Source organism: Staphylococcus roterodami (genome assembly GCA_022493055.1).
GTDB classification, from domain to species: domain Bacteria; phylum Bacillota; class Bacilli; order Staphylococcales; family Staphylococcaceae; genus Staphylococcus; species Staphylococcus singaporensis.
The window spans coordinates 1,094,657-1,152,327 of sequence record CP092781.1 but is presented as its reverse complement, the minus strand read 5'-3'; the positions used below and the strand labels follow the sequence as shown (position 1 = coordinate 1,152,327).

Genomic DNA, 57,671 nt, shown 5'->3' with positions numbered 1-57,671 from the left:
CAACTGTTGTACGTCTAATTTGGAATCCATCTCTTTCAACTTCTTTACCTTTAGTCATTGTGTTTATGACGATTTGAACATCACCATTTTGAATACGTGTTAGCAAATCGTTTTCGCCACCGATTTTACCAACAACTTCAACAGGAATGTCATGTTCTGATAATTTTTTAGCTGTTCCAGATGTTGCTAAAATTTTATAGCCAACTTCATTTAAGCGTTGCGCTAATTTAACAACTTCTTCTTTATCTTTATCACTTACTGTCATTAAGACTGTACCGTGATCTTTCACTTCTACGCCACTACCTGTTAACCCTTTGAATAACGCCTTTTCTAATGTTGTATCTTTACCCATCACTTCACCTGTTGATTTCATTTCAGGCCCTAAGGTAATATCAACATTTTTCAATTTATTAAAACTAAATACCGGAGCTTTAACAAATACACCTTCAGCATAAGGTTGGACCCCTTCTTGATAACCCATTGCTGTAAGCTTTTCTCCCATTATTGCACGCATTGCTAATTGTGCCATTGGAATATCCGTTATTTTACTTAAAAATGGTACAGTTCTACTTGAACGTGGATTCACTTCTAACACATAAACGCCATCATGTGCAATAACGAATTGAATATTAATCAATCCAATTATATCTAATCCTTTTGCTAACTTAATCGTATAATCTTCAAGTGTTGCTAACTCTTCTTCAGTTAATGTTTGTGGTGGATATACAGCAATTGAGTCACCACTATGCACACCTGCACGTTCAATATGTTCCATAATTCCTGGAATAATAACTGTTTCACCATCACAAATTGCATCGACTTCAATTTCTTTACCCGTTAAATATCTATCGACTAATACAGGGTGTTCTGGACTCGCCTTAACAGCTTGTGTCATATAGTTTTCTAACTCAGTGTCATTGTCTACAATTTCCATTGCACGACCACCTAATACATAAGAAGGTCTTACTACAACAGGATAGCCAATTTCTGCAGCGTTAGCTAATGCTTCTTCAGGTGAAGTAGCTGTTTTACCTTGAGGCTGCGGAACATTGATTTGTCTTAACAATGCCTCGAATTCTTTTCTATCTTCAGCACGATTTAAGTTTTCAAGTGACGTACCAAGAATTTTCACACCATGCTTCGCTAATTTATCAGCTAAGTTAATCGCTGTTTGTCCACCAAATTGTACAACAACACCTTTTGGTTGTTCTAAATTAATGATGTTCATAACATCTTCTTCAGTTAATGGTTCGAAGTATAATTTATCAGAAATTGAAAAGTCCGTTGAAACAGTTTCTGGATTGTTATTCACAATAATGGCTTCATAACCAGCTTTTTGAATAGCCCAAACAGCGTGCACTGTCGCATAATCAAATTCTACACCTTGACCGATTCGAATAGGACCAGAACCTAATACTAGAATTTTTTCTTTATCTGTAACAATTGATTCGTTTTCAGTTTCATATGTTCCATAATAATATGGTGTTGAAGATTCAAATTCAGCTGCGCATGTATCAACCATTTTATAAACAGGTTTTATATTATTTTCCATGCGTAATTGATATACATCTTCTTCTGTCATATTGAATCGATGTGCGATAGTTTTATCACTAAATCCGTAATCTTTTGCATATTTAAGATATTCTAAATCCCCTTGATGCTCTTTTAATTGATGTTCAATGTCGATAATATTTTGGAACTTGTGTAAGAAGAAATAATCAATTTGAGTCATATTATGAATTTCTTCTAACGTTGTCCCTCTTCTAATTGCTTCACCAATAAAAAATAGTCGCTCATCATCTTGGTGAGAAATACGTTCTTTTATATAGTCTAAGTCAAAACTTTCACCATTCGGTAATCCTAAATGATGTACACCGTACTCTAGCGAACGAATTGCTTTTAACAATGATTCTTCGTAAGTTCGACCAATTGCCATAACTTCACCAGTTGCTTTCATTTGTGTACCAAGCTCTCGTTCCCCTTTTTCGAATTTATCAAATGGGAACCTTGGAATTTTTGAAATCACATAATCCAAAGTTGGCTCAAATGCCGCATATGATGTACCAGTGATAGGATTTAACATTTCATCTAATGTAAGGCCGACCGCAATTTTAGCAGCTAATTTCGCAATAGGATATCCAGTAGCTTTAGATGCTAAAGCTGACGAACGAGATACACGTGGATTTACTTCAATAATATAATAATCAAATGAATGTGGATCCAATGCCAATTGAACGTTACATCCGCCTTCTATTCCTAATGCTCTAATTACTTTCAATGAAACATCTCGTAACATTTGATATTCCACATCTGAAAGCGTTTGACTAGGTGCTACGACAATTGAATCTCCTGTATGAATACCCACTGGATCAATATTCTCCATGTTACATACCACGATGGCATTGTCATTTTTGTCACGCATTACTTCATATTCGATTTCTTTGAATCCTGCAATTGATTTTTCTAACAAACACTGTGTGGCAGGACTATAATGAAGACCGTTTGATACTATTTCTTGTAGCTCTTCATCATTATGACAAATACCACCACCAGTTCCCCCCATTGTAAACGCTGGTCTAACGATTAATGGATATCCAACTTGTTCTTTAAATTTAAATGCTTGTTCTACTGTATTTACTATGTCACTCTCTGGTACTGGAACATTTAAGTCGTTCATTAATGTTCTAAACATTTCACGATCTTCCGCCTGTTGAATTGATGTTAATTCAGTACCTAATAATTGCACATTATTATCTTGAAGTACGCCACTTTCATGTAATTGAATTGCCATATTCAATCCAGTTTGTCCACCTAATGTCGGTAATAAAGCGTCAGGTTGTTCTTTACGTATTATTCTCGCTATAAAGTCATGTGTTAATGGCTCAATGTATACTTTATCTGCAATTTCTTTGTCAGTCATAATAGTGGCTGGATTTGAGTTCACTAATATGACACGGTATCCTTCTTCTTTTAATGCTAAACAAGCTTGTGTACCAGCATAGTCAAATTCAGCCGCTTGACCTATAATTATTGGTCCAGACCCTATTACTAAAATTGTTTCGATATCGTTACGTTTAGGCATTGATTTGACGCTCCTTTTCCTTAAAATTAGTCATCATTTTAACAAATTCATCAAATAGATAATTTGAATCTGACGGTCCTGGATTTGCTTCAGGATGGTATTGTACTGAAAAAGCAGGCAGTGTTTTATGTTTTAAACCTTCTACAGTACCATCATTTAAAGCAATATGTGTGATTTCTAATTCTGTATTTTTTAATGAATCTTTATCAATTGCATAACCATGGTTTTGACTTGTAATATCTACTTTTCCAGTTTCTAAGTTTTTAACTGGATGGTTCGCACCACGATGACCAAACTTCATTTTAAATGAGCTTGCATCTTGGGATAATGCAAATAGTTGATGTCCAAGGCAGATACCAAAGAATGGAATTTTCCCTAAAATACCTTGAATCATTGGAATTGCGCATTCTACTACTTCTGGGTTACCTGGTCCATTAGATAACATGACACCATCTGGAGCCATTGCTAAAATTTCTTCAGCTGTTGTTGTATAAGGAACAACTGTAACATTGCAACCTCTGACGTTTAGTTCTCTTACGATATTTTGTTTTTTACCAAAGTCTACAAGCACAACGCTTAAATCCTTACCAGTTGAGACATATGGTGTTTTAGTAGATACAATCTCAACTTCATCTTTAGGTAATTCAACTTGTTGTAAGTGTTGAACCAGTTGATCAATATCTTCTTTTCGATCAGTAAAACCGGCTTTTAACACACCATGTTGACGAATCTTACGTGTAATACTTCTTGTGTCTACACCTGCAATACCAGGAATTTCATGCAATTCTAAAACGTCATGAAGTGTCTTTTGTTGTCTAAAATTACTTGGATGTGCACTTGCTTCTTTCACTACTATGCCGTTTAATGTCGGTACTAATGATTCAAAATCATCTCGATTAATTCCATAATTTCCAATTAAAGGATACGTAAATGTAATGATTTGTCCTGTATATGATGGATCTGAAATTGTTTCTTGATAACCTGTCATTGCTGTATTAAATACAATTTCTCCTACAGTTAAGTTATCAGACCCTAAACGGTAGCCCTCATAGTATGAACCGTCTTCTAACACTAGATAACGTTTGCTTTGCATATTATTTATCCCCCTCAAATTTAACTTCACCTTCAACCATTGTTAAAATCGGATTTCCGTATACTTTATATCCGATGAAAGGTGTATTGTCTGCTTTTGATAAGAAGTCCTCACCTTTAATTTCTTGTTCGTTTTCTAAATCAATAATTGTTAAATCAGCATAACCATTTTCTTTTAATGTGCCATAATCTAGATTAAAAGTTTCACATGGCTTAATTGTTAAATAATCAACCAACTGTTGTAGTGTCCAGTTACCATTTTTTACAAAATGCGTATATAACAGTGGGAATGCTGTCTCACTACCAACAATACCGAATGGTGCTTTTTCCATTGGTTGTGCTTTTTCATCTCTTGCATGTGGCGCATGATCAGTTGCAATACAATCGATAGTGCCATCAAGTAAACCTTCCAATAATGCATCTCTATCTTCAGTACTTCTTAATGGTGGATTCATTTTATAAATCGCATTATTTCCAGGTATATCGTCTTCTGTTAATAATAAATGATGCGGTGTTACTTCAGCTGTTACATGAATTCCAGCTCGTTTAGCATCACGAATGACTCTGACACTTTCTTTTGTAGATACATGACATACATGGTAATGACATCCGGCAGCTTCAGCTAATAATACGTCTCTAGCAATTTGTACGGATTCACAAATGTTTGGAATGCCTGGTATACCTAATTCTTTACTGCGTTTTCCTTCATGCATAGCGCCACCATAGATTAATGAATTATCTTCACAGTGTGCTACAATTGCTTTATTTACTTTTGCAGCTTCAATCATACCTTCATACATCATGCTAGCAGTTTGAACACCAATACCGTCATCTGTAAAAGCGAATGCACCTTCTTTTACAAGCGCAGGAAAGTCAACGAGTTCTTTACCTAATTGTCGTGTCGTGATCGATGCATATGGCAATACACGTACTTGGGCATTGTCTTTAATTAGTTTTTGTAATGCTTCAAAATGTTCAACAGAATCTGGAACTGGTCTTGTATTTGGCATTGGACAAACTGTAGTAAATCCACCTCTTGCTGCTGCTTTTGTACCCGTTTCAATTGTTTCTTTATATTCACCACCGGGTTCGCGTAAATGAACATGAACATCAACAAATCCAGGTGATACAAAGTGGCCTTTCGCATCTATAATGTCAACATCATTGCTTACTTCTATCTCAGTTGCAATTTGTTTAACTACTTTACCATCAATTAAAATATCTGCTTTTACTAATTCGCCATTTTGCAATACTTTACCGTTTTTAATTAATTTCATCATTTTCGTCCCCTTACTTATTTAATAATTCATCAATGACTGCCATTCTTAAGTACACGCCATTTTCCATTTGTTTGAAAATTCTTGATTTTGAAGCTTCAACTAAGTCAGTTTGTATTTCTACGCCTCTATTAACTGGAGCTGGATGCATCACAATTGCATGCGATTGTAATTTGTTATATCTTGTTTCTTTTAAACCATGCTTTTGATGATAATCGTCTGCTGCGAATCTCGCTTCTTCAGCAAGTCCATGTCTTTCATGTTGAATTCTTAGTAACATTACGATGTCTACATTTTCAATTACATCGTCAATATTGACATAAGGTGCTTCTAATGAATCATCAATCCACGCATCAGGACTATTAAACATAACGTTTGCTCCTAATGCCTTTAAACTGTAATAGTTGCTGCGTGCGACGCGTGAATTTTTTATATCTCCACATATCAATACATTTAATCCTTCGAAATAACCGTACTCTTCATAAATCGTCATTAAGTCAAGTAAACTTTGAGTTGGATGTTGTCCACTTCCATCACCAGCATTTGCAATAGGAATATTAATATTTGCTAATTTGTCATAGTAATTATTAAATGGATGTCTTATGACTAGTAAATCACAGCCAATACTTTCCAACGTTTTACATGTATCATATAAGGATTCTCCCTTAGAAACTGACGATGTAGAAGTTTCAAAACTAATAGTTTTCAATCCTAATTTAAGTTCGGCCATTTCAAAACTACACTTTGTTCGAGTAGAATTTTCAAAGAATAAATTTGCAACATATTTCCCTTCAAAGTTTGGTAGTTGACGTTCACCAGATTTAAATTGACTAGCCTTTTGGATAAGTGAATAGATTTGATCTGTTGATAAATGTTCCATTGATAATAAATGATTCATAAAGCGCCCTCCTTAGTTTGTAAACCTTAATTGTTTTGCTTTTTCTCTTTAGGTAAGATTAAGTTCAAAATAATTCCTGAAAGTGCTGCTAATGCCATTCCTTCGATTTGAAGATTGATACCAATTTCTTTCAAGTTGAATACTAAGTTACCAATGCCTACGACTAAGACTACAGAAGCTATTACTAAGTTACGGTTATTAGCGAAGTCTACTTTACTTTCAACTAGCATTCTTAATCCACTAGCTGCAATAATTCCGAAAAGTAAAATCGACACACCACCCATGACTGGCGTTGGTATTGAAGATATTAGTGCTGTAAATTTACCAATGAATGCCAATATAATCGCTATTACTGCAGCGCCACCGATAACATAAATGCTGTAAATTCTTGTAATTGCTAAGACACCAATGTTTTCACCGTATGTTGTACTTGGTGGTCCACCAATGATACTTGCGAACATAGTAGATACACCGTCACCAATAATTGATTTATCAAGCCCTGGCTTTTCAAAAAAGTTTCTACCTACTATTTTATTTAGTACCATCTGATGACCGATATGTTCACTTACCGTTACAAATACGATTGGAATCATAACTAGCACAAGACCTAAATGGAATGATGGTACATAGTCTTTAAATGGCAGATAAATATGAGGGAAATCTAGCCATTTTGCTGACATAACAGCATCAAATTTAACTATCCCCATAAAAATCGCTACCACATATCCGACGATGATACCTACAAGTACTGGTATTAATGATAAGAATCCTTTGAAAAATCCTTGTACTACTATCGTTACTAGTAATGTAACCATTGCTACAACTAAGAAGCTTATATTGTAACCTTTCATATCACCTGGATTTTCATACATTGCCATATTTACAGCAGTTGGCGCTAAACTTAAACCAATAACCATAATGACTGGACCAACTACAACTGGTGGTAATAGTTTCATTAACCAAGCTGTTCCACTTAACTTGATTAAAACGCCGATAATTACGTACATAACACCACTCATAAATAATGCCACTAGCATATCACCTAAGCTATGAGTACTTAAACCTGTGATAATTGGTGTAATAAATGCAAAGCTCGATCCAAGATATGCCGGGATTTGCGCTTTTGTTATTAATATATAAAGTAGAGTACCGATTCCCGAAGCAAGTAACGCTGCTGATATTGGTAGTCCTGTTAAGAATGGTACAAGTACCGTTGCACCAAACATCGCAAACAAATGTTGTAAGCTTAAAAATGCCCATTGTGCCGGTTGTGGTTTTTCATTTACATCAAGTACAGGCTTTACTGTTCGTTCAAACATTTCTTCATTTTGCATGATATTCATTTCCTCCGATAATAAAAAAATCTCTTTACATCAGTATTATGTAAAGAGACGAAAAGTGTGACAATATTCTACAAGTCATACATTCATATGAAAATAGTCTTGTAGTTGTCATATATGAGGGCATACTCGATAAATAAGCATAACAAAGCTTACTTTCTATTTAATCCCTCACCTTTCTCAGTCTCTCGTACTGAATTAAAAGGGGTTATTATTTAATTATAACTGCATTTCTTTGATCCATCTCTTCTAAATAAACACTAACTGTTTCGTCTTTAGAAGTTGGAATGTTTTTACCAACAAAATCAGCTCGTATTGGTAGTTCTCGATGCCCTCGATCAACCAATGCGGCTAATCCAATTTTAATTGGTCTAGCGTTTAATAAAATAGCGTCTAGTGAAGCTCGAACCGTACGGCCAGTATAAAGTACGTCATCAATAATTATGACAACTTTATTTGTAATGTCAGTATCGATTTCAATCGCATCTTTTGACGTTTGTGATGACATATGCTCAATATCATCTCTAAAATAAGTTATATCAATTGTTCCAGTAGGTATTTGTTGTTGCTCTATTTGGTGAATTTTATTTTGTATACGATTAGCTAAATATTCACCTCTTGTTTTAATACCTAATAGAATTAGATTATCAGTACCTTTGTTATACTCCAAAATTTCATGAGCGATTCTCGTTACTGTACGTTGTATTGCTGCATCATCCATAATGATACGCTCAGACATATTCTCACCCTTTCAAAATTTAGAAACAAAAAACCTCACGTCTTTAATATCGACATGAGGTTTAGTATATACAATCACCTGACTTTAATAATGCGCACAAATTGCATTAAATACGCTTATTGATTTAAAGGTGGTAAAGTTCATTTTAGTATATATCTATTTATATCATGTCTTTGACGACTCTCTGGACGCTCATTTAAAGACTCATTTATGCTGTACTTAAACTGTTATAAGGATAATACTAATTAGCTACTTTGTCAATCTATATTAAAAAATCAACCTGGAATACGTAAATTGTTAATCGTAATAAAATTTTCAAATGAAAAACACAAGTTTCATTTTGAACGATGAAAAAATAGCTAACGTTTAAGGTTTACATAATATAGTTATTGTTATTATTAAAACCGATAATTATGCATCTCTTTTTCGTATTGTCTCTAACAAATCTTCAAAATCTTGAGGTAATTCAGCTTGTTTTTCAATATATTCCCCTGTAACAGGATGTGTAAATCCAATCAGTCCAGCATGTAATGCTTGTCCACCTATATCCAAAGTCTTCTTCGGACCGTACTTAGGATCACCAACTAAAGGGAATCCAATATATTTCATATGAACACGGATTTGATGTGTACGTCCGGTTTCAAGTTGACATTCAACTAAAGTATAGTCTTTAAAGTGCTCTAGTACGTTAAAATGTGTTACTGCTTCCTTGCCATCATCAACAACTGCCATTGATTGACGGTCATTTTTATTTCTACCGATTGGTGCATCGATAGTTCCATAATCATGCGGAATATTACCATGAACTAAAGCAATATATTTTCTTTTAACCGATTTATCCATTAATTGTTCCACTAAACCACGATGTGCGATGTCATTTTTAGCAACCATCAATAAGCCTGAAGTATCCATATCAATACGGTGTACAATACCTGGACGTATCTCGCCATTGATGCCAGATAAGTTTTTAATTTGATACATTAAACCATTAACTAAAGTATTGGTATAATGACCTGGTGATGGATGTACAACCATACCTTTTGGTTTATATACTACTGCAACATCATCATCTTCATAATAAATGTCTAAATTTAAATTTTCAGGCTGGATGTCAGCTTCTACAATTTCTTTTTCAGTGACAACAATACGATCATTTAGCTTTACTTTATAATTTGATTTTACAACTTTATCATTAGCTACCACTAATCCTGCTTTAATCCAGTCTTGTATTTGATTACGCGACCAATCACTATTTAATTCAGGTAAGAGTTTATCAATACGCATACCAGTCTGTTCTTTTTCTGTAATGTTAAATTCAAATGTCTCCATTATTTAACCTCCTTCTCCTTTTTATTGGAAGTATCTTTTAGTAGTGCAATAATTATTAAAATAACACCTATCGTCAAACTAGAATCAGCGATATTAAAAATTGGAAAATCATAACCAAAAATATTTGTATCTATAAAGTCTACAACTTCACCTGTTAATACTCTATCGATAAAATTACCTAAAGCACCAGCAAAAAGTAAACTAATTGCAATTTGCATAAACAAATGATATTGAGCATCTTTGATATAAAAATATACTAGTGCGATTAATATAATAATAGTAATGATGTAGAAAAACATCATTTTACCACTCAATATTCCCCACGCTGCACCATTGTTTCGATGTGATGTAATATTTAAAAAATTCGGTATAACTTCAAATGAATCTCCTATTTTCATACTTGTAGCAACAATATACTTTGTAACTTGGTCAAATATTATGACAAATAATGCTATTAAAATGGAAGTGCCAATAAAATATTTTTTGTTCATTCTCGTTCCTCCAATCAATCGTCCATAAGACAACTCTTTATATTATAGCTTACACATGCTAATAAAAAAAGTAAGCATATTACAATTAAAAAATGATATCGATTCAATTCTCACAAATCTATAAATTTATAATAGTTGAATTTCAGTTGATGTGTGTCTTAATTTGATAAATATGTTTAAATTGCTTTTTAAAAATTCATTTAAAAACAGTGAATTCTATCTCAATTAAATAAAATTCACTGTAACTCCTTCATTACTATGATACATCTCATTTTTAACTTTAATAAACAGTTAGTCTCTATAAAACAGCATTCACTAATCAATGACTTCTATTTGATTAAAACGATAATAAATGCCATCTGGACCTTGCAAATTTAAATGGGTTGTTTCTGGATAATGAAAATCTACGATTGCTAAACCGTATGTTTCAAAATTTTCAATACGTTTAGTTGCAGAGACCCAATCGTTCATAGCTAAATGTTGATAATATCCATTAGACGCTAGAAACAACGAATAATCATCCATAATTGCTGATTCTTTCAACCCAAAATAATTAAGATAATAATCTTTAACATCTGTTATGTGGATTGTTTTTATATGCAATGCTCCAATAATTGCCTCATCAGGAATTCCTACCCATAGTGTTTTGGTTGCATGACTAACTAACCTCGGGACATTTAACGGTCTTATGTCTACTTTTACCAATTCATTTTCTCTTATCCATTGTTCCTCATCTTTATCCACGTAAAATTTAAAGCCATTTCCTTCAGGGTCTTCGAAAAATAATGACAACGATGCAGGTTGAATTCCCCCATTAACCGGAATATCATATTCACTTAAATGTATTAATAAATCGGCTAAGTCACTAATTTCAGGAAGTTTAATTGCTATATGAAAAAGACCAGCTTCAGACATTAAAGGTTCACGTCCATCTTGCACTTCAACTAATGTTATCACATGATTAGATTGCCCAATTTCATATTGTATCGACGTCAATGTTTCATTTATAATGTTTAATCCTAATACGTCCTCATAAAATGGCTTTAATTCATTCTTATCTCTCACATTTAAAGTGATACCATTTACAAAGTTTGCGTTACTGTTATGATACATTCAATTAACTCCTATCAAATTCAATATCTGTGCTTACTTTTACTTAAAATTATCGCGAACATAATTGAGAATAGCAACTATAACGCATTTATAAACCTCAGAGAATTTGTACCATTCCTGAATAATTTTTATTTTAGTAAATCACACATTTTTTTACACTTATAACCAGTAACTCAGTCATTTTTTTATTCACAAAAAAACTCTCTTCATCATGTCAACAAAAACTGCTACATTTTTATGAAGAGAGTTTTAATTTATATTATACTAACGAACTAATAGGTCATTTTAAATTATACAAGTGATTTTACTACTTCTTGACAACGTGGACATAGATGCGTTAATTCTCCAACAGCACCTAAATCCTCTGAATAGTTCCAACATCTTTCACATTTTTCGCCTTCTGCATGTTCAATGACAATGTCGCCATACTCGTATGTTGTTCCTTGATCTAATTTATCAACGACGTTCACTTGCGATACGATAAATAGTTGATGTAACGCATCAAATGAAGATAAGAATTCTGAAGCATTAAATTTATCGTTGCTTGCAATTGTAACTTTAGCTTCTAATGATTTACCGATAACTTTTTCATTACGTGCAGTTTCTAATGCACGGTTAACATCATCACGTAAATTCATAAATGTACGCCATTTATCTAATAAAGCTTGATCTACTTCAACAACTTCTGGCATATCAGCTAAGTGAACACTTTCTTCTTTTACATGAGGGGTATGTGACCAAACTTCTTCTGCTGTATGCACTAAAATCGGTGCTAACAACTTCGTCATATCTACTAAAATTTGGTATAACACAGTTTGCATACTACGGCGAATATGCGAATCACGTTGTTCGATATATAAGATATCTTTACCATAATCTAAGTAGAAGTTACTTAACTCAACATTGATAAAGTTTTGAACTTCTTGATAAATGTTTAAGTAGTCAAAGTTTTCATAGTTGTTAATAGTACTTGCAGTAAACTCGCGTAAACGATTTAACAAATAACGATCAACTTCTAATAATTCAGACTCTGGAACACTATCAGTTTCAGGATTGAAATCATTGATATTACCTAACATAAATCTTAAAGTATTTCTAATTTTACGATAAACATCAGATGTTTGTTTTAAAATATCATCAGAAATTCTAACGTCAGCTAAATAGTCAGTACTACTTACCCAAAGTCTGGCAATATCTGCACCTTTTTGTTTAACTACTTGATCAGGAACGATAACATTTCCTAGTGATTTACTCATTTTCTTACCTTCTCCATCCATTACAAATCCATGTGAAAGTAAGAATTTATAAGGAGAAACACCTCTCGTAGCAACAGCAGTTGTGATTGATGAGTTAAACCAACCACGATATTGGTCACTACCTTCTAAGTACATATCTGCCGGGAAGCTTAATTCAGGTCTCGTTTCTAATACACCGCGATGTGATGAACCTGAATCGAACCAAACATCCATGATGTCTGTTTCTTTAGTAAATGTGCCGTTAGGGCTACCAGGATGTGTAAATCCTTCTGGTAACAAATCTTTAGCTTCTCTTTCAAACCAAATATTTGAACCGTGTTCAGCAAATAAATCAGCAACATGATTCACTGTTTCTTTAGTCATAATAATATCGCCGTTTTCAGCATAGAATACTGGTAAAGGTACTCCCCAAACACGTTGACGTGAAATAACCCATTCGCCACGGTCACGTACCATATTATAAATACGTGTTTTACCCCAATTTACTTTGAAGTTTGTGTTTTCGATTGCATCTAAAATATCTTTTCTAACTTTACTAATTGATGCAAACCATTGAGGTGTTGCACGGAAAATAACCGGCTTTTTCGTTCTCCAGTCATGTGGGTAACTATGTGTAATAAAGTCTAATTTTAATAAAGCACCTTTTTCAGTTAATAAATCCGTAACGGCTTTATTTGCTTTATCATAAAACATACCTTCAAATTGTCCACCTTCTTCAGTGAAGACACCTTTATCATCAATTGGACTAATAACAGGCAATTCATATTTTTGACCTACAATATAGTCATCTTCCCCGTGACCTGGTGCTGTATGTACACAACCTGTACCAGCATCTGTAGTAACATGTTCACCATTAATTACTAATGATTCTCTATCTAAGAATGGATGTTGTGCTACAACATACTCTAATTCTTTTCCTGAAAATTCTTTTTCTAATTTGATTGAATCTTTATCCCAGCCTAATGCTTCTGCTACGGCATCAGATAACGCTTCTGCTACGATGTATTTTTGACCATCAACATTATATTGACCGTATTTTAATTCCGGATGTACAGTAATTGCAACATTAGATGGAATGGTCCAAGGTGTTGTTGTCCAAATAATAAATTTAGCATCTGAATCTACTACACCTTTGTCATCTTTCACATCAAATGCAACATAGATTGATGCAGAACGTTTATCATGATATTCAATTTCAGCTTCTGCTAATGAAGATTCACTTGATGGAGACCAGTATACTGGCTTTTTACCTTTATAGATTAGGCCTTTATCAGCCATTTCACCGAAAATACGAATTTGTGCAGCTTCATATTCAGGTTTTAATGTAATGTATGGATCATTAAAGTCCCCACGAACACCTAAACGTCTAAAGTCTTTTTTCTGTAATTCAATTTGCTCTAAAGCAAACTCCTTACATTTTTCACGGAACTCGGCTGTTGACATCTTTTTACGATCAATACCTTTTTTCGTTAAAGCTTGTTCAATTGGCAAACCATGTGTATCCCAACCTGGTACATAAGGTGCGTAAAATCCTTGCATAGTTTTATAACGTACAATAAAGTCTTTTAAAATTTTGTTCAAGGCATGTCCCATATGCAAGTTACCATTCGCGTATGGAGGTCCATCATGTAAAATAAATGTTTCTTTTCCTTTATTTTTTTCTAACGCTTTGTGGTATTGATCTTCTGCATCCCATTTTTCTTGGATTTGTGGTTCTTTATTAGGTAAACCACCTCGCATTGGGAAATCTGTTTTAGGCATTAATAACGTTTCTTTGTAATCCATTTTGTTCACTCCTTAAAAAATTAAAAAACTCTAAGTTAAATTAAAAGGGACGATTGTCTCGCGGTACCACCCTTATTAACTCAACTTAGAGTTCTCTCATTACAATATTTAAATAATAAAAAGTCAGTGATATAACATACATGCTTTTACTAGGCTCTCACCGTTACCTAATTCGCTGTGAAAAGTTTAATGTATATTACGCGTCTGTCTTTAATTAATTACTTTTTTGTTGTTTCTGAATCATTAGAATCTTCTTGTGAATTACTTTCTGAAGAACTTGAATCACTATTTTGTGCATTTTCTGCTGCTTGTGCTTCATCCGGTTTTAAATCATTTTCATGTAAATGATGGATGTTTTCAAGTGTCACTTGTTCTGCATCTAAATCATAATTCAATAAATAATCCCAATCTTCATTCTTTAATAAGTCTAATTGTGCTTCAACTAGCATACGAAAACGAGATCTAAACACTTTAGATTGGCGTTTCATATCTTCAGTTTGGAAAGCTAAGCGACGTGCTTTTTCAACTGCATCTCCAACCATTTGATCAGCTTGAGCTTGTGCTCTAGCAATAATTGCTTCAGCTTGCTTCTCTGCAGCTTGCTTTGTTTCTTCACCAGCTTTTTGAGCTTGCACTAAAGCATCACTTACAGATTGGTGTACCTCTTGATAAGACTTAATATTAGTATCTCTCTCTTCAACTACTTTTTCAAGTTGTTTTTTATCTTCTTTAAGACGTTCAATTTCTGTGCTTAGTTGCTCTAAAAAGTTAGCAACTTCAGTTGGTTCTAAACCATTCTTTACACGTGTAAACTCTTTATTCTTAATTTCATTTGGTGTAAAAGGCATTTGTAATCCTCCTTAAATCATTACTATTTGAATAATGTTCTATAGGTAATGTGCGTTTTATCTTTTTTAGTTTTACCACCTAAGTCAGTAATGTGTGCTCTACCAAATCCTTGGATGGAAATTAAATCATTTGCTTGTAATTGAAAATCGGCTGAATCCACAATTGTATGGTTCACTTTAACACGCTTTTTATCGATTAATTGTTTCGCAATCGTGCGTGATTTTCGTATCATTTCTTTAATAACAACATCTAATCTTAAAGAACTAATTGTTGCACTTTCAATTTTCCAATTCTCATTAGATTGTATCATATCTGTTAGTGGAATAGTATTAAGTTTAACTGATGCGCCTTTAATACGTTGTAATTCTAACATAATAAATGATTCCAATCTACTTGTCAAAACAAATTGAATGTCTTCAGCTACAATAATATCTCCTACTTGTTCACGTTCGATACCTAACGACATCAAAGTTCCTAAAATATGTTGGTGCTTTAAAGTTACAAATTTTTCAGGATAATCGACCTCAATTAAAGTTAGTTCAAAGTCACTTTCTTTCGGATCAAAATAACTCGGTGAAATAATCGCTCTTTTTCTTTCGGCAAAAGGACCACCATTAAATGAAACTTTCAAATCATCATAGCTACCACTTATTACTTCTAATATATATTGACCTCTCGGATCTAAAAAATGAGTTAAAACTGGCGCGTAATGTTGCTCTGCTTGTGCACATTTATCCGTTAATATGTCAATCAACTCATATTCTTCCTGTCTAAAGTGTTGATAAATATCTATGTTAATCACTACCTTAAATAAATTTGTGCAGTATCGTAAATTGCACTAAATGTTACAAAAATACATATCAAAAACGAGGCTTAAGTATCAAATACCCTTGCCTCGTTATCTCGCACAATCTATTGTAATTGCATTAGAATCCAATTAAAGATTTGAAGTAATCCTTTTTGGAATAATACTAAAACGATAATTGCTGCGATTGATGATATATCGATAATTCCAATAGGTGGAATTATTTTTCTAAATGGTTGTAAAAAAGGCTCATATATCTTCGCTAAAAAATATCCAACCTTTGTTTCTCTAATACTTGGAACCCAAGATGTAAAGAAATAAATAATCATGCCGAAATAATAAATTTCAACAACAAAAAGGATAAATTTAAATATTGTAGCTAGCAAATTTATATCCATATGTTAACTCCTTAGTCGAATGAATGTTCCATATTTTCAATATGGTCTGTAATGCTTCCAGCTACTTCCACATTATCAGGTGTACATAAGAAAATATCAGTACCTACACGTTGGATGTCTCCACCAATCGCATATACTGTACCACTTAAAAAGTCAATAATTCTTTTCGCTGATACTTTATCAATGCGTTGTAGATTTACAAGAGTTGCACGACGATTTTTAAGTTCATCAGCGATATCTTGTGTGTCTGAAAATACACGCGGTTCGAATAAACACATTTTTGAGCTTTCTTGAGATGCATTGTTTGGTGTAGCATTGTTCATAGTTACAACATTACGTGAATTATTATTTGAATAATTAGGCATACGAGAATTCCTTTCTTCTGACGTTGTTGTATATCTTGATGCAGATTTTTGAGGGACTGATTTGATTGCGTTTTGTTTTGTTGTTTTCTGTGACTGCTCTTTTGGTGGCGCTTCATTTACCTGTTGTTGTTTTTCAGGCACTTCTACTTCCTCTTCATCATCTATTACAAAAAATCCACTAAATAAATCTTTTAAAGCCAAGTGGCTCACTCCTCTTCTCCTACAAGTTTAGTCCCAATTCTAACAAACGTGGCACCTTCTTCAACTGCAATAAGATAATCATTACTCATTCCCATTGATAATTCATTGCAAGGCGCATAATCTAAATTGAGTCGTTGTATTTGTTCTTTTTTTAAGCGTAAATTCTTAAATAACGATTTAATATATGCAACATCGTCTGTCAATGGAGCCATCGTCATTAAACCTACAATTTCAATTTTGTCATATTCTTTAAGATCATGAATAAACTGATCTACATCTTCTAAATCAATACCATGTTTAGAAGCTTCACCCGAAACGTTCACTTGCAAGAAACATTTAATTTTATGTTCTGCACGTTTATTAATTTCTTTGGCTAAGCTCAATCGATCTAAAGCATGAAAATAATCAACGTCATTTATGACATCTTTAACTTTTCGAGATTGTAATGATCCAATAAAATGTATTATTGCATCTTTTGGTAGAGCCTCTTTCTTTTGGAAAAAGCCTTCCAATCTATTCTCTCCAAAGTGTCTTATTCCAGCCTCATATGCTTCTTTAGCTCGCTCTATTGTAACATATTTTGTGACTGCAATCACGTTTGGTTTTGTTGAAAAATTATTTTTTTCAATTTTGTCATTAATTTGTGTTGCAATTTGTTGTAAGTTTTCTTCTACGCGCAAGCCTAATTCCTCCTTATTGCTTCTGTTGTCCAATAAATGCTAACATGCGCCCTGTTTGTCCTTTTTCCACTCTATAAGAGAAAAACAAGTTTAAATGCTCTGATGTAGCATAAGTTGTTGTGTAAATATTTTCATTGGGAACACCATAATAAGATAATAATTCAGCATTTGCTTTTTTTAAATCGATTCCGTGACGGTCTTGTCCTCTTGTTTCAATATAATTTGAACTATTAATTGGTAGTGTTTCAAATTTATTCTTAATATCATCATTAATCTCATAACTCGAAGAAGTAGCTGGACCTATAACTACATATAAATCTTCCAAGTCAAAATCTACTTGATTAAGTACTTCTTTTACAATTTCAGTATATGTGCCACGCCAACCCGCATGAGCTAGTGCTATAAAATGATGTTTCGGACTATAAAAATATACTGGGACACAGTCCGCATAACACATTGTTAATAATACATCATAATCGTATGTGTACATAGCATCAATTCCATGAAGCTGGTTTGTTAATACATCAATATTCGTTCCTCGATCATCTTTAGTTATGTGTGCGACTTTATTTTCATGAGTTTGTATTGGAAATACCCATTCATCTCTATCAAATCCAATTTCTTTAGCAAGTTGAATTTGATGTTGTGTAATATTGTTAGCATTATCCTCAATATAACGTGCCATATTAAACGCGTTTTCTGGATATTTACTCAATCCATTTGCTCTTGTAGTAATACCCAAAGTAATGCCCTGTTGTAATAATTCTTCAAATATTAAATGATGCGGTTGTGTTTTAAATTTATCATTCAATCGATTGTCACCATCATTTCATAAAATTATTTTCGTCTAACTGCGTAAAGTTTAATAATTATATATTATAACATTTATGTTTAAAATTAAATTGTTGTGCCATTAATATTTCATCTTAAGATTAAAATTCCAAACTTTTTAAAGGTACAATGAACTCCTTACATAACACGTCATTATTCATTAAAAAGTAGTAAAAAAATCATCAGATAACATATCTGATGATTTGTGTTGAATTATTTTGTGTATATATATCAATTAACGTCTAGTTCTTCTAGAACGTCTTTCTTCTCTATTTCTAATGAAGCTAGGAATATCATCTTCTTTAGTTGTATGTGATCTTTCACTTACACTTTCAGACGCTTGCGCATTTGAAGAATTTGAAGTAAATGAATCTTCTTTAGAAGTAGAACTATTTGAACTACTTACACTAGTTCCAAATCCAGTACTACCTGATTTACGACCATGTGAAGTTGGTTTGTCATCAAAGCCAGTTGCGATAACCGTAACTACAATTTCATCTTGTAATTCAGGATTGATTACTGTACCAAAGATCATATTTACATCTTCATCAGCAGCATCTTGAACGATGTCGGCAGCTTCTTGTGCTTCGAATAATGATAATGACTCGCCACCAGTAATGTTCATAAGCACACCTTGTGCACCAACGATAGATGTTTCAAGTAATGGAGAAGAAATTGCTTTTTTAGCAGCTTCTACTGCTCTGTTTTCACCAGATGATACACCGATACCCATTAATGCTGAGCCTTGGTTAGACATGATTGTCTTAACATCTGCAAAGTCTAAGTTAACTTCACCAGAAACAGCGATTAAATCTGAAATACCTTGTACACCTTGGCGTAACACATTGTCAGCCTCTTTAAATGCTTCCATCATTGGTGTAGATTTGTCAACGATGTCTAATAAACGATCGTTTGGAATTACGATTAATGTATCAACAGCAGCTTTCATAGCTTCTACTCCAGCAGCAGCTTGAGTTTGACGTTTACGTCCTTCAAAGCTAAATGGGCGAGTTACAACACCAACTGTTAATGCACCCATTTCTTTTGCAATTTTAGCTACAACTGGAGCCGCACCAGTACCAGTTCCGCCACCCATACCAGAAGTGACGAATACCATATCTGCACCTTGAATTGCATCTTCAATTTGTTCACGAGATTCTTCAGCAGCTTTTTTACCAATTTCAGGGTTAGCACCTGCACCTAAACCACGTGTTAATTTCTCACCGATTTGGATTTTAGATTCAGCTTTAGATAAGTTTAAAGCTTGACCGTCTGTGTTGATAGCGATAAATTCAACATTATTCATTCCGTGGTCAATCATTCGGTTTACAGCGTTATTACCGCCACCACCTACACCAATGACCTTTAAAGTCGCTAAATGATTAAATCCTTGTTCAAATTCTAACATTTAAATTTCCTCCTAGTTTTATTGGCCAATAATCATTCAAATAGAGATTTCATTAGTTTTTTGAATTTACTTTCTTCTTTATCTTTGTCTTGAACATGTTCATGATTCTGTTTATGTTCCTGATGATTATCTTCTGATTGATAAATTTCTTCATCTGTTGATTCTACTTCATTTTCATGAGTACCTTTTTTGTTCGTTTTACGTTTAAACCAATCAAATCCGCCTAATTTAGATTCGTTATCTTTGTCTTTCACATCAATAACATCTTCTTCAGTTTCTTCATTATCATGATAATTAATTGTAACATAATCTAATAACTCATCAAAAGCGATACTACTAGAAATTGTAGAAATTGCTGAAGAAAATTCAGGTTTTCTAATTCCCATTTGAGATGGCGTATGAATTCTAACTTTTTCACTCACCATATCAGATAATAATTCTTTTACACCAAGTAAATTTGCTGACCCACCAGTAACTATAAATCCACCATTTACTTTAGTTAATCCTAATTCTTGTAAAACGTCAAAAACTTCAAAAAATATTTCTTCTACACGTGCTTCAATAAAGTCACTTAAGTCTTTTTGAGTATATTGCACTGTTTCATCACTATCAACCTGTTCAACAGTGAATATATCTTGATCTGAAGCAGAATCATAAAATGCATGACCGTATTGATGTTTAACCTTTTCAGCTGTTTCATAAGATGTATTTAACCCTTGTGCAATATCATCTGTAATATCGCGTCCAGCCATTTCAATCGAATCAGCATCGACTAATTCACCACGTTCATAAAAAGCAACTTGCGTAACATCTTCACCAATATCAATTACACATGCACCTAACTCTTTTTCAGTAGCTGTTAGGATTGAACCATAGTTATACGCGTCAGAATAAACATCTAATACATCTACACCACATGCTTCAACACATTTAATCATATTAATTAAAATTGATTTTTGAATAGCAATTACGCCTGCTTCAACCTTTAATGAATGTCTGGCAATTAATTCTTTAGGGTCTGAAACCTCATTTTCTTTATCGACTATAAAACGTATAGGGAACACATTTATTACTTCTGTTTCTTGCACATCGTTCTTTTCTCTAATACCTTCTAAAACTTTTTCGATATGTGAACCGTTGATTTCTGTATCCTCATAAAAGTCGATTTCATTTGATTCATCATAAACTTCCGTTCCAATGATAGGTAATTTCAGGAAAACTTCTTTAATATCTACACCCGAAGCGATTGATGCCTTTTTAATTGTGTCTTTGATTGCTTGACGCGCAATATCAAAATCATCAATTAAACCATTTTTTATACCGCTCGTGTAGGTTTGTCCTGTACCTATCACATTTATACCATTGTGAAATTTCTCGCCTACTATTGTTTTTACGCTTGATGATCCAATATCAATACTTACGTAGTAATGTTCTTCCATAGATAGGCACCTCCTGACAAATTACTATTAAAAAATACACTATCTTTAGTTTACAATACGTTGAATGGCTTGTGAACTATAAACATAGACAATATCAAAATTTTTTAATTATTCTTACTTGATTGATTGTTAATTTTGTTTAAAACGCTTTGTAATTCTTCTTTTGCTTGATTTTCCTCTTGAGATGATTTAGTCACATTTTTATCGCTTTCTGATTGATTTGATGTATTACCTCGATAAGGAATGAACGATGCGCCTACAGATAAATCTATGTAACCGCGTGTTTTTAATTTACCAGAACTATCTCTTGATAACGATTGTGACATTTGTGGATAATATTTCATTTTATCAGCAATCGTTGAAATGTCACCGACAACTTGAAGACCATCAGTAGTATATAATTCTATTCTACTTTGCTTATTTTTACTTGGTGCATAGCTAACCTCTGCAATATAACGCCTTACTTCTGGTTTCATATCAGACAATGCTTTAATCATATCATTTTCTTTTGTTCCACTAAAGCCATCCATTACAGGAGCATCATTAATTTTGACATCATTTGAATCTTTAAGCAATTTCCCGTTTTCTAATAAAGGTAAATATTTACCTTTATATTTTACTAAAGCGATAATTTCATTTTCTGTTATGTCTACATTTAACGTATTTGGCAATTTCTTTTGTATATCAACATTTTTAATTAATGGGTCTTCTTCAAGATCATTGATTGCATTTTTCTTACTAAATGTATACATCCTCGAATCACTTTTTACATTTAAAATTTTATTAATTTTCGAGGTGCTAACATGATTATTGCCATTTATATTTACATGCGCAATTTTACTAAGTGGTGAAAACATATAAATTAAAATAACTGCAATTAATAATACTAAAATAGTTATAATGCTATATTGAATTCTCTTCTGTCTTTTACGTCTTAACTTCCGCTTTTCCTCAAGTGTTAAAGGCTTAAGTTGGGTAACTTTACTCTTACGTTTCCCCTTGTCATCGTTTAATTCACTAACATCAACTTTGTCTTTCGAATTAACGTCGTCATTTTGATGATTTTCATCGTTTAAGTTTTCGTCGTTAGAGCTAACTCCATTATCAACAGAATCATTTGATCGCACATTTTCTTGATTCGAGTTATAAACTTGATTAATCGAGTTTGAACTCCTACCATGATCAGCATCACCGTCACTTATGTGCTCATGCGACTGATTATTTTCACTATTATCATTGTTATCTTTTTTAAAATCTTTATTGATTAAATATATGTCCTCATCAAATTCTGCTTGTTGCGATGTATCTTTTGCATTTTGGTCAAATAATCGTGTAGCTTCAGACCTTTTTCTTTGTCTTCTTTTCTTAGATGTATTTCTAGTAAATAGTTCTAATTCATCTTTATCTTCATTTGGCTCTTGCTGATCATTCTTCGTTTTATCATCCATCAATACTCACACCCTTTAATAAGATGGTAAATGGGCACGGAATCTTTCAATAAATTTATCGCCACGCTCTTCAAAAGTACTATATTGATCCCAACTTGCACAAGCTGGAGATAACAAAACTACATCATTCGGTTCAATAATATCTTGTACTTTATCAACAGCATCTTCGACGTTGTTTGCTTCAATGACCGATTTCCCTTGACTATTACCTAGTTTAGCAAACTTATCTTTTGTTTGTCCGAATACAACCATTACGCGAACATTTTCCATGTAAGGAATAAGTTCATCAAATTCATTACCTCTATCTAACCCACCACATAACCAAATGATTGGTTGATTAAAAGAGTTCAAAGCAAATTGTGTTGCAAGTGTATTAGTAGCTTTTGAGTCATTATAATACTTATTTGTTCTGTTTGTACCAATGTACTGTAATCGATGTTCTATTCCTGAAAAAGTAGTCAAACTATCAATAATCGCCTTGATAGGCACTCCTGCTAAAATACAAGCAAGTACAGCAGCTAGAATATTTTCTAAGTTATGTTCTCCTGGTAATACTAAATCGTCCGTATTTATAATTCGAATTCCTTTATATACGATAAAGCCATCTTTGATATAAATACCATCAACTTCTTGTTGCGTTGAAAAATATAACGTTTTAGCTTTTAAATCTTCTGATTCTATAACTTGTCTTTGATGATAATTACAAATTAAATAATCATCCTTAGTTTGATTTTTATAAATTTGTTTTTTAGCATTTTGATAATTTTCCAAATTCTCATGGTAATCTAAATGAGCTGAGTAAATGTTAGTAATAATGGCGATATGTGGTCTATATTTTTCAATTCCTAGTAATTGAAATGATGACAGTTCAGTAATTAAATAGTCTGATGGTTTTACTTCTTGCGCAACTTTTGATGCTACATATCCAATATTTCCTGAAAGTCTACCTGTTAAGCGACTTTTTTTAAACATATCTCCTATAAGAGATGTAACTGTTGTTTTACCATTAGTACCTGTCACTGCTATGATTGGTGCTTCAGAAATTAAATAACTCAATTCTACTTCAGTTAATATTTTCAAATTCCTTTTCACAGCTTCATCAATAATAGACACGGTATATGGTATACCAGGATTTTTAACAACTATTGGATCATTGTCTAGTAATGATATTGGATGGCTACCACTAACGACCTTAATTCCCATTGATTCTAAATCTTTAGCATGCGCATCTTGTGACAAATCTTTACCATCATTTACCGTTACATTCGCACCCAACTTACTTAATAATTTAGCTGCCTCGTATCCACTTTTTGCAAGTCCTACTACTAATACATTTTCATTTTCCAAGCCCTTATAATTGAGCATATTAATGCACTCCAATCCATAATCCGATTAAACCTGAAATTAAACCTACAGTCCAAAATACTGTAACAACTTTCCATTCACTCCAACCAATCAACTCAAAATGATGATGAATTGGGCTCATTTTAAATATACGTTTTCCAGTAAGCTTAAAGCTGGCTACTTGTAACATTACCGATAAAGTTTCTATCACAAATACAAGTCCTATAAAAATTAAGGATAACTCTTGATTTAACATGATTGAAATTGTAGCAAAAATACCACCTAATGCTAAACTTCCCGTATCACCCATAAACACTTTTGCTGGATTAATGTTATATGGTAAAAACCCTAAAAGTGCAAATAACATAATAATACAGAAAATACCTATTGCTGTTTCACCTAATACAAAACTCATAATTGCATACATTGTGAAACCAATAATTGATAAGCCAGTAGCTAGTCCGTCTAATCCATCAGTTAAATTTACCGCATTAGAAAACCCAACTTGCCAAAATACTATAAATACAACATAAGCAAACGATAGTGGAATTGCTATATTTGTAAATGGAATATGTATATTTGTTGAAAAACTCACCAAATGAAATACATTACTTAAAACAAAGAAAATAATCGCTATTCCAATTTGCGCTAAAAATTTCTGTTTGCTTGTTAAACCTTGGTTATTCTTTTTAACAACAATGATGTAATCATCGATAAAACCAATTAATCCAAATCCAATTGTTACAAATAACAATAATAAAATAGGATTTGAGTCATTAACAAAAATAATTGCAATTAATGACGTTATCACAATACTTAATAAAAATGTTAGCCCACCCATAGTTGGTGTTCCTGTTTTTTTCATGTGGCTTTGTGGACCTTCTTCACGGATACTTTGTCCGAATTTCATCCTTTTTAGTGTAGGTATTAATACAGGTACTAAAACAAAAGTGATGACTAGCGCTAAAAACGCATATACAAAAATCATAATTATCTCCTCTTCTTAATCCAGACTTTTTTAATCATTAATATATTATCAATTTTTCAATTTAATAAACAAAGTTGTTATCATTTTTTAAATATTTATATCATCACGGTATAAGAGGCCAGTATAAAAAGTTTGTTTATAACAAACAAGTTAACCTGACCTCGTCTACCCTAAAATTCTCTATCAACGCTAAATAATAAAGATTAAATGAAGATGTTTATGCTTGCCTAACCATTGCTAAATCAAAATTTAATAGTGACAAGTGATCTTTATTTAATGCCGCAATTTACCTTATTCCGACTTATCTTTGTCAGATTTACTGTCAGATTTATTTGTATCATCTGATTTCGAATCAGAATTATTAGTTGAATTGCTGTCTACATTCTCTGATGAAAATTCTACGTCTATTTTGTCTTTTTCAGTAAGTTTTTGACCTTTTGTAATTGATTGATGAGACACGAAACCACTACCTTTTAAATTCACTTTAATATTTGTTAAGTTTTCAAAGGCAATAACATCTTCTTTCGTCCAACCTGTCATATCAGGCATTGTCACGTCACCATCAGTTAATAGCAACACTTTACTATGTGGTAACACTTTATTTCCTGCTTTTACTGATTGTGCTTTAATTTGTGATCCTGAACCGATTGTAACTGGTTCTAATGATTTTGCACTCACATTATCAATAGCTTTTTGTTTTTCTTGCCCTTCAACATCAGGCACTTTACTAAACTCAGCATTAGAAGTATCGTCTTTCGATTTACCTACATTTAAATATTTTAAAGTATTTTCCATGATAGGTTTAAATGCTTTACTTACACCTAATTCATAAGCTTCTTGATCATTTTTCTGAGCTAAACTCATACCAGCATACACTATTACTTTAGGGTTTTTCTTAGGCGCATCACCCATAAAGCTTACAAAGTATGGGTTTGGACCTTTAACATAACCGCCACCATTTGGAGCAGCTACTTGAGCTGTACCAGTCTTACCTTCAATATCATAACCTTCTATACGATAGTTTGCAGCATGACTTTTCTTACTATTAACAACCAAGTCTAACTGTTTTTCTACCTTTTCAGCAGTATCTTTCGTAATTGGTTTGCCGGCGATTTGTTTTTCACCTTTGTAAAATTGCTTTTTGCTAACTGGATTTTCAACGCTGTTCACAAACCATGGTTTTAACATATTACCATTATTAAAGAATGCAGATTGAGCTTGCAACATTTGTGCTGGCGTTACAGTTGTCGACTGTCCAAATGATGATGTTTTTTGTTGTAATTCATTGCTCCAACCAATTTGTCCTGGCGCTTCTCCATCAAACATTCCTTTAGTTGATTTTCCAAAACCAAAACGTTCATACCATGACTTCATTTTGTCTGCACCAACTAAATCTTGCAAATGCATCATTAAAGTATTTGATGAATAAGTGAATCCAAGTGACATTGGGATTTCTCCCCAACCAACTCTATTCCAGTCAGATATACGAGACCCCATTATGTCTCTATGTCCTGATTTGTATTTTTTATTTGGATCAAATGCGCCTTCTTGAATAGCAGCAGCTAATCCAAATGATTTGAATGTTGATCCAGGTTCATATGTGTTTTGATATAAGTCATTAGCCCATTTTTTACCAAAATCTTTCCCAGTTTCAGGATTAAAAGTTGGTCGTTGACTATAGGCTAGTATCTCACCGGTTTTAGCATCCATAACAACTGCAAACAAATCTTTTGGACGATATCTTTCAACCATGCCATCAAGCGCTTCTTCAACAAACACTTGTATATTTGAATCAATAGTTAAATGAACATCGTCGCCACGTTTTGGTTGTTTTTCTTTCTTAGTATTTGGTGCAATATAACCCCAAATATCATGAATATATCTTAACGAACCTTTTGAACCACTTAAGTAACTATCAAAAATCTTTTCAACACCAAGTGCACCTTTAAGTTCACCAGTGTCCGGATTCTTTTGAGCCATACCAATTAAGTGTGATGCAAAGTTACCATTCGGATAAAATCGCTCTGTTTCAGGAAGTAAAGAAATACCCGGCATATTCATTTTCTCAATTTTCAATTTATCCTGATATGTTAAATTAGTACCTTTACGACCGAACTCGATTTGAAAAACTTTCTTTTGACTAAGTCTTTTTTCAATTTCTTCTGGTTTCATATCAATGACTGTAGACAATTTCTTAGCTGTTTCTTTTTTATCAACTACATGCCTTGGCTTCTTAGAATTGGCACTAGCCTTTTTATCTACAACAGCTACAAGTTTATATCTTTCTACATCTTCTGCTAGCACTTTACCATTACGATCATATATCTTACCTCGTTCTGGTTGTTGTGCATTTTTAACTAAATACTTTTCGTTTGCCTTCATGACTAAATCTTGACCATTAGAGTGGCCAGTAATCATGATATATGAAATTCTTAAAACCAATATAAAAAAGAGCAGTCCGAATAAACCAACAAGTAGGACTGCCCCTATTTTATTTTTTTTAATTTTAATTTTTTGCTTCGCCATTACTACGCACTACCTTTACATTATCGTTCTCAAGGCTCATCCCCTGTTTCTTAGCCTTTTCGTATATGCGTTCATAAGAAGAATTCTTTTTGATTTCAGATTGTAAAGCACTGTTTTCACTTGATTGTTTATCTATTTTATAATCTAAATCTGCAATCTTTCCTCGCGTATCATACGCATCCATTTTTAAAGATAGCATATAAATACTTAACATAGCAATTACAGTAATCAAAGTTATGTATAAAACTTTTTCAAATTTAGTTAATTGTACAACCACTTTTCTCGAAACAGTTTTCTTTTCGGGTTTAGTTTGTGGTTGTTGCTTCGGTATACTAGTATAAACTTGTTCGTCATATGGTTGATACACTTTTTCTACAGCCATGATAAATTGCTCCTTATTTAAGTATTTCAGCTACACGTAATTTCGCGCTACGTGCTCTATTATTGTCATCTAAATCTTCTTCTGTTGCGGTAATCGGTTTACGATTAACTCGCTTTAACTTAGGTGTATATTCTTCTGGTATCACCGGTAATCCTCTTGGTACTTCAGGACCCTTTTCGTATTCTTGGAAAACTTGTTTACATAAACGATCTTCCAATGAATGGAATGTGATAACCGATATCCTGCCATTTACATTCACTAATTCAATCGCTTGTTCAATTGAATCTTCAAAGGCTGATAATTCATCGTTAACTGCAATTCGCAATGCTTGAAAAACACGTTTTGCAGGATGACCACCTTTCCTTCTCGCTTTAGCAGGAATTCCTTCTTTTATTATGTCAACTAATTCTAGTGTTGTTGTTATTGGTTGTTGTTCACGATGTGCTTCGATTCTTCTAGCTATCTGTTTTGAAAATTTTTCTTCGCCATAACGATAAAATATTTTCACTAAAGCTTCATATGACCAATTATTTACGATGTCATAAGCCGTTAGTTCTTGAGTTTGATCCATACGCATATCTAACGTTGCATCATGATGATAGCTGAATCCTCGCTCAGGAATATCTAATTGTGGGCTCGAAACACCCAAGTCGTAGTATATTCCGTCTACTTTTTCAATGTTTAAGTCATTTAAAATGTTAGTTAATTCACGAAAGTTACTATGCACGAAAGTCACTTTATGCAAATGATCTTTCAGTACTTCTTTAGCATTATCAATAGCCGTTTGATCTTGGTCAATTGCTATTAATCTACCTTCGTCATTTAATAGATTTAGTAAATAAAGGGCATGTCCCGCTCCACCTAGCGTACAGTCAATGTACACACCATTTTCTTTTACATTTAAATAATCAATGGTTTCGTTTAACATAACGCTGATATGATGAAACACTTCAATTCCTCCATTTTAAAAATCAAAATCTATTAAATCTTCAGCAATATCTTCGAAACTTTCTTCAGATTCTTCATAAAAATCATTCCAAGTCTCTCTGTCCCAAATCTCAATACGATTTGATACACCGATTACTGTACATTCTTTAGTTAAATTAGCGTATTTCCTCAAATTTTGTGGGATATTAATACGCCCTTGTTTATCAAGTTCAACTTCAACAGCACCAGAGAAGAACATACGCATAAACTTACGTGCGTCTTTTTTTGTCATAGGTAAGGTTTTCATTTTCTCTTCAATCTGTTGCCATTCGTCTAAAGTGTAACCGAATAAACATTTATCAAGGCCTCTTGTGATAATAAAACGCTCATTTAAATCATAACGAAACTTGGACGGTATAATCATACGTCCTTTTGTATCCAATTGATGATCGTATTCTCCCATGAACATTTTTTATCACCTCACCTTATATATAATTTACCACATCTCCCCACTATCCACCACTATTTATACAAAATTTGTGAAATTTATTTTAAAAAACAAAAAAATGCCCGATTTATCAAAAAGATAAATCGGGCTAAACCCTTGATATTCTAAGGTTTTATAACAATATGATCAAAAGTGTAAGAAAGTGGTGGATAGGTGGAGGGCTTGAACACATCTATCCCAAAATCATTCAAGATTTGAAGTGGATTCCATACACGTTCTTGTAATCCGCCCATTGGGTGGAGATGTTCTTCGATTTCACAATACTGTTTCATGCTTATTTTATTTTCTCTTTCAACATTTAATAAGTAACGATTTAACAAGTATTCATATTGGTGTTGATGAATTTCGTTGTTTTTAGTAACGAGATTTATATTATTCTGATTACCAGTGACTTCATTTAATAAATCTTTATATAAAATATGTTGTTGCTTAATCATTGATTCAACTTTTTCAATAAAATCATCTGATGCTTGTTCACGAATGAATTTACTCCTACTTTCTTCCACACCATGAGCTAAAACTTCTGATAGTGGCACTTCATACTTATTAAGCAATTTTTCAATACGTTTATTTAAATAGGTAATTCTTAGTCTTGGCATAACAATTGGCATTTCAATTTCAAATAAATCAAAAACACCTTTTAATTCTGCCCAGTATTTAATTTCACTAGGCCCACCAACAAATGCCACAGTATTAAACAACCACTCTTCCATTAATGGTCTTGTTACGACATTATTAGAAAACAACTCTGGTTGATTTTCAGCAATTTTTAAAATCTCTTCCATTCTATACGATTTGTTCGTTTTACTTAATTTAAACACTTCATCTTCGTATGAGATAAGCTGACGCATTTGATCATCATGTAAAAACAAATGTACATTTGTATCAGTTTGAATCATGGCATCCAATCCTTGTTCTTGTGTACGTTGTTGTGTTGCCCTAAACGCACAATCGAGAGATTGATGTTTTTTTAGAATTTCAGTAAATAACGGTGCTTCAATTTTTCTTAACGGTTCATACTGCGCATCTATAAAGAGCACTCCATACGTTTTAAAAGTCTCGTGTAATAGTGCTTTGAACATATCTGACCATGAATGATATTGCTCAATTATCGTTTCACACATATCGATTAAACTTTGTGTGTAGACCGTTTCTTTCATTTGTTTAAACATCGCTTTTAAAGCTCTCTTTAATTCAGCTTTGTCTGGATTATATCTAGAAACCGTTGATTCGGGCGCATCCATAGTATGATATTTAACTTTATGTAATGTCGCTTCATTCTCATTATAAACGTACGTATGGTTGACTTCATCAAAATCATGATCTTCTCCTGCAATCCAAAATACTGGCACAACTTTTTGTTTATACGTATCCTCAAGTTGGTCCGCTAAAGTGATAATGGAAAAGATTTTGTGAAATGTATAAAGTGGACCTCCAAAAAGTCCAGCCTGCTGTCCGCCAATTACTACCTTTGAACCTCTAGCCAGCGCTTCTAAATTATTGTTTTGTTCATTAGATATATCTAGATCACTCATATAATCACGAATGACATTAGCTAATACTTCTTCCCTGCCGTTACTTTCTTTCGACATTCTCTTTTCAAAACTGGTTTGTTGTGCAGCATCATATTGAAACAACCCTACAATTTCAGGATTACTGCCTTTTATTTTAGATATAAACTGATCTTTTTCATTTAAACTAACTACTTTACAGTCCATGTGTTTTCTCCTTCAGTACGCGATTACAAATTATAGTATAAAGACTATACCGTTTGTTGACAATTTTACAGCTTAAAAATCAATTTAATTGTAGAAAATTTATAATATTCAGTGTTTTGGTCTTTTAAATCAATGAAAAATATAAGAGGTTTAATGTATAATAATAGTAGTAAACAAATAAGGGGTAGATAAATATGAGTGAAATCAAACGTCTTGAAATTAATTACAAAACTGATGAACTGTTTGAGAACTTTAGAGAATTTGGCAACAAAGACTTATATATGGTCAACGAATTAAATGGCCAAATGATTGATGCAAGTTCTGATTCACCATTTTATGGTATATTTGTCGGAGATCAATTAGGGGCTAGAATGGCTTTACTAAAAAAAGGTGATGTTGAAGAAATTTACTTCCCAGATTTTGATGATTATTTATTACTATGGAAGTTAGAAGTATTGCCAAAATATCAAAACAGAGGATATGCAACAAAACTAATTGATTTTGCAAAAAGCTTTAATATGCCAATTAAAGCGATTGGAAGAAATGATTCAAAGGATTTCTTTTTACATCATGGATTTACAGATGTGGAAGCTAAAAATATAGAAGGACACGATGTCTTACTGTGGAAACCATAAGATGTCAATATTCGACACTACGATTAATTGAATTTTAATTTTTCGTAGTGTCTTTTTCTATCTAAATTTTAATACTTAATTTTCTTCGTCAACAATTCTTTTCAATTGCGTCCATGAATTAATTTCATAATCAGGTGTTATTTCGGGGTTTGGTTCAAAATTCCTAAAATTAAACCAACAAGTTGCAATCCCTGCATTAATTCCGCCTAGAATATCAGATGTTAGAGAGTCACCTACAATGATTGAGCTTTCTCTTTCAGATTCACCTATATCATTAAAGACATAATTAAAAAACTCAGGACTTGGTTTTTGATGTCCAGTTTCTTCTGAAATATAAATATTTTTAAAATATTTATGAAGTGGTGTTTGATTTAGTCTTCTTTTTTGCGTTTCTGTAACTCCATTAGTCACAATATACAAATTATGATTCTCTGATAGTTCAATGATAGTTTCTAATGTTTGATCAAAATATTTGATTTTTGCTTCTGCTAAACCATTTCTGAACAAAACATCTGCACGATGACCATCTATTTCCATTTGATGGCGTTTAAAGTAATTTACAAATCGTTGTGATAAAACTTCAGCCTTTGTTAACTTATTCTGTTGAAATGCTTCCCAATGTTGATGATTAATTTTTTTAAACTCTAAAAAATCAAGATCAGTAGCTTTATGTTCAAATAGATTAGCCATGTAATGAAATGCCCATTCTTCCGCATCATAAAAGTCCACAATTGTGTCATCAAAGTCTATTAAAATATTTTTATATCCCAAGTCCGCCCATCTCCTATATTCTGATTGTCTAAATAAATCTTAACAGAGGTTTATTTTTCTGCAAACAAAAAAGGTCAGGACAAAAGTGTTTAGGATTTGAGCAAAACAGAACGATGAGCAAAATTGTTTCCCAAATTTTGTCGAATCGTTAGAGTTTCTACCGAAAAACCTGCTTTTGGGACGCCGTTAATCGGTTTCCCAGAGCACAAAAACTTTATGTCTCAACCTTTTTAGTTTAAATATATTTCATTCTAAAATTAGAATCCGAATAATTTGCCTAGTAATCCTATACCATTGGCAACAATATCTACGATACTTGTACCTAATTTCACACTATCGTGATGTTGTGCTGCTTGCACAGTATTGGCAATTGCTTGTGCTAAACCAGTCATTTCAAATCTCTCCCTCACCTTTGAAATATTATTTAATACTTACATAACATATTGGAATTAGAATCCGAATAATTTACCTATTAAACCTACGCCATTTTCAACGATGCTCACAATGCTTGTGCCTAATTTTGCTCCATCATTATTGATTGCTGCAGTTACAGTATCTTTAATTGCGTTGAATAATCCTTCCATTGAAAACACTCCTTAAAATTTAAATTTGAAGAAAACAAAAACGTGAGTACCTTTAGATCACCGTCATGTCATTCTCTCAACGTCTTGTTATTGATATTTTAAAATAAATTTCGCGCAATTAGTTTGTTTATCCGCACAACAACATTTATAGTACATAACTGTTTTAATAATGAGTTAGTGATACACTTAGGCATTCGAAACTGCATTTAACACAATTATATTGCTTAAATCCACATATAATACTTATTGAACCTTTTTATATAAATAGCTCTAAAATAGTGAAAAATATAAACTTTTTTTATTTGTAAGGTATTGCTTATTTATGTTCATTTAGCTATAATAATTCTTGTGTTGTTAAACGTGTCCTGGTAGCTCAGCTGGATAGAGCAATGGCCTTCTAAGCCATCGGTCGGGGGTTCGAATCCCTCCCAGGACGTTTATAGGTATTTATTATACACCGACCTACAAAAAGAACCCCGTATTCACGGGGTTCTTTTTGTTTTGTGTTTCAGTAATATAGCATTTTAGGGACCCATAAGGGCCCCGTATATTCCCTGCAAATACAGTAATTAAAACAATCATACTTATTCGTTTTAGAAATTTTTTGACACACGTTTGACACTTGATTATATATTTTTAATCAAGTAATTTTGCGTTCAAATTTTATCTGAACTACACCAATACTACACCAAAACTTTTGAATATAATAAAATCCCTCATCTAATAATCAGATGAGGTTTTTGTGTATTTGTGTAAAATCACGATGATTTTTAAACTCTATTTTTCTATATTTCTTTCTCCACGACCCATTGAGATAAGACAACAATTTTTACTTTTTTAAAAAATCAACAGTAATATAACTAAAACAAATATACCAATTGATAAGCCAAAAGATATTTTTTGCTTTGTTTCTCTTTTCATATAGCCTTACCTTCTTATAATTAGTAGTAAGAAACCTTTTCGAGGTCTTACCTTAGAAAGTTTTGCGAATGAATTCGATGAGTAGTATTGTGAAAGTGCCAATTATGGAAATTTTTCATGAAATTTTAGCGGTGTTGCACTATATAATACAATTCGTCATTTAAAAAGAGGTAGGTAATCCTGCCTCTTTGAATTTATATCATCTTATTTATTTTTGAAAGGCAATGATGCCTCCTGTCTCTAGTTTTAAAATCTATACTAGAACTTCAAGATCACAAACACGTCACTCCCTGATATTTATTTGAATATTATATAAAAAGCAAAGGCTAATGCTAATATCCCAATAAAATAGTTAAAAAAGATTTTTATTTTAGTTTTTGTAATAGTAGACAAGTTTTTTCACCTCTTAACATCGATTAATTTATTCACTATTATTTTTCTTTCGTCTATCTTTAATCATTTCAGAAGGCACACCGAAAACAAACAACAGAACAAATAATATAATTGGCAAGTGTGGTATGTTTTCTAAAAAATACCACCTTAAATTCCAGTCAAATACCATATTCGCATACGCAACGAAATATTTACTAAATAATAAAACTACACATACACCTGTTAACGTATCTAAAACCTTTGTAATATATGTCATTTATAGCCACCCTCTTTGTATCTTCGCTATATTCACAACTATATGTATAATTTCTATCAACTCATGGCTATACCAAATGTATTTACCACAACAAATAAAATATACCACACATCGACAACTACAATAAATTACTTTTTCTAAAATATTTTTATTAAATATTACATTGCGCTTTTTTTAGCGTATTAAAAATAAATATGCACCTCGGTCTATTTAGTATTTCTACTATCTAACGAGATGCATACAACTAACTTATTATAAAATTCTTCTATAACATAGCATTACAACTTATGAATAAATAAGTACTTGCGTAATTAGTAATCCACCACCGAAAATTAATACAAATGCGACTACTGGCCATACGAATCGGAACCAATGGGAATATCGCATGTTTAACATTTGTAATGTCGCCATAACAAGTCCAGTTGGCGCTAAGAATAACATCGCATATTGACCAAATTGATACGTCGTTACGATGACGAATCTTGGTATACCGACAGTATCAGCCAATGGTGCAAAAATAGGCATTGATAATACCGCTAATCCTGATGAAGAAGGTACGATAAATCCTAAACAGAAGAAAATAAATAGTAATACAATGATAAATAACGGTCCACTCATATGTTGAACTAAAGACGATGAAAAATGTAAGATCGTATCTGAAATCATACCTTCATTCAACACTAAGTTAATACCCCTAGCTAAACCAATGATTAAAGAAACACCAACTAAACTTGATGCACCATTAACAAAGGCATCAACCGTTCCTTTTTCTCCTAAACCAAATTTACCAGTTCCAGCAATAAACATAATAATAATTGTAAAAATTAAAAATGCTGATGCCATAACTGGGAACCACCAACCTTGGGTCATGACACCCCAAACCATAATTGGAAATGGCAATACAAATAATGTAAGTATTATCTTTTTACGTGTAGTAAATTGCGCGCTATCGTCATCTTTTAATACAGACCATTGCTTTTCAAATGCTTCCTTGTCCGCATAAGCATAAGACGCCTTTGGATCTCGTTTAATTTTTTTGCAGTACCAATATAAATAACTGATTACAAAGATAGCGCCGACAATACAGGCACCAACTCTCCAATACAAACCATCTGTAAAAGTTGTACCAGCTGCATTTGATGCTATGACAACTGAAAATGGATTTATTGTTGAAAAAGTACTACCAACAGAACTAGCAAGGAATATGGCACCAACGGAGACAATAGAATCATATCCTAAAGCTATAAATATAGGTACTAAAATTGGATAAAAAGCAACAGCTTCTTCTTCAATACCACATAGCGTACCGCCAATAATCATTAAAATAGAGACAAACACTATCAGCATAAATTCATGCCCTTTTGTTTTCTTTGTTAAGGCTAACAACCCCGATTCAAAAGAACCACTGGCTTGCACAACACCTATAAGTCCACCCAAAACAAGTATAAACACCATGATGTCTACCGCTTCTATTGTTCCTTCGACCATACTACTCGTTATTTTTTCAGGCCCAGCTGGATGTTGCTTTAATCGTTCATACGTATTTGGTATAGAAACAGGTTTATTAATTGCACCAGATTTAAACTGTTCGATTTTAATTTTAACACCCATTTTATCAAGTTCCTTTTGTGTACCAGGTACTTTTTTAACTTGATTATGAGGATTTACAATTTTCAGTTCTTGGGATGAAGGTTCGTAAGAAAGTTTAGAATATGCACCTGCAGGAATAATCCAAGTTGCCATTACTGCAATGACTGTTAAAATAAATAAAATCATAAATGCACCTGGCATTCTTAGTTTAAATCGTTTTTTCTTTTCACTTTCATTAATTGCATTTTCCACGGTTTCATCTCCTTCGACATTTGACCTAACAATAATGCTGTGTAGAATATTTCAGTGTTAAATATTTATATTAAGAAAGTGCACCCCGCCTTAAAAAATCATCCTAGATACGCAGGGTTGCACATTGTTAATAAAAATCATGCATTATACATATAATAAATCGAAAACGTGTTAACAATATTATTTTTTAATCACTGTACCTATCTTACCTTCTAACGCAGCATCTAATTCATTTAATGAAGTAATAAGAACACTACCGTTGGGATTATTTTCAATAAATGAAATTGCCGCTTCAATTTTTGGTAACATACTTCCTTTTGCAAATTGATTTTCATCTATATAGCGTTTTAATTCATTAACATTTGTAACCTTCAATGGTTGTTGATTTTCACTGTTAAAATTAATATATACGTAATCAATTGCTGTTAATATAATCAATTGATCACATTGAATATTAGCACCTAAAAGTGCACTTGTTTTATCTTTATCAATAACCGCATCTATGCCTTTAAAGCCATCATGCTGTTCTCTTATAACTGGTATACCACCGCCACCAGCAGCAATTACGAGTGTATCATTTTTAATAAGCGTTTTAATACTTTCTAATTCAATTATAGAAATTGGTTGTGGTGATGGTACAACCCTTCTATACCCTCTTCCAGCATCTTCAACAAATTGATACCCTTTTTCATTATGAATTTGCTCAGCTTCATCTTTATTATAAAAAAGTCCAATTGGTTTTGATGGATTATTAAATGCCGGATCATGTTCATCTACTTCTACTTGTGTTACAAGTGTTACAACTTGTTTATCTATGCCAATTGAATGAAGTTCATTTTGCAAACTTTCTTGTAACTGAAAACCAATATATGCTTGGCTCATCGCCCCACACTCAGCAAATGGGAATGCGGGACCTTGCTTATGTTCTGCAGCATAATTAAGTCCCAAATTTATACTACCAACTTGTGGTCCATTACCATGACTTATAACAATTTCATGACCTTTAGTTATTAATCCTACTAGTGATTTCGCAGTATTTTTAACAAGCTCAAGTTGTTCTTGTGGTGATTTTCCTAAAGCATTACCACCTAGTGCAACTACAATCTTCGCCATCATATTCACTTCCTTTTACATTTAAAATTCACCTAATGTAGCAACCATAACTGCTTTTATCGTATGCATTCTGTTCTCTGCTTCTTGGAATACAACAGAAGCTTTACTTTCGAATACTTCATCTGTGACTTCCATTTCACGAATACCATATTTTTCAAAAATTTGTTGTCCAATTTTTGTATCCGCATTATGGAATGATGGTAAGCAATGTTCAAATATCACATTAGGATTACCTGTTTTATCCATCATTTCCTTATTAACTTGATATGGTTTCAATAATTCAAGTCGTTCTTTCCACACTTCATCAGGTTCACCCATTGATACCCAAACATCAGTGTATATGACATCTGAACCTTTCACGCCTTGCTCAATATCATCTGTAATTAATATGTTGCCACCATTTTCAGAAGCAATTTGTTCACATCGGTTTAATAATTCATCAGTTGGATTTAATTCTTTAGGACAAACTAAATGGAAATTCATCCCCATAATTGCTGCACCTTGCATTAGAGCATTTGCTACGTTATTACGTCCATCTCCAACATAAGTAAAGTTAATATCTGCATAATCTTTTTTCAAAACTTCTTTTGCAGTTAAGAAATCTGCTAACACTTGGGTTGGATGATCTTCATCTGTTAAACCATTCCATACTGGTACACCTGAATATTCAGCTAAAGTTTCTACAGTTCTTTGCGAAAAACCACGGTATTCTATGCCATCATACATGCCACCAAGTACACGTGCAGTATCTTTAGTTGTTTCTTTTTTACCCATTTGTGAACCTGTAGGACCTAAATAAGTTACATTAGCACCTTGATCATGCGCTGCAACTTCAAATGCACATCGCGTTCTCGTAGAATCCTTTTCAAATAACAGTGCAATATTTTTATTTTTTAACATAGGCTTTTCAGTGCCAATATATTTAGCACGCTTTAAATCCTCGGAGAGTGTTAATAAGAATTCTACCTCTTGTCGTGAAAAGTCTAATAAAGTTAAAAAACTTCTGTTTCGTAAATTTTTCATTAATAACAACTCCTTTTATTTTAGTTACACTTAAATTGTAAGCGCATACATCACTAATACAACCCATTTTTTAAAATTGTAATATTTTATCAATAAATCATTGAACATTTTATTAATATTAAATTTATATAGTAGGAAATTTTTAAAATGAGTATTACATTTAAAGTATAACTATTTTTCGAGAAGTTAGAAAATTCAATTAACAATTAATTTAACACAATTCTTCACAGACTTTGATGACTAATGAAATAAACCCTATTAACATAGCAAACTAAATTAACTAACAAATATATAGTTATAAACACTTAAAAATAATAAGTTTTACTTAAATAAAACACCGAACTGTTTATGTTTATTTAACATAGTTTTATCTCTTATTTAATTCCGCATCTGTAAAATAGCTAATATACTTTGGGTAATTCACGCAAAGGAGATTTTCAAATGAAAAAGAACATCACGAAAAAAATAATTTTATCAACAGCATTGTTACTTCTAGGAACTACTTCTACACAACTTCCTAAAACACCAATCAGTTTTTCATCTGAAGCAAAAGCTTACGATATCAGTCCAAATGAGACTAATATTAATGAATTAATCAAATATTACACACAACCTCATTTATCCTTATCTGGCAAATGGCTGTGGCAGAAACCTAATGGTACAATTCATGCAACACTTCAAACGTGGGTTTGGTACAGTCATATTCGTATTCACGGTCCTGAAAGTTGGGGCAACATTAATAAATTAAGAGATAAATACGTTGATATTTTTGGAACGAAAGATGAGGATACAGTGGAAGGTTATTGGACTTATGACGAAACATTTACTGGTGGTGTTACGCCAGCAGCAACATCTTCTGACAAATCTTACAAACTTTTTGTGAAATATAAAGACAAAAAACAATCTGTTATCGGCGGACATGAAGTTTATCAAGGTAATAAACCAGTGTTAACGTTAAAAGAGCTTGATTTTCGTGTTCGTCAAACATTAATTAAAAACAAAAATTTATATAACGGTGTACACAATAAAGGTCAAATCAAAATCACTGGTGGAGGTAATGACTACACAATTGATTTAAGTAAAAAATTAAAATTAACTGATACAAATAGATATGTTAAAAATCCTCAACAAGCAGAAATCGAAGTGATCCTCGAAAAATCTAATTAACCACATTAATGGAGTCAATGAGTTTAATTTCAATTGTCACATTAACTCCCTTTCCTATTTAAGTTTCAGTTATTCCTCATAAAGGAGATTTTCAAATGAAAAAGAACTTTACGAAAAAAATAATTTTATCAACAGCATTGTTACTTTTTGCAACAACTACAACACAATTTTCTAAAACTCCAATCAACTTATCATCTGAAGCTAAGGCGTATAACATTAGTCACAACGAAACAAAAATTGATGAATTAATTAAATATTATACGCAACCTCATTTTACATTTTCAAATAAATGGTTATATCAATATGATGATGGCAAAATTTATGTTGAATTTAAGAGATACTCCTGGTCAGCACATATCCAAGTATCAGGCGCTAAAAGTTGGGGCAATATTAATCAATTAAGAGACAAATATGTAGACGTGTTTGGATTAAAAGATAGAGAAACAAGTCAATTTTGGTGGTCTTATCGAGAAACATTTACGGGTGGCGTAACACCTGCAGCATCAACTTCCGACAAACCATATAACATTTTTGTAAAATACAAGGATAAACTGCAAACAATTATTGGTGCACATGAGATTTATCGAGGTAACAAACCTATATTGACACTAAAAGAACTTGATTTCCGTGCACGTGAATCATTAATAAAAATAAAAAATACTATATAATGAAAATCGCAATAATGGTAAGCTTAAAATCACCGGTGGCGGTAATGACTATACCATTGATTTAAGTAAAAGATTACATTCAGACCTTGCAAATGCTTATGTTAAAAATCCTCAACAAATAAATGTTGAGGTTATCATTGAATAATTTATGAAATTTATATCATTCATCAACTGCGACTTTTCATAATTATGACATTTAAACATTTAAACATTTAATTATACAATTATGGGATTGATAGAAATAACTTCCAAGAGTTAACTCTACCAATCCCTATTTTTCATTGTATATTTAATTATTGTTATATTTGCCATTTATTTTAATTCTTTAATGATGCACTATAGTTATATAATTTGATAATCGTTCTAAACCTAGTATCTTCTAAATTTGTTTTACCATTTCTTAAGTCTTGTACAGTTTGGTATGGAACTCCTGAATTTTCGATATTTTATAGCCTGATTCAGACTCAAACAAAGATTGAATAGAATTTATGATATCATTTAACTCTGTCATTTTTAATCCCTTTTCTTGAATTTAATATATACATTGTAATTGCTAAAGCTGTTCTTTGCATGAGTAATATTATTTCCTAAAAATAAATTCAACCATATAAGAATAAGAAATGCGATATAAAATAATTTCATTTTAATCCCCTATCATTTTTCATTAAAATTTTTCGTTAAAAACCAACACAGACTTAAAATTTTCTTATTACGCCTCTAGCTAGTAAACTATATTTTATTTTACTTATAATATTTTATGCTATTTTTAAAACTCATACTATACGTTTTTACGTTTTTTTATTGGAAATTTCTATGTAATTCTAAAATTTATTCATCTCAAAATCTCCCACTTAATAAGCATCCTATTTCTCCAATTCCCGCCCATTAATATATAGTTAACTTTTATTTAACATATATTTAATTGATTTAATTCTAAAGTATTTGTATTTTTATATTGTAATCGATTACATTTCAAATCAAATAAATTCCCTGTTTTAAAGAAAATAACGAATTACAATAGCAATGTCGTTTCATTGTTCATAAAGAATTCATTCAAATTTGACTAACCCTCGAAATTGAAAAGCTTCCTTTCAAATATTGAATAAAAGTTAAAAACAAATTCTTAAATTAATCACTCATCATCACTTATTAATTTAACAGTTGCCACGTTAAAACAAAATTATATAAACGATTATAAATATTTGATATGTCTCAACAACAATATTCTAAATTGGCATATTAATTATTGTTTCCTCAAATCGTATAAAAAATTAGAAGGATGATGAAAATGAAAACGCGTATAGTCAGCTCAGTAACTACAACACTATTACTAGGTTCCATATTAATAAATCCTATTGCTAATGCAGCAGATAGTGATATAAATATTAAAACTGGTACTACAGATATAGGAAGCAATACAACAGTTAAAACGGGTGATTTAGTCACTTATGATAAAGAAAATGGCATGCACAAAAAGATATTTTATAGTTTTATCGATGATAAAAATCACAATAAAAAATTATTAGTTATTAGAACGAAAGGTACCATTGCTGGTCAATATAGAGTTTATAGTGAAGAAGGCGCTAATAAAAGTGGTTTAGCATGGCCTTCAGCCTTTAAGGTACAGTTGCAACTACCAGATAATGAAGTAGCCCAAATCTCAGATTACTATCCAAGAAATTCAATTGACACAAAAGAGTATATGAGCACTTTAACTTATGGATTCAACGGTAATGTGACTGGTGATGATTCTGGCAAAATAGGCGGTCTTATCGGTGCAAATGTTTCAATTGGGCATACATTAAAATATGTTCAACCTGATTTTAAAACCATTTTAGAGAGTCCAACTGATAAAAAAGTTGGTTGGAAAGTTATATTCAACAATATGATGAATCAAAATTGGGGTCCATACGATAGAGATTCATGGAATCCAGTTTACGGCAATCAACTTTTCATGAAAACAAGAAATGGCTCTATGAAGGCAGCAGAAAATTTCCTTGATCCAAACAAAGCAAGCTCTTTACTATCTTCTGGATTCTCACCAGACTTCGCCACAGTCATAACAATGGATAGAAAAGCTACAAAACAGCAAACAAATATTGATGTTATATACGAACGTGTTCGTGATGACTATCAATTACATTGGACGTCAACAAACTGGAAAGGTACAAACACTAAAGATAAGTGGGTAGACCGTTCTTCTGAAAGATATAAAATAGATTGGGAAAAAGAGGAAATGACTAATTAATGTGAATGTTAATAGTCATGCCTACTTAAACAATTATATTTTAACAATAGCCGATACCATCAGAATTGATGTGCATCGGCTATTTTAATTCCAGTATAACTATAAAATTTTTTATTGATAGAATAACTAGTTCCTTTCTCAGTAATGATTCATAGCTAGTAATGATATTTTGCTATCAATCTCTTAAAACTAATTTTTTGATATTCATATTGTCAAACCTTTTAACGAAAAGTTTTGAAATTGTTCAAAATTTATTGAACAGATTATGTGTTAATATATTTGCAGAATTATTTTAAAAGAGTTTTAAAACTATACCGAAAAAAGAAAATAAAAAGTATAATAAGTACATATAATTGGAAATTACATCTAGAAATCTATTAATCATATATCTATATATTGTACGAAGTTGTATGAATAAGTTAAACTTAAGTTGAATAATTTTTATATTCAAGGAGGATGTTTAATGGTATTTAAAGATTGGGAAATCAGTGTTGAATATTCCGGAAAGCATGAAATTGTTTCAAATGAAACGAGTTTGTTCGTCATCGATGAAGATTATGATGTAGCAATCGCAATCAATTATGTAAATGGAAAATTAAAAGTTAGTCATGTCAACTACGCTTCTGAATTTACAATTGATGCATCTAACAAAGTATTAAATTTAATTATTAATAATCCAAACATTGTCGATCATTAAATATTAAAAAGCATCTAGAATCATAAAGAGCATACTATATATATTGTTTCATTCTAAATTAGCCAAATTTAAGGTTCAAATATATCAATACAAATAATTGCAATTTTACAAAAGCAATCTTTAAAACAAATACTAAGGTGGTGAATAAAAATTAACATTCTGTATAACTTAATTGTATATATAGCGTGCATGGTTAACTTTGGATTAATTATTGTCCCACTGCTAACTTCTAATGATGCGGATTTTGTATGGACTTCTTCATCGTTAATATACATGATTCTTTTAACACTTATCATTCTAGTAGTTTATATTAAAACTAAAGATAGTTTACAGCTTACTATATTTATATTAAATGTCGCTTTAATTATCCTTTATTGTGCGCCATTATTATTTATCTATGTATTCTAATGCTTCATTAATATTTTAATGCGTCAATTCGCTTAATACATTTTAATAATTACAATTAAAAATTTACGTGTTTTTGATTAGTGATAACTATGTATTACTTAATTTAAAGTTTAAAAACATTATAATATCATCGGTTTTAAAATTTTATCAAACAATGTTTTCAACTATTTTACTGAATTAAACATTTAGATTAAGGAGTAAACATCATGAATAAACGTTTAAATAAAAAAACCGCAAAACATCTTGAAGATTATAAAAAAGTTCAACAAAGAAAATTGGAAGAAACCAATAGAGGTTGTTTAAAAAGTATCATTATGCTTATCGTCTTATTTCTTTTTATTATTTTTGGTATTATGGCATGTTCTACAAATGTTAACTTTTTCTTCCAATAATATAATAATTAAAACTAATTTCTTTCTAAGGATGTTCACTAAAATACAGGGAAACAATATATTTTTTTAGGTTGCACAAGGTCATTTTGTGCGTAATACTTTGAAACTTTAGATTTATATTCCTCTCCTTACTTTTAATAGCCATTTCTCATCCATCATCTTTATATTTAAAATTTCTATTATATGTACAAATTAAAAACAGGCGAAGACAATTAAATTTGTTGTCTCAACCTGTTTTATTTATTATCTATTTATAATTTCATCAATTTCTTCATAGATTCTTTCTAATGCTACTTTAGCTTCAGCCATTGATTTAAAATCATTTCTCTTAAGTGCAGCTTTTGCTCTAAGTTCATTCATCATAATCGTACGCTTGTAGTATCGGTTTAAGCTGCCTGCAGCTAAATCATAAGGATTTGCTTTTTTCAGTAATGTTCTTAATTCATCTGCAATTCTTTTATCGTGAAACTCACTTTGAATTAAATAATCTTTCTTACTACTTGCTTCTGCTTTATTTCCATCTAAAGTTGCTACAGCTGTTGATGATAACAACATTGCTAATGATCCTGCTAATATATATTTTTTTAGTTTCATTGTAAATTCTCCTTCAAAATTGATACTTTTTGATTATAAAGTCAATTTTAGGACAATTACATTAACCTGCTATTAAATAGATTTCTTTTTCCATTAATAAAATATAACATAACATTTAATTAATTATTTCAAGAAAACAGCAACGATTGAAGTTTTATCTCACTAACCCTTGTTCTAATACTTTATCAATTCGCTCTTGTAATACCATTTTTTAACTTTGTATTCAAACGAAACTAAGTTGACTGCCTTTTGTGCTTTTCTGTGTGCACTTACAGTATGTTTTTTTTCAAATTCTCTCACCAGATTTTGAGCTTGAATCAATTTTTGTTCCTTTTTAATAGTTGCATCATTTTTCACTGCTGGTTTATTAAATTGTGGACGTGCACCATAGCCAAAAGTACCATCACTATATTCCACAATATTATAGTCATGTCTAAATTTAATATATTTAGGCGTTTTATTAAACTTTGGTCTAGATTGATATTTAAAAGTACCATCATTGTACTCTACAATATTGTGATTAATACTCACTGGTTTCTTTTCTCTTGGACCGTATCCTTCGTTTGCATTTGCTGTTGACGCAATTGTAGTTGTAGTAATACCTATTGCCACTATCGTTAATAAAGATTTTGCTATCAATTTATTTTTCATATTAATTATCCTCCAAATTGTTATCTTACATTTATTAAGTTATCCTATTTATACAACTTTTGAAATTAACTAATTATTAATTAACTATAAACACTTTATAATATAGACAAAATATAGTTATCTATCTTATGACTCATCAGTACTTATACACTAGTCAAAAGATTCATACCTCTACTTTTTAGAATTTCAAAAATACAAATACACAACAAAAAAGACACCATTTGAATGTTGGTGTCTGATGGTATAATTTTATAAATTTTATTTGTAACTTCTCATTCTATAGTTAAATATTGTGACCCAGCTAATGATCAAAGTAGGTAGAATTACTAAATTTAAATTAGATACGTCAAAAAATACAGACTGGAAGTTATCTATGTTGATGTCATTTATGTCCATTTTTTCATTCACTGCTTGATATATCGCAAAGTAAACTAAAAACCATTGAATTAAATGCTCTAATACGACAACCTCTGTTAAATCGACATTCTTTTTTCGAAATAATAATCTAACTATAAATAATTGGAATATACTTGAAATCAAGATTAAAATAATCCCCATTAAGAAAAAGCTACCAAAATCAATTGTTATTAATTGAGCTATTCCATAAATGATAACTGCAGAGATAGCTAACGAAATATATCCGATGAATATGAATACGACACCCATAAAGAGTGTTTTTAAAAATAAAAATGGCTTCTTTCTGTTTGTAACCAAGTAACTTAATATACAAAGTAAAAATAGAATTGTTAAAATTTTAATTATCATCGTTAGACCTCAAAATATTTATATTTTTTCATGAAAAATAACAACCACACTTGTGATTGCCAATTATACTCAATGCCTATACTTTAGTATTCGTGGCACGTGCTTTTACATTGTTTTATGCTTTTTAAAGTGTATACGTTGATATGCACTTATCTAATAAATGCATAGTACAACTAAATAGTATTATTTTTAACTTATATATTAATCATAACATATCAATCTTATTTATAATATAACTCTTATTTCTATATAAGTAAAATTATACATATTAATTACTTCTCTACTATGTTTCTTTACATTGTTTTATGAAATTATATGTCAAAAAAGCTACATGTAAAACAATTTGGAGTGTTTCCCTACTCATTTTTGCAAACAAAACGCAGAAAAATGTATGTAGATTTAACAATAAAAAACTATTTAATAATGGTTGAGAGGCCTTTACTACTATTATTATACTATCAAAGCATTAAATATTACTTCAAATAAAAGTAACAACATCAAATTCATCATTTTTCTTTTTCAATTGCATTAAACCTTATTAATCAGCACTTAATTTTAATTAATGAAGTGTTAACTGGTAAATACATGAAACCGTTTGTAAAATAGCAGTGTACTCAAGTTATTAAGTACAAATCTATTTTACAGGGAGAACTTATTATGAAAAAAAATATCACAAAAACTTTAATCGCTTCTACAGTTATCGCTGTAGGTCTTCTAACTACAGCACAAAGTGCAAGCGCCTTTGCTTATGAATGGAAAGGTTTAGAAATCGCTAAAAAGGAAGCTGATCAAGCTAAAAAAGATGAAGAACGTGCAGATAAATTAATTAAAGCTGCCGAGAAAGATAGAACTTATACAGGCAAAACAGTTGAAGATTTATATGTTATTGCTAAAAAGTTAGGTAAAGGTAATACAATAGCTGTAGTAAGAATTATAGACGGCGGTGATAACGGTTACTACACGTTTGATATCACTCGCCCATTAGAAGAACATAGAAAAAATATTCCTGTAGTGGCTAATGGTGAAATCGACTCTATTACTTGGTATTAATTGACACACTGAATTAAATAGTTGCACGCCAAAACATTGCTGAACAATACTAACGTTTTGGCGTGCTTTTTTTATTATGAAACTGTCAAATTATTTAGCATCTTTATTGCTTTTTATTAGAGCACGTACGATAAACACAGTTGCCACAATATCAGTTACAATTTTTATTATTGTTAAAATATTTGATTTTCTCTTCATAAAAGCACCCTCCCAAATTTAACTCATATCATATTCAACATTAAATTATTAATAAACCGTCTTAAACACCCTATTTCAATGTACATACAATATTATAAAATAATTATACCCTATTATACACATTTATATCTAACAGTTAGATTTTTTCAACTGTTAGATTTTTTTGTTTCAAAAATAAAAAGGACATACTTTTCAGCACGGCCCAATTTTATTCATTTATTTTAAAGTATTATATTTTAATACTAAATCGATTTGTCTTTGTAATTTTTTCTTTTCATAGCTATGTTGGAAATGAATTAAGTTAACAGCTCTTTGTGCTTTACGGTGTGTCGCAACAGTTCTAGTACGTTTGAATAAGTTTACTGCTTTTTGAGCATCCACAACTTTTTTATTTACTTGTTTTTTAAAGTTTGTTTGGTATTGATTGTACTTGTTAGCAGCTTCAACGTTTTTAGTTTGTGCATGAGATTCACCAGCAAACATTGATACTGTTAAACTAACAGCAGCCACACTTAAAATTGATTTCCCAATAAAATTCTTTTTCATAATTAATAACACCTATCCTCAAATATTTATTTTGTATATATTTATAATAATAGACAGATACAAAAAACTACATTAACTATTTATTAACTAAACATTAATATTTGTGTCACTACATTTCTGAATTTCAAGAATTTTGCTACTCCATATTTTAACCACCAAATTATTGATATAATTTATGTCTTTAGAAATCCTTATATAAATGCATACGATTCATGATATTAGCTAAAATTCCGAAAATCCCTTACTTCTTAGGAATTTATTTTATACTTTTTAATAATACACTTTTAACCAAGTAATCAACTCTATTCAACCGTATACAACTATCAACTGTAATTTTCCGAAAAATACAGGTCCTACATTTAAAAATTGCTCGCCATAAATATACAAAATCAACTTACTATACCACTAGCATAAATAAAATCATCTAAAACTATAAAAAAAGCCATAGCTACTTTGGTTAAAAAGTAGTATGACTTACTGTTTCATATTGTCGATTTTTAAAATTAATCAAGCCATGCTTAGTTTCATCATCAACAATGATTTCGGCATAAGTCTCTTCCATTGAACTTCTTGACTGAGAAATACTTCCCGGATTTATGACATGAACACCATTAATAAATTCATATTTTGCCACATGTGTATGACCATAAAATGCAAACAAACAACCTAACTCATGTGCTTTTTCAGCTAATAATGCTCTAGTACGATTGACCTGATATAAATGTCCATGAGTATAAAATACTTTCACATCATTACATTTAATCACAGCTTCATTTTCAAACTCAGGGTAAAAATCACAATTCCCCTTTACTCTATGAAATAGGCTTAACTCAGTGTCATTGTACTCAAATTCTGAATCACCTAAATGTAAAAATACGTCTGCATCAGAATGTTTTTCATAAATTTTATATAAAATACCTGATTCAGTATGATTATCACTCACAACAATCCATTTAGACATGTTGATCACCCGCAAGATAATCTTGCAATAAATTAATTGCGTTTCGTCTATGACTAATTTGTCCCTTTTCTTCTTTCGAAAGTTGCGCCATTGTTTTTTCTAATTCAGGTACATAGAATATAGGATCGTAACCAAAGCCGTTATCACCATATTTACCATCAGCAATTTCTCCTGATACAGTACCTTTAAATACTTTAGTTTCCATATCAGGTCCACTCATACTAATAACACATACAAATTGCGCCCGACGATCAGTATGATTGCCAAGTTTATTTAGCAGTTTTTCAATATTAGCTTCATCACTTTTATTTTCACCAGCATATCGTGCAGAATAAATACCTGGCTCACCATTTAAGGCAAACACTTCTAATCCACTATCATCAGCAATAACAGTTTTATTCAAAGCTTGTGCAGCTGCTTCAGATTTTAAAATCGCATTTTCCTCAAATGTTGTACCTGTCTCTTCCACATCGAAATCAGGAATCAATTCTGAAATTCCTATGACGTTATATTCCGAGAAAATCACTTTAAAATCATTAATTTTCCCTTGATTATTAGATGCAATAACAATATCTTTCATTATAAACCCTCCTAATCATTCACTGAAATGCGCTCAACATTTACTGATAAGTTTAGCCATTCTTTTATAATGTTAGTAATGTGAGTAGTATCACCTGTTGCAAAAAATCGATGGTTAGGATTTTCAGTATAACTAGCATGTTCATTACTAAAGGTTAACAAGGCACTTACTTCACGTGCAGTTTCTAAACCAGATGAAATCACGGTCTTTTTACCGCCAAAATAGTCATAAATTGGTTTATACAGCAAAGGATAATGTGTACAACCTAAAATAACCGTATCTGCTTTACTATTTCTCCATCGTTTCAATGTTTGATGAATGACGATACTCGTAATCGTCGGATCATTGTATCGCATTTGTTCTACTAATGGCACAAAACCTGGACAAGCTACCCCATGTACCTCTACATGTGGATTGATACGTTTAATATGTGTACGATAAGCTTCAGACTTAATAGTACCTTCCGTACCTAATACAAGTACATTTTGATTTCTAGTTGTCATAATCGCTGTTCTAGCACCTGGTTCTATTACACCAATAACAGGAATCGATAATGTTTTTTGTAAATATTCTAAAGCTACAGCTGTTGCAGTGTTACAAGCAATGACGAGCATTTTTATATCAAATTCCATCAACTTACGCGCAATTTCAACTGTATACTGTTTAACTTGCTCTCCTGGTCTAGGTCCATATGGACATCTCCCAATATCACCTAAATAATAAATCGTCTCATTTGGTAGCTGACGCATAATTTCTTTAGCAACTGTCAGACCTCCAACACCAGAATCTATTACACCAATTGGTTTATTCATATTCGGTCATCCTTACTTTTAATTTAATTTTTAGTTTATCATAACTAAGCATTGGATTTTAGTATTATGCACTGAGTTTTACCATTTTCGCCATTAAAATAAACCGTTAAAGTATAGCATTTTCAAAATTACTTTTCATCATTTTAATATTAAAAAAATCCCTTCCAAGTTATTGTGTATTTCCATTCAATTTAGTTTTGAAGGGAACATAGCATTTCTAACTCAAAAGGGATTTTATTTATTATTCTACTTCATGATCAGAACCAAAGAATGATTTAAACATATGGAAAGTTGTTTCTCTGTTCATCGCTGCAATTGATGTTGTTAAAGGAATACCTTTAGGGCAAGCATTAACACAGTTTTGTGAATTACCACATTGTTGTAAACCGCCCGTACCCATCAATGCGTTTAAACGTTCATCTTTAGTCATTGATCCAGTTGGATGTAAGTTAAATAAACGTACTTGTGAAATTGCTTGTGCACCAACGAATTTATTATTTTCAGTTACGTTAGGGCAAACTTCTAAACATACACCACAAGTCATACATTTCGATAATTCATATGCTGTTTGACGTTTCTTCTCAGGCATACGTGGTCCAGGACCTAAATCATAAGTACCATCAATTGGAATCCAAGCTTTCATACGTTTCAAGTTATCAAACATTCTTGAACGATCAACTTGTAAGTCTCGAATAACTGGGAACGTGTTCATTGGCTCTAAACGAATAGGTTGTTCTAATTGATCAACAATCGCTGAACATGATTGTCTTGCACGACCATTAATAACCATTGAACATGCACCACAAACTTCTTCAAGACAGTTCATGTCCCATACGACTGGCGTTGTTTTTTCACCATTAATATTGACTGGGTTACGTCTAATTTCCATTAAACACGCAATTACATTTAAATTTTCACGATAAGGAATTTCAAACGTTTCTTCATATGGTTTAGATTCGCTTGTATCTTGACGTTTAATAATTAACTTTACAGTTTTTTGTTTCGGTTTACTTTGTACTTCATGTTGTGGAGTGTCTTTTACTGATTGTTCAGTCATTATTTTTTACCCCCTTTAGACTTACTTGTATAATCACGTTTACGTGGTGGTATTAAACTCACATCGACGTCATCATAAGTAAATTGTGGCTTTTCAAATGCACCTTGGAATGAGGCCATTGTTGTTTTTAACCACTCTTCGTCATTACGTTCTGGGAATTCAGGTTTATAATGTGCACCTCTAGATTCGTTACGATTATAGGCACCAATCGTGATAACACGAGCAAGCACTAACATATTCCATAATTGACGAGTAAAGAATACCGCTTGGTTACTCCAGGTTTGAGTATCTTCCATATCAATATTTTCATAACGTTTCATCAATTCAACAATCTTTTTATCAGTTTCTAAAAGTTTTTCATTTTCACGAACTACAGTAACATTAGCTGTCATAATCTCACCTAGTTCACGATGTAATTTATATGCATTTTCAGTACCACGCATAGCTAATAATTTATCAAAACGTTCCTGTTCTTCAGCTTTACGTTCCTCAAAAATACTCTCATCCATATCTGTATATGATCGATCAATATTAGAAATATAATCGATCGCATTTGGTCCTGCTACTGTACCACCATAGATTGCTGATAATAATGAGTTGGCACCTAAACGGTTTCCTCCATGTTGAGAAAAATCACACTCACCAGCTGCAAATAAACCTTTAATATTAGTCATTTGATCATAATCTACGTATAACCCACCCATTGAATAATGCACAGCTGGGAAAATTTTCATTGGTACTTTACGAGGATCATCACCAGTGAATTTTTCATAAATTTCAATGATACCACCTAATTTAACATCTAGCTCATGTGGATCTTTATGTGATAAATCAAGGTATACCATGTTTTCACCATTGATACCTAGTTTTTGGTTAATACATACATCGAAAATTTCACGTGTCGCGATATCACGAGGTACTAAGTTACCATAGTCAGGATATTTCTCTTCTAAGAAGTACCAAGGTTTACCATCTTTATATGTCCAAATACGTCCACCTTCACCACGTGCTGATTCACTCATTAGACGAAGTTTATCATCTCCTGGAATCGCAGTTGGATGGATTTGAATGAATTCACCGTTAGCATAAATCGCACCTTGTTGGTACACGATTGAAGCTGCTGAACCAGTATTAATCATTGAATTCGTCGTTTTACCAAAGATGATACCTGGTCCACCAGTTGCCATAATAACAGCATCTGAACCAAATGTTTCGATTTCAGCAGTTGTCATATTTTGTGCAACAATACCTCTTGCCGTATCATCGTCGCCTTTAACTATGCCAAGGAATTCCCAACCTTCGTACTTCGTAACTAATCCATCAACTTCATATGCACGTACTTGTTCGTCTAATGCATATAATAATTGTTGTCCAGTTGTTGCCCCTGCGTATGCTGTTCTGTGGTGTAACGTACCACCAAAACGTCTAAAATCTAAAAGACCTTCATTTGTTCTATTGAACATTACGCCCATACGGTCTAATAAATGAATAATTTTTGGTGCTGCCTCAGTCATCGCTTTAACAGGTGGTTGGTTTGCAAGGAAGTCTCCACCATAAACTGTATCATCAAAGTGAATCCAAGGAGAATCGCCTTCCCCTTTAGTATTGACCGCACCATTAATGCCACCTTGGGCACAAACAGAGTGCGAACGTTTAACTGGTACAACTGAGAACAAATCTACATGTGCACCTTTTTCTGCCGCTTTAATTGTTGACATTAAGCCTGCTAGGCCACCTCCGACAACAATAAGATGTTTCTCTGCCATAAAAATGTCACTCCCCTAAATTTTCAATCTATTTTTGTTAAATGCGATGTATTACATAAAGGCAATAATTGCAGTAACACCAATATACGAAATAACTAAGAATACGATTAATGAAACCCATGTAAATACACGTTGTGATTTTGGAGATTGTAGCCCGCCCCAAGTAACTAAAAATGACCATAAGCCATTTGCAAAGTGGAACACAACTGCAATAATACAAACAATATAAAACGCTGCCCAAAATGGATTTTGTAACGTTTCATGCATTAAATCGTAATTCACTTCTTTACCATAAAATGCTTTTTGTAAACGTGTTTGCCATAAGTGAATACCAATAAAGATAAATGTTAAGATACCACTTACACGTTGGAAGAAGAACATCCAGTTTCTAAAAATTGAATAATGTCCAACATTTTCCTTTGCCGTAAACGCGATGTGTATTCCAAATAGACCATGGTATAACAATGGAATATATATGAATAAAAATTCTACAATAATTAGAAATGGTAATGATTCCATGAAATTCGATGCTTTATTAAACGCTTCAGCACCTTGTGTTGCTTGGTGGTTCACTAATAAATGAACGACCAAAAATGCACCTATTGGGATAATACCTAATAACGAATGTATACGTCTTAGATAAAATTCATTTTTTGATTGAGCCAAAAGGAGTCCCCCCTGTGAACGAATATTTAATTTATTGAGCTATTTATATTAAACGTACGCCAAACCCCTAAAGTGATTAAAATTTCTAACGTTGCTGTTATCATTAAAGTAATTATGTTAAAGACAAATACACACTGGACGATCACCAAACTGCATGTCGAACAATGTAAAATTTGGATTTAATATTTAAAATTACAATTGGATGATAAGCTTTCTCATTTAGAAAACGCTTCCACGCACATTCAAAAAAATAACTTTGTTAACCATATTGTAACATTATTTCTTATATTTTGGGGCATGAGAATGATTCTCACGCCCTGTAATTTATTTATGCAATTGTTCTTGTAAGTTCTTGGCGACATTTTCAGGAATTCCAATGTTTTTAAAATCTTCAAGTGAAGCTTCTTTCATTTTTTTAATAGATCCAAATGTACGTAGCAATAGCGTTTTACGTTTACTACCTATACCTTCTATATCGTCAAGTATCGATTTTAAGCCAGTCTTTTGACGTGTTTGTCTATGAAATGTGATGGCGAATCTATGGACTTCATCTTGAATTCGATGCAATAAATAAAATGCTTGGCTATTTTTCTTAAGTGGAACAACTTCTGCACTTGTTCCATATAATAGTTCGGATGTCTGATGTTTATCGTTCTTTTGTAATCCAGCTACAGGTATATCTAGACCTAATTCATTTTGTAATACATCAATGACCCCATTCATGTGCCCTTTACCACCATCTACAATAATTAAATCAGGTAATGGCAATCCTTCATTTAACACACGTGTATATCTACGTCTCACTACTTCACGCATCGATTTATAATCATCAGGCCCTTGAACCGTTTTAATTTTATATTTTCTATAATTTTTCTTATCTGGTTTACCATCTACGAAAGTAACCATCGCTGAAACTGGATCCACACCTTGAATATTAGAGTTATCAAATGCCTCAATTCTAATGGGCGTTTGGATACCCATTTGAGTTCCAAGTTCTTCAATAGCTTTGATTGTTCTAGACTCATCTCGTGATATCAATTCAAATTTATTATTTAACGACACTTTAGCATTATGTGCTGCAAGATCTACCATTTCTTTTTTAGGACCTCTCGCAGGTTGAACAATTTTAGTATCCACAACAGATTGAATCATTTCTTTATCTAAATTGCGTGGTACATGAACTTCTTTAGGTAATATATGTTGATTTAAGCTATAAAATTGACCAATAAATGTATAAAATTCTTCCTCTTCGGTTTGTTGTAATGGAATCATAGTTGTATCACGTTTAATCATATTCCCTTGTCGAATAAAGAATACTTGAATACACATCCATCCTTTATCAACGCTATAACCAAATACATCACGAATCGTTTTATCCGTTGACATAATTTTTTGTTTGTTAGTTAAATTTTGAATATGTTGAATTAAATCTCTATATTCTTTCGCACGCTCAAAATCTAATGATTCACTTGCACTTAACATACGTTCTTCTAAACTTTTTAATATTGTTTTATCTTCTCCATTAAGAAAGTCTGTTATTTCCTTTGTCATTTGTGCATATTTACTCAAATCAACATCATAAACACAAGGTCCTAAGCACTGTCCAATATGATAATATAGACATAATTTGTCTGGCATCTTATCACATTTGCGATATGGATATATTCTGTCTAATAATTTTTTTGTTTCTTGGGCAGAATACGCATTCGGATAAGGTCCAAAATATTTACCGCTACCTTGTTTAACCGTTCTCGTTACAAGAAGTCTAGGATATTTTTCTTTTGTAATCTTAATGAATGGATAACTTTTATCATCTTTTAATAAAATATTATATCTAGGTTGGTATTGTTTGATTAGATTTAATTCAAGTAATAATGACTCAGTTTCACTTGATGTAACGATAAATTCAAATTGTCGAATTTCACCAACAAGTCTTGTTGTCTTAGCATCATGTGCCCCAGTAAAATATGATCTAAGCCGATTCCGTAACTTTTTAGCTTTTCCAACATATATCACTTGATTATTACGATCTTTCATCAAATAGCAACCCGGCTCCATCGGTACAACATTCAATTTATTTTTTATTGCTTGTTTATAGTCTTCCAAAAATATCCCCCCTTCTCTTTAAAACTAAAAATATCCCCATAATTGTCACGCCTATTTTTAAAAGTCTTTTTAAAATCTCCATAAGTATGTCATTTTCAAACCAAAGCATCATTTAATTAACAATTCGCTCAGTAAAACATTACTACGCCACATACTACTTAATGATATTTATTTAACACAAAGTATATCAAGTAAATTTTAAATGGAGTCAATTCATATTAAAGTAACAGCTATTCTCTAAAAAATCTAACATTATATATCACAACACATAAATAAAAACTGGAGCAATTCATAGAAGAATGCCCCAGTCGTCATTAGTTGTAACTTATAAATGTTTATCTAAAACTTCAGCTAAGTTTTCTTTTGGTTGGAAACCAACAACTTTATCAACTGGTTGACCATCTTTGAAGACGATTAATGTTGGAATACTCATCACTTCATATTTAGCTGCTGTTGATGGATTTTCATCAACGTCTAATTTTAAAATATCAGCTTTACCTTCGTAATCAGCTGCTAATTCTTCTAATACTGGAGCGATCATTTTACATGGACCACACCATGTTGCCCAAAAATCTACTAATTGTACACCAGATTCTACTTTTGAATCAAAATCTGCATCAGTTACTTTTACGATTGCCATAAATGCCAATCCTCCTTAATTATTGTTATGATGTTCAAATTATATCAGATATCATGCTTCATGTATTTCTATTTGCTCAATTTTTATGCTTATTTCAAATAACATGTTTGAAATGTATTCTTGTTGCTTTACATTATTTTAACTTTAGCTATTTAATTTATCAAACTATAATTTATTTTAATGTTGCAACAGTAACACCGAAGCCACCTTCACTTGGCATACCACCTCTAAAATCACTTACACTTTTATGCTTTTTCAAATGTTGTTGTACACCTTTTTGAAGCGCGCCTGTGCCTTTTCCGTGAATAATATATACTTGTTCATAATTACTTAAAACTGCTTGATCAAGATACTGATCTAACTCCATCAAAGCATCTTCATAACGATAGCCTCGTAAATCAAGTTCCGTTTTAATTGTTTGTCGATTTTGACGTGTAACCATTTTTGTTGGTTTAACTTTTTCTTTTTGTTTTTTCTCTAAATCGTCAATTGGTAATTTCATTTTAATAATGCCCATTTGAACAATTGCTTCGTCATCATTAACAATTTCTAAAACTTCACCTTTTTGTCCATATGACAATACTTTTACTTCATCACCAGCGACAATTTTATCGTATTTTTGTTTTTGAACATTTTGCTTAATAGATTTCACTTCATAATGATCATCTAGTCGTTTTTTCTTATCAATTAGTTCATGTTCTTTAACATCTGCACCTTTTTGTTCACGCAATTGTCTTAAGTCTTTAATAATTTCGTCAGCTTCTTTTGTTGCCGCTTTAATTCGTTGATTCGCTTTTTCTTTAGCATCCTCAATTAAAGACTTTTCATAATTTTGATATTGATGATATTGCTTAGATAAATCATCATGTACTTGTTCCGCTTCCTTAACAAGTCGATCTAATTCTAATCGCTGTGTTTCTACACGTTTATAATTACGCTCTA

Annotated in this window: 51 protein-coding genes, 1 tRNA gene and 4 pseudogenes (2 of these 56 running past the window's edge); 8 read left to right on the top strand and 48 right to left on the bottom strand. The window is 31.9% G+C overall.

Features of this window, described 5'->3' with window-relative positions; genetic code table 11:
- From carB to bshC, 26 genes are all read right to left on the bottom strand, one after another.
- Nucleotides 1-3,082 carry the 5' portion of a carbamoyl-phosphate synthase large subunit gene (carB, locus tag ML436_05700; protein ID UMT79223.1) on the bottom strand. It extends 92 nt beyond the left edge of the window, so 3,082 of the gene's 3,174 nt are visible here — the first part of the coding sequence; the start codon lies at nt 3,080-3,082; the stop codon falls past the left edge of the window.
- Nucleotides 3,075-4,175: a carbamoyl phosphate synthase small subunit gene (locus ML436_05695; protein ID UMT79222.1), complete on the bottom strand. Its 1,101-nt coding sequence runs from the start codon at nt 4,173-4,175 to the stop codon at nt 3,075-3,077. The genes carB and ML436_05695 overlap by 8 nt, the downstream gene beginning before the upstream one ends.
- Before the next feature lies 1 nt (nt 4,176).
- On the bottom strand, nt 4,177-5,451 hold the full coding sequence (locus ML436_05690) for a dihydroorotase (GenBank protein UMT79221.1): 1,275 nt from the start codon (nt 5,449-5,451) through the stop codon (nt 4,177-4,179).
- Between the two features lie 13 nt (nt 5,452-5,464).
- Entirely contained in the window at nt 5,465-6,349 is an 885-nt protein-coding gene (locus tag ML436_05685; GenBank protein ID UMT79220.1) for an aspartate carbamoyltransferase catalytic subunit, read from the bottom strand.
- 26 nt (nt 6,350-6,375) lie between these two features.
- Complete coding sequence (locus ML436_05680) at nt 6,376-7,683, bottom strand: NCS2 family nucleobase:cation symporter (GenBank protein UMT79219.1); 1,308 nt, start codon at nt 7,681-7,683, stop codon at nt 6,376-6,378.
- 217 nt (nt 7,684-7,900) lie between these two features.
- Nucleotides 7,901-8,428, bottom strand: a complete 528-nt coding sequence (gene pyrR, locus ML436_05675; protein ID UMT79218.1) for a bifunctional pyr operon transcriptional regulator/uracil phosphoribosyltransferase PyrR — start codon at nt 8,426-8,428, stop codon at nt 7,901-7,903.
- Between the two features lie 411 nt (nt 8,429-8,839).
- A complete protein-coding gene (locus tag ML436_05670; GenBank protein UMT79217.1) occupies nt 8,840-9,757 on the bottom strand; it encodes an RluA family pseudouridine synthase in 918 nt (305 codons plus the stop codon).
- Entirely contained in the window at nt 9,757-10,248 is a 492-nt protein-coding gene (gene lspA, locus ML436_05665) for a signal peptidase II (protein ID UMT79216.1), read from the bottom strand. The genes ML436_05670 and lspA overlap by 1 nt, the downstream gene beginning before the upstream one ends.
- Before the next feature lie 315 nt (nt 10,249-10,563).
- The gene (locus tag ML436_05660; GenBank protein UMT79215.1) at nt 10,564-11,361 is read right to left on the bottom strand and encodes a VOC family protein; all 798 of its coding nucleotides are present in this window, start codon (nt 11,359-11,361) and stop codon (nt 10,564-10,566) included.
- A gap of 290 nt (nt 11,362-11,651) precedes the next feature.
- Nucleotides 11,652-14,402 carry an isoleucine--tRNA ligase gene (gene ileS, locus ML436_05655; GenBank protein UMT79214.1) on the bottom strand — a complete coding sequence of 917 codons (2,751 nt, stop codon included), beginning with the start codon at nt 14,400-14,402 and terminating at the stop codon, nt 11,652-11,654.
- Nucleotides 14,403-14,620: 218 nt separating this feature from the next.
- Nucleotides 14,621-15,250 (bottom strand): DivIVA domain-containing protein, encoded by a 630-nt coding sequence (locus tag ML436_05650; protein ID UMT79213.1) that lies wholly within the window; start codon nt 15,248-15,250, stop codon nt 14,621-14,623.
- Nucleotides 15,251-15,273: 23 nt separating this feature from the next.
- Nucleotides 15,274-16,053: an RNA-binding protein gene (locus ML436_05645; GenBank protein UMT79212.1), complete on the bottom strand. Its 780-nt coding sequence runs from the start codon at nt 16,051-16,053 to the stop codon at nt 15,274-15,276.
- A 110-nt stretch (nt 16,054-16,163) separates the two neighbouring features.
- Nucleotides 16,164-16,454: a YggT family protein gene (locus ML436_05640; GenBank protein ID UMT79211.1), complete on the bottom strand. Its 291-nt coding sequence runs from the start codon at nt 16,452-16,454 to the stop codon at nt 16,164-16,166.
- Between the two features lie 11 nt (nt 16,455-16,465).
- Complete coding sequence (locus tag ML436_05635; protein ID UMT79210.1) at nt 16,466-17,029, bottom strand: cell division protein SepF; 564 nt, start codon at nt 17,027-17,029, stop codon at nt 16,466-16,468.
- The gene (locus tag ML436_05630; protein UMT79209.1) at nt 17,026-17,700 is read right to left on the bottom strand and encodes a YggS family pyridoxal phosphate-dependent enzyme; all 675 of its coding nucleotides are present in this window, start codon (nt 17,698-17,700) and stop codon (nt 17,026-17,028) included. The genes ML436_05635 and ML436_05630 overlap by 4 nt, the downstream gene beginning before the upstream one ends.
- A 13-nt stretch (nt 17,701-17,713) precedes the next feature.
- On the bottom strand, nt 17,714-18,511 hold the full coding sequence (pgeF, locus tag ML436_05625; GenBank protein ID UMT79208.1) for a peptidoglycan editing factor PgeF: 798 nt from the start codon (nt 18,509-18,511) through the stop codon (nt 17,714-17,716).
- A gap of 255 nt (nt 18,512-18,766) precedes the next feature.
- On the bottom strand, nt 18,767-19,939 hold the full coding sequence (ftsZ, locus tag ML436_05620; protein UMT79207.1) for a cell division protein FtsZ: 1,173 nt from the start codon (nt 19,937-19,939) through the stop codon (nt 18,767-18,769).
- Nucleotides 19,940-19,971: 32 nt separating this feature from the next.
- Nucleotides 19,972-21,378, bottom strand: a complete 1,407-nt coding sequence (gene ftsA, locus ML436_05615) for a cell division protein FtsA (GenBank protein ID UMT79206.1) — start codon at nt 21,376-21,378, stop codon at nt 19,972-19,974.
- A gap of 104 nt (nt 21,379-21,482) precedes the next feature.
- Complete coding sequence (locus tag ML436_05610; GenBank protein ID UMT79205.1) at nt 21,483-22,826, bottom strand: cell division protein FtsQ/DivIB; 1,344 nt, start codon at nt 22,824-22,826, stop codon at nt 21,483-21,485.
- Between the two features lie 15 nt (nt 22,827-22,841).
- Nucleotides 22,842-24,191: a UDP-N-acetylmuramoyl-L-alanine--D-glutamate ligase gene (gene murD / locus ML436_05605; GenBank protein UMT79204.1), complete on the bottom strand. Its 1,350-nt coding sequence runs from the start codon at nt 24,189-24,191 to the stop codon at nt 22,842-22,844.
- Nucleotide 24,192: 1 nt separating this feature from the next.
- Nucleotides 24,193-25,158, bottom strand: coding sequence for a phospho-N-acetylmuramoyl-pentapeptide-transferase (gene mraY, locus ML436_05600; protein UMT79203.1), 966 nt, complete (start codon nt 25,156-25,158; stop codon nt 24,193-24,195).
- 291 nt (nt 25,159-25,449) lie between these two features.
- Entirely contained in the window at nt 25,450-27,684 is a 2,235-nt protein-coding gene (locus ML436_05595; protein UMT79202.1) for a penicillin-binding protein, read from the bottom strand.
- Nucleotides 27,665-28,066, bottom strand: a complete 402-nt coding sequence (gene ftsL / locus ML436_05590; protein ID UMT79201.1) for a cell division protein FtsL — start codon at nt 28,064-28,066, stop codon at nt 27,665-27,667. Before ftsL ends, ML436_05595 begins: the two co-directional genes overlap by 20 nt.
- A gap of 13 nt (nt 28,067-28,079) precedes the next feature.
- Nucleotides 28,080-28,994, bottom strand: coding sequence for a 16S rRNA (cytosine(1402)-N(4))-methyltransferase RsmH (gene rsmH / locus ML436_05585; GenBank protein UMT79490.1), 915 nt, complete (start codon nt 28,992-28,994; stop codon nt 28,080-28,082).
- Nucleotides 28,995-29,030: 36 nt separating this feature from the next.
- The gene (gene mraZ, locus ML436_05580; GenBank protein UMT79200.1) at nt 29,031-29,462 is read right to left on the bottom strand and encodes a division/cell wall cluster transcriptional repressor MraZ; all 432 of its coding nucleotides are present in this window, start codon (nt 29,460-29,462) and stop codon (nt 29,031-29,033) included.
- 143 nt (nt 29,463-29,605) lie between these two features.
- Nucleotides 29,606-31,219 (bottom strand): bacillithiol biosynthesis cysteine-adding enzyme BshC, encoded by a 1,614-nt coding sequence (gene bshC / locus ML436_05575; GenBank protein ID UMT79199.1) that lies wholly within the window; start codon nt 31,217-31,219, stop codon nt 29,606-29,608.
- Nucleotides 31,220-31,413: 194 nt separating this feature from the next.
- On the opposite strand from bshC, the gene ML436_05570 reads away from it, so the two are divergent.
- Nucleotides 31,414-31,854: an N-acetyltransferase gene (locus tag ML436_05570; GenBank protein UMT79198.1), complete on the top strand. Its 441-nt coding sequence runs from the start codon at nt 31,414-31,416 to the stop codon at nt 31,852-31,854.
- A 75-nt stretch (nt 31,855-31,929) separates the two neighbouring features.
- On the opposite strand, the gene ML436_05565 is transcribed toward ML436_05570, so the two are convergent.
- The 3 genes from ML436_05565 to ML436_05555 form a co-directional block, all read right to left on the bottom strand.
- Nucleotides 31,930-32,625, bottom strand: coding sequence for a YjjG family noncanonical pyrimidine nucleotidase (locus ML436_05565; GenBank protein UMT79197.1), 696 nt, complete (start codon nt 32,623-32,625; stop codon nt 31,930-31,932).
- Nucleotides 32,626-32,882: 257 nt separating this feature from the next.
- Nucleotides 32,883-33,017: a beta-class phenol-soluble modulin gene (locus ML436_05560; protein UMT79196.1), complete on the bottom strand. Its 135-nt coding sequence runs from the start codon at nt 33,015-33,017 to the stop codon at nt 32,883-32,885.
- Between the two features lie 57 nt (nt 33,018-33,074).
- Nucleotides 33,075-33,209, bottom strand: a complete 135-nt coding sequence (locus ML436_05555) for a beta-class phenol-soluble modulin (protein UMT79195.1) — start codon at nt 33,207-33,209, stop codon at nt 33,075-33,077.
- 362 nt (nt 33,210-33,571) lie between these two features.
- Here ML436_05555 and ML436_05550 point away from each other — a divergent pair.
- Nucleotides 33,572-33,645: transfer RNA gene (locus ML436_05550), tRNA-Arg, on the top strand.
- A 906-nt stretch (nt 33,646-34,551) separates the two neighbouring features.
- On the opposite strand, the gene ML436_05545 is transcribed toward ML436_05550, so the two are convergent.
- The 4 genes from ML436_05545 to argF all read right to left on the bottom strand — a co-directional run bounded on the left by ML436_05545 (nt 34,552) and on the right by argF (nt 38,757).
- Nucleotides 34,552-34,779: a hypothetical protein gene (locus ML436_05545; protein ID UMT79194.1), complete on the bottom strand. Its 228-nt coding sequence runs from the start codon at nt 34,777-34,779 to the stop codon at nt 34,552-34,554.
- A gap of 285 nt (nt 34,780-35,064) precedes the next feature.
- Nucleotides 35,065-36,621 carry a YfcC family protein gene (locus ML436_05540; GenBank protein ID UMT79193.1) on the bottom strand — a complete coding sequence of 519 codons (1,557 nt, stop codon included), beginning with the start codon at nt 36,619-36,621 and terminating at the stop codon, nt 35,065-35,067.
- A 180-nt stretch (nt 36,622-36,801) separates the two neighbouring features.
- Entirely contained in the window at nt 36,802-37,734 is a 933-nt protein-coding gene (arcC, locus tag ML436_05535; protein ID UMT79192.1) for a carbamate kinase, read from the bottom strand.
- 21 nt (nt 37,735-37,755) lie between these two features.
- Complete coding sequence (argF, locus tag ML436_05530) at nt 37,756-38,757, bottom strand: ornithine carbamoyltransferase (GenBank protein ID UMT79191.1); 1,002 nt, start codon at nt 38,755-38,757, stop codon at nt 37,756-37,758.
- A 441-nt stretch (nt 38,758-39,198) separates the two neighbouring features.
- Here argF and ML436_05525 point away from each other — a divergent pair, with 441 nt between their 5' ends.
- Both ML436_05525 and ML436_05520 read left to right on the top strand, forming a co-directional pair.
- Nucleotides 39,199-39,924 (top strand): superantigen-like protein SSL14, encoded by a 726-nt coding sequence (locus ML436_05525; protein ID UMT79190.1) that lies wholly within the window; start codon nt 39,199-39,201, stop codon nt 39,922-39,924.
- Between the two features lie 95 nt (nt 39,925-40,019).
- A pseudogene (locus tag ML436_05520) lies at nt 40,020-40,737 on the top strand (superantigen-like protein SSL12).
- 172 nt (nt 40,738-40,909) lie between these two features.
- Here the strand turns inward: ML436_05520 and ML436_05515 are convergent.
- Nucleotides 40,910-41,103: pseudogene (locus tag ML436_05515) on the bottom strand (hypothetical protein).
- Nucleotides 41,087-41,234, bottom strand: a pseudogene (locus ML436_05510) (hypothetical protein). Before ML436_05510 ends, ML436_05515 begins: the two co-directional pseudogenes overlap by 17 nt.
- 646 nt (nt 41,235-41,880) lie before the next feature.
- Between ML436_05510 and hyl the strand changes: the two are divergent.
- The 3 genes from hyl (at nt 41,881) to ML436_05495 (ending at nt 44,337) form a co-directional block, all read left to right on the top strand.
- Nucleotides 41,881-42,840, top strand: coding sequence for an alpha-hemolysin (gene hyl / locus ML436_05505; protein UMT79189.1), 960 nt, complete (start codon nt 41,881-41,883; stop codon nt 42,838-42,840).
- A 463-nt stretch (nt 42,841-43,303) separates the two neighbouring features.
- Nucleotides 43,304-43,537, top strand: coding sequence for a hypothetical protein (locus ML436_05500; protein ID UMT79188.1), 234 nt, complete (start codon nt 43,304-43,306; stop codon nt 43,535-43,537).
- A 614-nt stretch (nt 43,538-44,151) separates the two neighbouring features.
- Nucleotides 44,152-44,337 (top strand): hypothetical protein, encoded by a 186-nt coding sequence (locus tag ML436_05495; GenBank protein UMT79187.1) that lies wholly within the window; start codon nt 44,152-44,154, stop codon nt 44,335-44,337.
- A 243-nt stretch (nt 44,338-44,580) separates the two neighbouring features.
- On the opposite strand, the gene ML436_05490 is transcribed toward ML436_05495, so the two are convergent.
- From ML436_05490 to ML436_05480, 3 genes and pseudogenes are all read right to left on the bottom strand, one after another.
- Complete coding sequence (locus tag ML436_05490; protein ID UMT79186.1) at nt 44,581-44,931, bottom strand: complement inhibitor SCIN; 351 nt, start codon at nt 44,929-44,931, stop codon at nt 44,581-44,583.
- Between the two features lie 154 nt (nt 44,932-45,085).
- Nucleotides 45,086-45,582, bottom strand: a pseudogene (locus tag ML436_05485) (fibrinogen-binding protein).
- Between the two features lie 258 nt (nt 45,583-45,840).
- The gene (locus ML436_05480) at nt 45,841-46,347 is read right to left on the bottom strand and encodes a hypothetical protein (protein UMT79185.1); all 507 of its coding nucleotides are present in this window, start codon (nt 46,345-46,347) and stop codon (nt 45,841-45,843) included.
- 657 nt (nt 46,348-47,004) lie between these two features.
- Between ML436_05480 and ML436_05475 the strand changes: the two genes are divergently transcribed.
- Complete coding sequence (locus ML436_05475; GenBank protein UMT79184.1) at nt 47,005-47,397, top strand: formyl peptide receptor-like 1 inhibitory protein; 393 nt, start codon at nt 47,005-47,007, stop codon at nt 47,395-47,397.
- Nucleotides 47,398-47,811: 414 nt separating this feature from the next.
- On the opposite strand, the gene ecb is transcribed toward ML436_05475, so the two are convergent.
- From ecb to ML436_05425, 10 genes are all read right to left on the bottom strand, one after another.
- Entirely contained in the window at nt 47,812-48,141 is a 330-nt protein-coding gene (gene ecb / locus ML436_05470; GenBank protein UMT79183.1) for a complement convertase inhibitor Ecb, read from the bottom strand.
- Nucleotides 48,142-48,598: 457 nt separating this feature from the next.
- Nucleotides 48,599-49,102, bottom strand: a complete 504-nt coding sequence (locus ML436_05465) for a metallophosphoesterase (GenBank protein ID UMT79182.1) — start codon at nt 49,100-49,102, stop codon at nt 48,599-48,601.
- Nucleotides 49,095-49,682: an XTP/dITP diphosphatase gene (locus ML436_05460; protein UMT79181.1), complete on the bottom strand. Its 588-nt coding sequence runs from the start codon at nt 49,680-49,682 to the stop codon at nt 49,095-49,097. The genes ML436_05465 and ML436_05460 overlap by 8 nt, the downstream gene beginning before the upstream one ends.
- An 11-nt stretch (nt 49,683-49,693) precedes the next feature.
- Nucleotides 49,694-50,494, bottom strand: a complete 801-nt coding sequence (gene racE / locus ML436_05455) for a glutamate racemase (protein ID UMT79180.1) — start codon at nt 50,492-50,494, stop codon at nt 49,694-49,696.
- A 241-nt stretch (nt 50,495-50,735) separates the two neighbouring features.
- Nucleotides 50,736-51,551, bottom strand: coding sequence for a succinate dehydrogenase iron-sulfur subunit (gene sdhB / locus ML436_05450; protein ID UMT79179.1), 816 nt, complete (start codon nt 51,549-51,551; stop codon nt 50,736-50,738).
- Entirely contained in the window at nt 51,551-53,317 is a 1,767-nt protein-coding gene (gene sdhA / locus ML436_05445) for a succinate dehydrogenase flavoprotein subunit (protein UMT79178.1), read from the bottom strand. The genes sdhB and sdhA overlap by 1 nt, the downstream gene beginning before the upstream one ends.
- A 51-nt stretch (nt 53,318-53,368) precedes the next feature.
- Complete coding sequence (locus ML436_05440; GenBank protein UMT79177.1) at nt 53,369-53,983, bottom strand: succinate dehydrogenase cytochrome b558 subunit; 615 nt, start codon at nt 53,981-53,983, stop codon at nt 53,369-53,371.
- Nucleotides 53,984-54,307: 324 nt separating this feature from the next.
- Nucleotides 54,308-56,089, bottom strand: coding sequence for an excinuclease ABC subunit UvrC (uvrC, locus tag ML436_05435; GenBank protein ID UMT79176.1), 1,782 nt, complete (start codon nt 56,087-56,089; stop codon nt 54,308-54,310).
- Between the two features lie 325 nt (nt 56,090-56,414).
- Entirely contained in the window at nt 56,415-56,729 is a 315-nt protein-coding gene (gene trxA, locus ML436_05430; GenBank protein ID UMT79175.1) for a thioredoxin, read from the bottom strand.
- A gap of 172 nt (nt 56,730-56,901) precedes the next feature.
- A protein-coding gene (locus ML436_05425; GenBank protein ID UMT79174.1) for an endonuclease MutS2 crosses the window boundary here: on the bottom strand, nt 56,902-57,671 show its 3' end. The gene runs 1,579 nt beyond the window's last position; only the last 770 of its 2,349 coding nucleotides appear in the window; its start codon lies beyond the right edge, outside the window; its stop codon occupies nt 56,902-56,904.

Coding starts and splice junctions, on each gene's coding strand:
- ML436_05695 (UMT79222.1), bottom strand. CDS start 4,175: ATGCAAAGCAAACGTTATCTAGTGTTAGAAGACGGTTCATACTATGAG.
- ML436_05690 (UMT79221.1), bottom strand. CDS start 5,451: ATGAAATTAATTAAAAACGGTAAAGTATTGCAAAATGGCGAATTAGTA.
- ML436_05685 (UMT79220.1), bottom strand. CDS start 6,349: ATGAATCATTTATTATCAATGGAACATTTATCAACAGATCAAATCTAT.
- ML436_05680 (UMT79219.1), bottom strand. CDS start 7,683: ATGCAAAATGAAGAAATGTTTGAACGAACAGTAAAGCCTGTACTTGAT.
- pyrR (UMT79218.1), bottom strand. CDS start 8,428: ATGTCTGAGCGTATCATTATGGATGATGCAGCAATACAACGTACAGTA.
- ML436_05670 (UMT79217.1), bottom strand. CDS start 9,757: ATGGAGACATTTGAATTTAACATTACAGAAAAAGAACAGACTGGTATG.
- lspA (UMT79216.1), bottom strand. CDS start 10,248: ATGAACAAAAAATATTTTATTGGCACTTCCATTTTAATAGCATTATTT.
- ML436_05660 (UMT79215.1), bottom strand. CDS start 11,361: ATGTATCATAACAGTAACGCAAACTTTGTAAATGGTATCACTTTAAAT.
- ileS (UMT79214.1), bottom strand. CDS start 14,402: ATGGATTACAAAGAAACGTTATTAATGCCTAAAACAGATTTCCCAATG.
- ML436_05650 (UMT79213.1), bottom strand. CDS start 15,250: ATGCCTTTTACACCAAATGAAATTAAGAATAAAGAGTTTACACGTGTA.
- ML436_05640 (UMT79211.1), bottom strand. CDS start 16,454: ATGGATATAAATTTGCTAGCTACAATATTTAAATTTATCCTTTTTGTT.
- ftsZ (UMT79207.1), bottom strand. CDS start 19,939: ATGTTAGAATTTGAACAAGGATTTAATCATTTAGCGACTTTAAAGGTC.
- ftsA (UMT79206.1), bottom strand. CDS start 21,378: ATGGAAGAACATTACTACGTAAGTATTGATATTGGATCATCAAGCGTA.
- ML436_05610 (UMT79205.1), bottom strand. CDS start 22,826: ATGGATGATAAAACGAAGAATGATCAGCAAGAGCCAAATGAAGATAAA.
- murD (UMT79204.1), bottom strand. CDS start 24,191: ATGCTCAATTATAAGGGCTTGGAAAATGAAAATGTATTAGTAGTAGGA.
- mraY (UMT79203.1), bottom strand. CDS start 25,158: ATGATTTTTGTATATGCGTTTTTAGCGCTAGTCATCACTTTTGTTTTA.
- ML436_05595 (UMT79202.1), bottom strand. CDS start 27,684: ATGGCGAAGCAAAAAATTAAAATTAAAAAAAATAAAATAGGGGCAGTC.
- ftsL (UMT79201.1), bottom strand. CDS start 28,066: ATGGCTGTAGAAAAAGTGTATCAACCATATGACGAACAAGTTTATACT.
- rsmH (UMT79490.1), bottom strand. CDS start 28,994: ATGTTAAACGAAACCATTGATTATTTAAATGTAAAAGAAAATGGTGTG.
- mraZ (UMT79200.1), bottom strand. CDS start 29,462: ATGTTCATGGGAGAATACGATCATCAATTGGATACAAAAGGACGTATG.
- bshC (UMT79199.1), bottom strand. CDS start 31,219: ATGGACTGTAAAGTAGTTAGTTTAAATGAAAAAGATCAGTTTATATCT.
- ML436_05570 (UMT79198.1), top strand. CDS start 31,414: ATGAGTGAAATCAAACGTCTTGAAATTAATTACAAAACTGATGAACTG.
- ML436_05560 (UMT79196.1), bottom strand. CDS start 33,017: ATGACTGGTTTAGCACAAGCAATTGCCAATACTGTGCAAGCAGCACAA.
- ML436_05555 (UMT79195.1), bottom strand. CDS start 33,209: ATGGAAGGATTATTCAACGCAATTAAAGATACTGTAACTGCAGCAATC.
- ML436_05545 (UMT79194.1), bottom strand. CDS start 34,779: ATGACATATATTACAAAGGTTTTAGATACGTTAACAGGTGTATGTGTA.
- arcC (UMT79192.1), bottom strand. CDS start 37,734: ATGGCGAAGATTGTAGTTGCACTAGGTGGTAATGCTTTAGGAAAATCA.
- argF (UMT79191.1), bottom strand. CDS start 38,757: ATGAAAAATTTACGAAACAGAAGTTTTTTAACTTTATTAGACTTTTCA.
- ML436_05525 (UMT79190.1), top strand. CDS start 39,199: ATGAAAAAGAACATCACGAAAAAAATAATTTTATCAACAGCATTGTTA.
- hyl (UMT79189.1), top strand. CDS start 41,881: ATGAAAACGCGTATAGTCAGCTCAGTAACTACAACACTATTACTAGGT.
- ML436_05500 (UMT79188.1), top strand. CDS start 43,304: ATGGTATTTAAAGATTGGGAAATCAGTGTTGAATATTCCGGAAAGCAT.
- ML436_05495 (UMT79187.1), top strand. CDS start 44,152: ATGAATAAACGTTTAAATAAAAAAACCGCAAAACATCTTGAAGATTAT.
- ML436_05490 (UMT79186.1), bottom strand. CDS start 44,931: ATGAAACTAAAAAAATATATATTAGCAGGATCATTAGCAATGTTGTTA.
- ML436_05480 (UMT79185.1), bottom strand. CDS start 46,347: ATGATAATTAAAATTTTAACAATTCTATTTTTACTTTGTATATTAAGT.
- ML436_05475 (UMT79184.1), top strand. CDS start 47,005: ATGAAAAAAAATATCACAAAAACTTTAATCGCTTCTACAGTTATCGCT.
- ecb (UMT79183.1), bottom strand. CDS start 48,141: ATGAAAAAGAATTTTATTGGGAAATCAATTTTAAGTGTGGCTGCTGTT.
- ML436_05465 (UMT79182.1), bottom strand. CDS start 49,102: ATGTCTAAATGGATTGTTGTGAGTGATAATCATACTGAATCAGGTATT.
- ML436_05460 (UMT79181.1), bottom strand. CDS start 49,682: ATGAAAGATATTGTTATTGCATCTAATAATCAAGGGAAAATTAATGAT.
- racE (UMT79180.1), bottom strand. CDS start 50,494: ATGAATAAACCAATTGGTGTAATAGATTCTGGTGTTGGAGGTCTGACA.
- sdhB (UMT79179.1), bottom strand. CDS start 51,551: ATGACTGAACAATCAGTAAAAGACACTCCACAACATGAAGTACAAAGT.
- sdhA (UMT79178.1), bottom strand. CDS start 53,317: ATGGCAGAGAAACATCTTATTGTTGTCGGAGGTGGCCTAGCAGGCTTA.
- trxA (UMT79175.1), bottom strand. CDS start 56,729: ATGGCAATCGTAAAAGTAACTGATGCAGATTTTGATTCAAAAGTAGAA.